Annotated in this window: 35 protein-coding genes and 1 pseudogene; 27 read left to right on the plus strand and 9 right to left on the minus strand. The window is 54.8% G+C overall.

From position 1 onward, the window contains the following. Positions 1-114: 114 nt before the first annotated feature. The 9 genes and pseudogenes from cgtA to atpC form a co-directional block, all read left to right on the plus strand. A pseudogene (cgtA, locus tag KK078_RS26355) lies at positions 115-810 on the plus strand (Obg family GTPase CgtA); the annotation flags it as partial. Between the two features lie 302 nt (positions 811-1,112). Next, positions 1,113-1,697 (plus strand): nucleotide exchange factor GrpE, encoded by a 585-nt coding sequence (locus KK078_RS26360; protein WP_254093334.1) that lies wholly within the window; start codon positions 1,113-1,115, stop codon positions 1,695-1,697. Between the two features lie 15 nt (positions 1,698-1,712). Continuing rightward, positions 1,713-2,828, plus strand: a complete 1,116-nt coding sequence (dnaJ, locus tag KK078_RS26365; RefSeq protein ID WP_254093335.1) for a molecular chaperone DnaJ — start codon at positions 1,713-1,715, stop codon at positions 2,826-2,828. A 130-nt stretch (positions 2,829-2,958) separates the two neighbouring features. After that, on the plus strand, positions 2,959-3,867 hold the full coding sequence (locus KK078_RS26370) for a hypothetical protein (RefSeq protein WP_254093336.1): 909 nt from the start codon (positions 2,959-2,961) through the stop codon (positions 3,865-3,867). 94 nt (positions 3,868-3,961) lie between these two features. Next, positions 3,962-4,876 carry an ABC transporter ATP-binding protein gene (locus tag KK078_RS26375; RefSeq protein WP_254093337.1) on the plus strand — a complete coding sequence of 305 codons (915 nt, stop codon included), beginning with the start codon at positions 3,962-3,964 and terminating at the stop codon, positions 4,874-4,876. Then, on the plus strand, positions 4,869-6,185 hold the full coding sequence (locus KK078_RS26380) for an ABC transporter permease (protein ID WP_254093338.1): 1,317 nt from the start codon (positions 4,869-4,871) through the stop codon (positions 6,183-6,185). The genes KK078_RS26375 and KK078_RS26380 overlap by 8 nt, the downstream gene beginning before the upstream one ends. Position 6,186: 1 nt before the next feature. Further along, positions 6,187-7,443, plus strand: coding sequence for a sensor histidine kinase (locus tag KK078_RS26385; RefSeq protein WP_254093339.1), 1,257 nt, complete (start codon positions 6,187-6,189; stop codon positions 7,441-7,443). A 97-nt stretch (positions 7,444-7,540) separates the two neighbouring features. After that, the gene (atpD, locus tag KK078_RS26390; protein ID WP_254093340.1) at positions 7,541-9,049 is read left to right on the plus strand and encodes a F0F1 ATP synthase subunit beta; all 1,509 of its coding nucleotides are present in this window, start codon (positions 7,541-7,543) and stop codon (positions 9,047-9,049) included. 67 nt (positions 9,050-9,116) lie between these two features. Next, positions 9,117-9,362 (plus strand): ATP synthase F1 subunit epsilon, encoded by a 246-nt coding sequence (gene atpC / locus KK078_RS26395; RefSeq protein ID WP_254093341.1) that lies wholly within the window; start codon positions 9,117-9,119, stop codon positions 9,360-9,362. Between the two features lie 14 nt (positions 9,363-9,376). Here atpC and KK078_RS26400 read toward each other — a convergent pair whose 3' ends face one another. From KK078_RS26400 to KK078_RS26415, 4 genes are read right to left on the minus strand one after another with little or no spacing between them, the layout of a single operon-like run. Next, positions 9,377-9,934: a hypothetical protein gene (locus tag KK078_RS26400; RefSeq protein WP_254093342.1), complete on the minus strand. Its 558-nt coding sequence runs from the start codon at positions 9,932-9,934 to the stop codon at positions 9,377-9,379. A gap of 8 nt (positions 9,935-9,942) precedes the next feature. Continuing rightward, positions 9,943-10,266 (minus strand): DUF6787 family protein, encoded by a 324-nt coding sequence (locus KK078_RS26405; RefSeq protein WP_254093343.1) that lies wholly within the window; start codon positions 10,264-10,266, stop codon positions 9,943-9,945. Positions 10,267-10,277: 11 nt separating this feature from the next. After that, positions 10,278-10,955 carry an RluA family pseudouridine synthase gene (locus tag KK078_RS26410; RefSeq protein ID WP_254093344.1) on the minus strand — a complete coding sequence of 226 codons (678 nt, stop codon included), beginning with the start codon at positions 10,953-10,955 and terminating at the stop codon, positions 10,278-10,280. A 15-nt stretch (positions 10,956-10,970) separates the two neighbouring features. Further along, positions 10,971-12,548 carry a peptide chain release factor 3 gene (locus KK078_RS26415; RefSeq protein WP_254093345.1) on the minus strand — a complete coding sequence of 526 codons (1,578 nt, stop codon included), beginning with the start codon at positions 12,546-12,548 and terminating at the stop codon, positions 10,971-10,973. A gap of 99 nt (positions 12,549-12,647) precedes the next feature. Between KK078_RS26415 and KK078_RS26420 the strand changes: the two genes are divergently transcribed. The 4 genes from KK078_RS26420 (at position 12,648) to KK078_RS26435 (ending at position 18,796) form a co-directional block, all read left to right on the plus strand. Next, a complete protein-coding gene (locus KK078_RS26420; RefSeq protein WP_254093346.1) occupies positions 12,648-13,619 on the plus strand; it encodes an aldo/keto reductase in 972 nt (323 codons plus the stop codon). A gap of 107 nt (positions 13,620-13,726) precedes the next feature. After that, on the plus strand, positions 13,727-15,646 hold the full coding sequence (gene dnaK, locus KK078_RS26425; protein ID WP_254093347.1) for a molecular chaperone DnaK: 1,920 nt from the start codon (positions 13,727-13,729) through the stop codon (positions 15,644-15,646). Positions 15,647-15,838: 192 nt separating this feature from the next. Continuing rightward, positions 15,839-17,161, plus strand: a complete 1,323-nt coding sequence (locus tag KK078_RS26430) for an aspartate kinase (protein WP_254093348.1) — start codon at positions 15,839-15,841, stop codon at positions 17,159-17,161. 330 nt (positions 17,162-17,491) lie between these two features. Then, the gene (locus KK078_RS26435; RefSeq protein WP_254093349.1) at positions 17,492-18,796 is read left to right on the plus strand and encodes a hemolysin family protein; all 1,305 of its coding nucleotides are present in this window, start codon (positions 17,492-17,494) and stop codon (positions 18,794-18,796) included. A 205-nt stretch (positions 18,797-19,001) separates the two neighbouring features. On the opposite strand, the gene KK078_RS26440 is transcribed toward KK078_RS26435, so the two are convergent. Continuing rightward, positions 19,002-20,234, minus strand: a complete 1,233-nt coding sequence (locus KK078_RS26440) for a Glu/Leu/Phe/Val dehydrogenase dimerization domain-containing protein (protein WP_254093350.1) — start codon at positions 20,232-20,234, stop codon at positions 19,002-19,004. A 123-nt stretch (positions 20,235-20,357) separates the two neighbouring features. Beyond that, entirely contained in the window at positions 20,358-21,467 is a 1,110-nt protein-coding gene (locus tag KK078_RS26445) for an anhydro-N-acetylmuramic acid kinase (protein ID WP_254093351.1), read from the minus strand. 54 nt (positions 21,468-21,521) lie between these two features. On the opposite strand from KK078_RS26445, the gene KK078_RS26450 reads away from it, so the two are divergent. The 3 genes from KK078_RS26450 (at position 21,522) to lptC (ending at position 24,069) form a co-directional block, all read left to right on the plus strand. Further along, positions 21,522-22,238 carry a type III pantothenate kinase gene (locus KK078_RS26450; RefSeq protein ID WP_254093352.1) on the plus strand — a complete coding sequence of 239 codons (717 nt, stop codon included), beginning with the start codon at positions 21,522-21,524 and terminating at the stop codon, positions 22,236-22,238. After that, positions 22,225-23,481: an outer membrane protein transport protein gene (locus KK078_RS26455; protein WP_254093353.1), complete on the plus strand. Its 1,257-nt coding sequence runs from the start codon at positions 22,225-22,227 to the stop codon at positions 23,479-23,481. The genes KK078_RS26450 and KK078_RS26455 overlap by 14 nt, the downstream gene beginning before the upstream one ends. Before the next feature lie 63 nt (positions 23,482-23,544). Beyond that, complete coding sequence (gene lptC, locus KK078_RS26460; protein ID WP_254093354.1) at positions 23,545-24,069, plus strand: LPS export ABC transporter periplasmic protein LptC; 525 nt, start codon at positions 23,545-23,547, stop codon at positions 24,067-24,069. Between the two features lie 11 nt (positions 24,070-24,080). Here lptC and KK078_RS26465 read toward each other — a convergent pair whose 3' ends face one another. The 3 genes from KK078_RS26465 to KK078_RS26475 all read right to left on the minus strand — a co-directional run bounded on the left by KK078_RS26465 (position 24,081) and on the right by KK078_RS26475 (position 29,539). After that, a complete protein-coding gene (locus KK078_RS26465; RefSeq protein ID WP_254093355.1) occupies positions 24,081-24,959 on the minus strand; it encodes a YicC/YloC family endoribonuclease in 879 nt (292 codons plus the stop codon). 76 nt (positions 24,960-25,035) lie between these two features. Further along, entirely contained in the window at positions 25,036-28,473 is a 3,438-nt protein-coding gene (locus tag KK078_RS26470) for a translocation protein TolB (RefSeq protein ID WP_254093356.1), read from the minus strand. 16 nt (positions 28,474-28,489) lie between these two features. Then, positions 28,490-29,539 (minus strand): NAD(P)/FAD-dependent oxidoreductase, encoded by a 1,050-nt coding sequence (locus KK078_RS26475; protein WP_254093357.1) that lies wholly within the window; start codon positions 29,537-29,539, stop codon positions 28,490-28,492. A gap of 73 nt (positions 29,540-29,612) precedes the next feature. Between KK078_RS26475 and KK078_RS26480 the strand changes: the two genes are divergently transcribed. The 11 genes from KK078_RS26480 (at position 29,613) to KK078_RS26530 (ending at position 42,734) form a co-directional block, all read left to right on the plus strand. Continuing rightward, positions 29,613-30,269 (plus strand): MBL fold metallo-hydrolase, encoded by a 657-nt coding sequence (locus tag KK078_RS26480; protein ID WP_254093358.1) that lies wholly within the window; start codon positions 29,613-29,615, stop codon positions 30,267-30,269. A gap of 7 nt (positions 30,270-30,276) precedes the next feature. Then, the gene (gene pssA / locus KK078_RS26485) at positions 30,277-30,957 is read left to right on the plus strand and encodes a CDP-diacylglycerol--serine O-phosphatidyltransferase (protein ID WP_254093359.1); all 681 of its coding nucleotides are present in this window, start codon (positions 30,277-30,279) and stop codon (positions 30,955-30,957) included. Positions 30,958-31,006: 49 nt separating this feature from the next. Next, positions 31,007-34,363, plus strand: a complete 3,357-nt coding sequence (gene porU / locus KK078_RS26490; protein ID WP_254093360.1) for a type IX secretion system sortase PorU — start codon at positions 31,007-31,009, stop codon at positions 34,361-34,363. A gap of 29 nt (positions 34,364-34,392) precedes the next feature. Continuing rightward, entirely contained in the window at positions 34,393-35,586 is a 1,194-nt protein-coding gene (gene porV / locus KK078_RS26495) for a type IX secretion system outer membrane channel protein PorV (RefSeq protein ID WP_254093361.1), read from the plus strand. Positions 35,587-35,593: 7 nt separating this feature from the next. Continuing rightward, complete coding sequence (locus KK078_RS26500) at positions 35,594-36,853, plus strand: M16 family metallopeptidase (RefSeq protein WP_254093368.1); 1,260 nt, start codon at positions 35,594-35,596, stop codon at positions 36,851-36,853. Positions 36,854-37,226: 373 nt separating this feature from the next. Further along, positions 37,227-38,387 (plus strand): formimidoylglutamase, encoded by a 1,161-nt coding sequence (locus KK078_RS26505; RefSeq protein WP_254093362.1) that lies wholly within the window; start codon positions 37,227-37,229, stop codon positions 38,385-38,387. Positions 38,388-38,425: 38 nt separating this feature from the next. Beyond that, a complete protein-coding gene (locus KK078_RS26510) occupies positions 38,426-38,584 on the plus strand; it encodes a hypothetical protein (protein WP_254093363.1) in 159 nt (52 codons plus the stop codon). Between the two features lie 4 nt (positions 38,585-38,588). Next, positions 38,589-39,878 carry a hemolysin family protein gene (locus KK078_RS26515; RefSeq protein WP_254093364.1) on the plus strand — a complete coding sequence of 430 codons (1,290 nt, stop codon included), beginning with the start codon at positions 38,589-38,591 and terminating at the stop codon, positions 39,876-39,878. A gap of 118 nt (positions 39,879-39,996) precedes the next feature. Then, entirely contained in the window at positions 39,997-42,105 is a 2,109-nt protein-coding gene (locus KK078_RS26520) for a peptidylprolyl isomerase (protein ID WP_254093365.1), read from the plus strand. A gap of 60 nt (positions 42,106-42,165) precedes the next feature. After that, on the plus strand, positions 42,166-42,429 hold the full coding sequence (locus KK078_RS26525; RefSeq protein ID WP_254093366.1) for a DUF493 domain-containing protein: 264 nt from the start codon (positions 42,166-42,168) through the stop codon (positions 42,427-42,429). Between the two features lie 53 nt (positions 42,430-42,482). Next, a complete protein-coding gene (locus KK078_RS26530; RefSeq protein WP_254093367.1) occupies positions 42,483-42,734 on the plus strand; it encodes a 4a-hydroxytetrahydrobiopterin dehydratase in 252 nt (83 codons plus the stop codon). Positions 42,735-42,781 lie beyond the last annotated feature (47 nt).

The raw sequence follows: 42,781 nt of genomic DNA on the forward strand, positions 1-42,781 counted from the left end.
CAATAAAACTCCCCCCCGCCCGCCCCCGCCAGACACGCTCCGCCGGGCCCCCCGCGCCCGCCCCCCCGCCCCCCGCCCCCCCCCCCCCCCCCCCCCGCCCCCCGCCCCCCCCTCGCCCGCGACGCCGAGACCGGACAGATCCGCTGCGAAATTACCGAAGACGGTCAGGAATTCGTATTGACACCCGGTGGCCGTGGAGGCAAAGGCAATGCCTTTTTTGCAACCTCCACACACCAGGCGCCGCAGCATGCGCAACCGGGCGAGCCGGGCTTAGAAGAGTGGATCATCCTCGAGCTGAAGCTGCTGGCCGATGTCGGCCTGGTAGGCTTCCCCAACGCCGGTAAGTCCACTTTGCTGTCCGTCGTGTCGGCCGCCAAACCGAAGATCGGCGATTATCCCTTCACAACACTTACGCCCAACCTGGGCGTTGTCTCCTACCGCGAGGGTCGTTCGTTCGTCATGGCCGACATACCTGGCATCATCGAAGGCGCCGCCGAGGGGAAAGGTCTGGGCATTCGTTTCCTCCGCCACATCGAACGCAATTCGCTCCTGCTGTTTATGATCCCCGCCGATGCCAGCAACATTCAGACAGAATACGACATCCTGTTAAACGAGCTGCGCAAATACAACCCCGAGCTACTCGACAAAAAGCGCATCCTGGCCGTCTCGAAATCAGACATGCTCGACGAAGAGCTCAAAACCGAAATGAAACGCGAGCTCCCCGCCGACCTGCCCGCCGTATTCATCTCCGCCATCACCAACCAGGGCCTCACCGAGCTCAAAGACCTGATCTGGTCACAATTACATTAAGCCCCACCATAGGCACCTGGCGCGAGTCTCCCGACCGTAGGGAGGGTGTCCCGATAGCCATCGGGATGTGCCCGGCAGTGTTCGTGCACCGATGGAAGGAGTCTCCGACTCCTGGACCTTCACACAAATTATTTTTGCAGCCCCATGCTCACCCGCTTCTCCAACCCCTTTTCCCACGAAAATTCCCCCAATTCCCCTGCCCGCCACAGCTTTTAGTGACCGCGCGGTAGGAATGCCAGTTTGGCATGCGGCAGCTTTGGCAAAATTGTTGACATTTGCCCCTTCATCAATTTGTAGTTACCATGCAGCAAGAAAATAAGGACCAACGCGAAGAACTCAACCAAAATAAGGAGACGATCTCCGACAATACAGTAGAAATGGCAGATGCCGTAAAAGGAGCTGACAATGCGGAGGAGGATCTGAAAGGCGGCGACGAAAACGGCGGCCTTGTAAAACTGCAGGCCGAGCTGGCCGAGCAGAAGGATAAATACATCCGCCTGTATTCCGAATTCGAAAACTTCCGTCGCAGAACCGCCAAAGAAAAGATCGAAATGATCTCGTCCGCCAACGAAACGCTGATCAAATCACTGCTGCCCGTGGCCGACGACTTCGAGCGCGCCGAAAAATCTTTCAAAGATCGCAATGACAAAGAGCTGGAAGGCTTCTTCCTGATCTATAATAAATTCAAGAAAGTGCTCGAGCAGTATGGAGTAAAAGTAATGGAGCTTGGCCCCGGCTCGGAGTTCAATGTCGACGTGCACGAAGCCATTACACAAATTCCCGCCCCCGACGAAAAGCTGAAAGGCAAGATCGTGGATGTTGTCGAGAAAGGATATTTACAAAACGATAAAGTTATCCGGTTTGCCAAAGTGGTGGTCGGGAGCTAATTCATATTTACTTACATGTCTACCAAGAGAGATTTTTACGAAATACTGGGCGTAAGCAAAACCGCTACACCGGAAGAGATCAAGAAGGCATACCGCAAAGTAGCCATTCAATTTCACCCGGATAAGAACCCCGGTAACAAAGAGGCAGAAGAAAAATTTAAAGAAGCCGCCGAGGCCTATGAAGTCCTCAGCGATGCCGATAAACGCGCCCGCTACGATCGCTTCGGCCACGCCGGTGCTAACGGCGGAGGCGGCTATGGCGGCCACAACATGAACATGGAAGATATCTTCAGCCAGTTTGGAGATATTTTCGGCGGTGGCAGCCCCTTTGATAGCTTCTTTGGTGGCGGAGGCGGTGGACGTCGTCAGCGCAAAGGTTCCAACCTGCGCATCAAGCTGAAGCTCTCGCTGGAAGAGATCGCCGCGGGCGTAGAAAAGAAAATAAAAGTGAACCGCCTGGTGCGGGCCGAAGGCGTAACGTTCAAGACGTGCACCACCTGCAACGGCAGTGGCCAGATCAAAAAGGTCGTAAACACCATGCTGGGCCAGATGGTCTCGGCCACGACCTGTTCTACCTGTGACGGCAGCGGCCAGATCATAGACAAACGCCCCGCCGGCGTAGATAGCTCCGGACTCGTGTCGAAGGAAGAGATCCTGTCGGTAAAGATCCCGGCCGGTGTTGGCGAAGGCATGCAGCTGGCCATGTCCGGCAAAGGCAACGAGGCCCCCGGCGGCGTAGCCGGCGACCTGCTCATCCTCATCGAAGAACAGGAAGACAAACAACTGAAACGCGACGGCAATAACCTGATCTACGAATTATACATCAGTGTCGTAGACGCAGCGCTGGGCACCTCGGTAGAAGTTCCGTCTGTCAGCGGCAAGGTGAAGATCAAGATCGATCCCGGCACCCAAAGTGGCAAAATATTGCGGTTACGCGGCAAAGGCCTAAAAGACGTCAATGGCTATGAAACCGGCGACCAGCTGATCTACGTAAACGTGTGGATTCCCAAGAAATTGACGCCCGACGAAAAGGCAAAATTGGAAAGCCTGCGCAGTGCGCCGAATTTTCAACCGCACCCCGATGCCAACGAAAAAGGATTTTTCGAAAGAATGAAGGAATACTTCAGTTAAATTTCGCCATCTCCTTGAAAACCCTCGTTTAATACGCTGAAGACGTACCTGAACGAGGGTTTTTCGTTTTATTTATTGTTTAAACTTACAGCCGTGTAACCTGTGGAGAGCAGGACCGTAATAATTCACCATGCGTAGAAAGATTTGGCTAACATGTTGCGGAGTTGCGCTTGGCGGGATCGTTTTCGGCCAGATTAAGAAACAATTCACGGTCGAAGACACCCAGTCGTGCGAAAGCGTGCGCTTGAGCCTGCAGGCCAACAGCGGCAATTGCTACATCAAACCCAGCCAAAATCCCGAAATCCTCAACGTTTTCAGCAATCAGACCGAAACCGAATACGCACACAACTTCCGGAAAGAGATCAAAGGCAAGACCTGCGAGGTACAGCTCAACCTGGAAGACAGCCAGTCCAGCTCCCTGGGAGAATCGATCTCCACCCATTTTTTTGGCAGTACGGAAGGCGGCGGCGACAAACTGTGGAAAATGTACCTGACAGACATGAAGCCGTACCTGCTGGAACTGAAATACGGCGTGGGCAATGCCAACGTAGACCTCTCCGGTCTGGCCATAAAAAAATTGAAGATAAGCTCGGGCAGTGCCAACGTAAACGTAGGCTACAACTCGTCACTGGAAAACCAGATCGATATGGATACCTTCATCGTGAAGGTAGACCTGGGCTCTGTTAACGTCAAAAACCTGAACCTGTCGCGCACGCACTTTGTACAGGCCGACGTGGGCTTCGGAAATGTAACACTTGATTTCAGCAACAAGCCCCTGGTGCACAATACCGTCAAGGGCAGCGTAGGCGCCGGCAACCTGCTGATCCTGATGCCCACCGATGAAACCCCCGTGTTGGTAAAGATCCACGACTCGTGGCTGTGCAGCGTCAAGATGCCCGGCAGCCTGGTCAAGATCAAAGAAAATACCTTTGCCAACGCCTCGTATAGCAAAGACCCCCAGGGTGGCCTGACCTTCGACCTCGATGTATCCATGGGCAGCATCGTGTTTAAAGAAGCAGAAGTAAAAGATCCCAAGTAGGAGATGTCGCCCGTCAGGGCTTTTATTTTTTTTCCCTCCTGGTAATTTTATCTTGTAGGCCGATACTAATCGACCAACAAACCACCATGAATCATTGGAAGCGCTCATTGCCCACGAGGTAACAAAACGATATTCGCAGCACCTGGCACTGGACCGCGTAAGCCTGGCCATTCCCGCGCAGACCATCTTCGGGTTGTTAGGCCCCAACGGAGCCGGAAAGACCACCCTCATTCGCATCATCAACCAGATCATCCAGGCAGACCAGGGCACCATTACCCTGTTTGGAGAACGGCTGCAGGAAAAACACATCGGCACGATCGGCTACCTGCCCGAAGAGCGGGGCCTGTATAAAAAAATGCGCGTGGGAGAACAACTCATCTACTTTGCGCAGCTCAAAGGCCTCAGCCGCCAGGAGGCCATCGCCCGCAGCAAAGCGTGGATCACAAAATTCGAGATCAAAGACTGGTGGAATAAAAAAGTAGAAGACCTCAGTAAAGGCATGGCGCAAAAGGTGCAATTTATCAGCACCGTCATGCACGAGCCGCGCCTCATCATATTAGACGAGCCCTTTTCAGGCTTCGATCCCATCAATGCACAGCTGATCACCAAAGAGATCCTCGAGCTGAAAGACAAAGGCTGCACGATCATTTTCTCCACACACCGCATGGAAACGGTAGAAGACCTGTGCGACCACATCGTCCTGATCGATCGATCCAAAAAGATCCTGGAGGGATCCAAACGGCAGGTAAAAGAAACTTATCGCACCCATACCTACACCGTTGAGCACCGCGGCCCGTTTGCGCTGGATGCCGCAAAGTACCGGTTGATCCAACAGCGCGTCGTGGAAGATAATTTCTATAAAACAGTGATCGCCGTACATGACGACAGCGGCCCCAACCAGCTGCTCCGCGACCTGATCCAGGTAACAGAAGTGCATAGCTTTATCGAAAAGATACCGACCATGAGCGAGATCTTTATCACGTTGGTGAAAGGAGGAAACCATGAATAAGATTTGGCTCATCATGAAACGCGAGTTTCTCACCCGCGTACAAAAACGCTCGTTCCTGATCGCAACGATCCTCATTCCGCTCATCTTCCCGTTGCTGATGGGGCTTATGATGTACTTTTCCGTGGAGCAAAAACGCCACGCCGAAAAACAGGAGATCCAGTATGTGGATGAAAGCGGTTTGTTTGTGCCCGATACATCGGTGTTTCGCTTCAAACCCTTTCCCGGTACCTTCCAACAGGCCCGTATGTTACTGGATGCCGACTCCAATGTCGTGGGAACACTGCTGCACATCCCGAAGCTGGACGTGATGCGGCCGGCAGGGATCACGTTGTATGGCAAAGTAAACCTCAGCCCCTCGGACATCGCCAGCCTGGAGCAAATGCTCGAGAACCGCATCCGCGATGTAAAGATGGAACAGATGAAGGTCAATCAGAAATTACTGGATGAGCTTAAAACAGACGTGTCGATCGAAGCCATCACGGTAACGGAAGGCGGACATGAAGAGGCTTCCGACTCCAGCATCCTGTTTGGGATGGGCATGGCCTGTGGCATCCTGATGTATATGTTCATCTTTATCTATGGCGCGCAGATCATGCAGGGCGTCATTGAAGAGAAATCCAGCAAGGTGGTCGAGATCATCGTATCGTCGGTCCGGCCTTTCCAGTTGATGATGGGAAAGATCCTCGGCCTGGCATCCGTGGGTTTGCTGCAGTTCCTGATCTGGATCGTCTTGATCACCGTCGTCTCCACCACGTTGCTGACCTACTTTGGAGTATCCATGCCGCAGCAACAAATGATGGAAGAGGTCGGCCGGCAATACCCGGAGAGTGCCGCGGCACAAGACTACGCCGTCGCTTCGTTTATGAAGGTTTGGGACCAGATCCCGCTGACGTATGTCATTTTTAATTTCCTGTTTTACTTCCTCGGAGGCTACCTGCTCTACGGCGCACTCTTTGCCGCCGTGGGAGCCGCCGTCGACAGCCCGGCCGAAGCCCAGCAGTTTATGTTCCCGATCACCATCCCCATGCTGATCGCCTACCTCAGCCTGTTTGCCTTTGTGTTAGAAGACCACGATAGCGCGATCAGTGTGTGGCTGTCGATCATACCCTTTACAGCACCCATCACCATGATCGGCCGGCTCGGCTTCGGCGTGCCGTGGTGGCAGTTGCTATTATCGCAGGGATTGCTGATCATAGGCTTTATATTTACCACCTGGGCCGCGGGCAGGGTCTACCGCATCGGCATTCTCATGCACGGTGCCAAAGTGAACTACCGCGTGCTGATGAAGTGGTTTATGATGCGAAACTAGCATGAGCAAAAAGCCTTCAATACCGGGACTGGCATTTTATCAGAACAACTCCGCTGCCAAGTGGATCGTACTGGGCGTCGCCATCCTGATCAGTGGAGGGTCCATCTATTATACCAAAATACTCGTAGACCAGCTCAAGGAGCGCGAGCGACAGCAGGTACAACTATACGCCAAGGCAATAGAATATACCGCCAACGAAGACGATACCGGCGGCGACGTAAACTTCATCGCGCAGGAGATCCTCTTCCAGAACAACTCGATCCCCATCATCCTGGCCGACGAGAAAGGCAATGTATTGTCATACCGCAACCTCGACCTGGAGGAGCCTTGGTCCTCCGAGCGCAAGGATGCCTTCCTGGCCGACGCCATGGAAACCATGAAGACCACCTACGAGCCCATCACCGTCACGTTGCGCGACTCCCAGACAGGCGAGGTGTTTGGTGTACAATATATTTACTATAAGAATTCATTCCTGCTCATACAGCTCATCGCCTATCCCTATATCCAGTTGTCCGTCATCGCCATCTTTGCCTTCATTTCCTACCTGGCCTTCAGCTACTCCAAAGCCGCCGAGCAAAACCGCGTGTGGGTAGGCCTGGCAAAAGAGACAGCGCACCAGCTGGGCACACCCCTGTCGTCGTTGATGGCCTGGGTAGAGCTCCTGCGCGAAGACCCCGGGGTAAAACAGAAGGGCGTGGTGGAAGAGCTGGAGAAAGATGTATACAAACTGCGGATCGTGACCGAACGGTTTTCCAGCATCGGTTCCGTGCCCACGCTCAAACGCGAGAACATCGTCTCGTTGGTCAACAATGTCGTAAATTACCTCCGCCCACGTGTTTCTGCCAAAGTGCGCATCGAGGTATTCACGTTATCCGATCACATTGACGCCGATGTGCACGTACCGCTTTTCGAATGGGTCATTGAAAACCTCTGTAAAAATGCGGTAGACGCGATGGGCAACTCCGGTACCATTGCCATCAAGATCCTGCGCGGCAACGAAGGCAAAGTCTTTATCGACGTATCTGACACCGGCAAGGGCATCCCCCGGTCTAAGATCAATATGGTGTTCCGGCCTGGATTTACTACTAAAAAACGGGGCTGGGGCCTGGGCCTGACGCTGGCCCGGCGCATTATCGACACCTATCACAACGGCAAGATCTTCGTAAAAAGCTCGGAAGAGAATCAGGGCACTACCTTCCGAATCGTGTTGAATGCCGCCCCCGAGAGCTTTGCGCAACGCCCGCAGCCGGGGGCTTAAAAAGGCGTAATAATTCGACCGGCGCTCTTTGTTCTTCTTGCTCAAACGGCTACTTTTGCGGTCGATTTTCAGACCCTGAATTCGAAAACAACAAACAATGGCAAATATTGGAAAGATCACCCAGGTAATTGGCCCGGTCGTAGACGTCGCCTTTGATGGCGAAGGGGCAAAGTTACCCAACATCCTGGATTCCCTTTTAGTAACAAAAGCTGATGGAACCAAAGTCGTTTTGGAGTGCCAGCAGCACCTGGGCGAAGACCGCGTTCGTACCATCTCCATGGAAGGAACCGAAGGTCTCGTGCGGGGCATGAAAGTAGAGGATACCGGTTCGCCGATCCGCGTACCAGTGGGTGAGGATATTAAAGGCCGTCTTTTTAACGTGATAGGTGATGCCATTGACGGGATCAAGCAACCCAAGGGTGCTCAGTCTCTGCCCATTCACCGGCCGGCTCCCCGTTTTGAGGATCTTTCCACAGCAACCGAAGTACTGTTTACAGGTATCAAAGTGATCGACCTGATCGAGCCCTACGCAAAAGGTGGTAAGATCGGTCTGTTCGGTGGTGCCGGTGTAGGCAAGACCGTATTGATCCAGGAGCTGATCAACAACATTGCAAAAGCATACTCAGGCCTTTCTGTATTTGCCGGTGTGGGTGAAAGAACCCGCGAAGGAAACGACCTGCTGCGCGAGATGATCGAAGCAGGCATCGTAAACTACGGCGAAGAATTTACCAAGTCACTGCATGCCGGTGGTTGGGACCTTTCGAAAGTAGACGAAAAAAGCCTGGCAGACTCGAAGGCAACCTTCGTGTTCGGACAGATGAACGAACCCCCGGGAGCCCGCGCCCGCGTGGCCCTGTCAGGGCTGACCGTAGCAGAGTACTTCCGCGACGGCGATGGCAAAGGAAAAGGCCGCGACATCCTGTTCTTCGTAGACAACATCTTCCGCTTCACACAAGCAGGCTCTGAAGTATCCGCCCTCCTCGGTCGTATGCCTTCCGCCGTAGGATATCAGCCTACCCTGGCAACCGAAATGGGTGCCATGCAGGAACGTATCACGTCGACGAAAAACGGTTCCATCACGTCAGTACAGGCCGTATACGTACCGGCCGACGACTTGACCGACCCCGCGCCGGCCACGACCTTTGCCCACTTGGATGCCACGACCGTATTGAGCCGTAAGATCTCCGAGCTGGGTATCTACCCCGCCGTAGACCCGCTGGACTCAACCTCACGCATTCTCCGTCCGGAGATCGTAGGCGACGAGCACTACAACACCGCCCAACGTGTAAAGAGCATCCTGCAGCGCTATAAGGAACTGCAAGACATCATCGCCATCCTCGGCATGGACGAGCTTAGCGACGAAGACAAGCTGGTCGTGACCCGCGCCCGCCGCGTGCAACGCTTCCTGTCACAGCCCTTCCACGTGGCAGAAGCCTTTACCGGTTTGAAAGGCGTACTCGTAGATATTAAGGATACTATTAAAGGCTTCAATGGCATCATGGACGGTCACTACGACCACCTGCCCGAGATGGCCTTCAACCTGGTAGGCAGCATCGAACAAGCCGTAGAAAAAGGCGAGAAGATGATGGCCGAAGCCAGAGGATAATATTCATTTCAGGTTTCAGGTACGGCTACCAAGCAACGCTGTACCTGTAACCTTTAACCCGATACAGATGCATCTGGAAATATTAACTCCCGAGAAAAAGATATTTGAAGGCGAAGTGAGCATCGCCACCTTTCCTGGTGCCGATGGTTCCTTCCAGGTGATGGATCACCATGCACCCCTCATCAGCTTGCTCAAAGCAGGCACGGTAGAGTATAAAGGTAAAGAAGGTGCGCACCAGATCGCCGTTACCGGCGGAGTGGTAGAAGTGTTGAAGAACAAAGTGATCCTGCTGGCAGACAGCGTCGTGGCATAAGCACACGCATAACGCTACTGCCGCACCAGCCATTTGATCAGGAAGACGACACCGATCACGATCGAGATCACCCCCAGGATCCAGAAAGCCTCGTTCACCCCTCCGAACAACGTAAGGGTCAAACCGACAGCACCAAAGATGATCGCCAGCTTCAGGTCATTGTCCATTACCTGCACGGCCTTTTCCGCAGCACCCTTATCACCGGCTTTTACAGCTTTTACATAAGCCTTCACTTGGCTTTTGATCTCCCGGCGAAACTCCCGTTTCTCGTCCTTCGACATAGCCTTGTATCGTTTGGAAAGGTTGGAAGCGGCCTGCTCGGCCGGCGTGACGGCGGGCGCCTGTGCGGTGGGCTCGGCCAGCACAACAGGCGTGGCCTCGCTGCTGGCAACCAGGGTGCTTTCGTCTAAAGACAAGGGGCTGACCGGTTGCGTTTCGGCGACGATCAGAAGCGGAGCGTGGGCCTTCCGGCCACTGTTATAATCATAATGATCAAAATGATAGACATACCGGGGCGAAGAGCATGCCGCAAAAAGCAGCGCTGCCGCTACCAGGAATAGATAATTTCTCATAAGGCTTCTTACTTTTTTGTTTTCCGGAAGCCGGAAAATATCCTGCCAAGGAACCGCTTCTCGAATTTCCAGAAGAAGTCGAATTGACCGAACAAAAAGCCATACGCCAAAAGCACGACGTTATAGAGCGGAAGGACAAAAATATAGTACAGGATCGCGGCCAGGACAGAGCTTGCCGCCTCCTCGCCAAACAGGAATCGCAGTAAAGGCTTCTTTAAAAATGCGATCGTAAAGCCCGTGCAGGTAAACACCAGTAACACGACCACCACCTGAAAGATACTGCCGAGTTGCCAGCGTTGTCTGAGTTTTTCAATCCACGAACTGTTATTCATAACGGTTAAATTTAGCGGAAATATCTCCACAATTCCATGTCGGGTATCGGCGCCTCACACGATACCGGCTCCTTCTTTACCGGGTGTACAAACGTCAGCTTACGCGCGTGCAGGCAAATGCTGCCGTCGGCATTCGGCTGGCCGGCGCCGTACTTCACATCGCCGGCAATGACACACCCCATACTGGCCAGTTGCACACGTATCTGGTGCGGCCGTCCCGTGATCGGGTGTACCTCCAGCAGCCAGTGTCCCGCCGCGCTTGCCAGTACCTGGTAATGAAGCTCCGAGCGCAGCGCGCCCGGTGTTTCCTTGCGATAAGCCGTGGTTTTATTTTTCTTCTCGTCCTTCTGCAGCCAATGCACCAGCGTTCCCTGCTGCTCCGGCGGCTTCTGGCCCACGATCGCCCAGTATATTTTCTCCGTCTCGCGCATCCGGAACAGCTCGTTCATGCGCTCTAACGACTTGGAAGTACGCGCTAGTACAACGACACCGCTAACAGGCCTGTCCAGCCGGTGGACCACGCCCAGGAATACCGCGCCCGGTTTGTCGTATTTGTCTTTGATATAGGCCTTGCAGAGATCGACCAGCGGCGTGTCGCCCGTCGCGTCGCCTTGCACCAATATGCCCGACCGCTTGTTGACGATCAACAAGTGGTTGTCTTCATAGAGAACGTCGAAGGGCTCTTGCATACCGGCGCAGGGGTACTAGAACTCGGACGTGAAGTGGAACTCGATGTCGGGGAAGTTGTCTTGCACCATCTGCAGCCAGCCACGCGACTCGGCCATAAAGACCAGCTTGTCGTCTTTGTCGCGGGCAATGTGCCGCTGCTTCGACTCGATAAACTCGGCCAGCTTCTGCGGATTCTTGCTGCTGATCCAGCAAGCCTTATAGATATTCTGCGGCACGAATTGTACCGTGGCATTATACTCGTTCTTCAGACGGAACTGAATGACCTCGAACTGCAGCGCGCCCACAACGCCTACCACTTTGCGTTTACCCAGCTCATACGTGAACAGCTGCGCCACACCTTCTTCCATCAACTGCAGCAAACCCTTCTCCAGCTGCTTGGTCTTCATGGCGTCCATGTTTACGACTTCCTTAAAGATCTCCGGAGAGAAGCTCGGGATCCCGGTATACATCAGCTTCTCGCCCTCGGTCAGCGTATCGCCGATCTTGAGGTTGCCCGTATCAAAGATCCCTACGATGTCGCCGGGCCACGCCTCCTCTACTGTCTCACGGTCCTGCGCCATGAATGCCGTGGCGTTCGAAAACCGCAGGCTCTTGTCCTGGCGCACGTGGAAGTAATTGTTACCGCGTTCGAACTTGCCCGAGCAGATGCGCAGGAAGGCGATACGGTTACGGTGCTTGGGATCCATGTTGGCGTGGATCTTGAAAATAAAGCCCGAGAACTTTTTCTCTTCCGGCTCGACGATCCGCACCGATGTTTCGCGGGGTACAGGCTGCGGCGCCAGTCGGATGAATGCATCCAGCAATTCTTTTACACCGAAATTGTTTACGGCGCTGCCAAAAAACACCGGCGCCACCCGGCCGTTCAAATATTCGTTTACATCAAAGTCGGGGTACACGCCTTCGATCAGCTCGATGTCCGCGCGCAGCTGGCGGGCATTGCTTTCACCGACGTAGTCGTCCACCAGCGAGTCCGTAATGTCTTTTACTTCGATGCCCTCTTCCACCGTTGTTTTGCTGGGTGTAAAGAGGTGGAGGCTTTTTTCGTACAGGCTGTACACGCCTTTAAAGGTTTTCCCCATGCTGATGGGCCAGCTGAGCGGGCGCACCTTGATGCTGAGCTTTTCTTCGATCTCGTCCAGCAGCTCGAACGGGTCGCGGCCCTCGCGGTCCAGCTTGTTGATAAAACAGATCACAGGCGTGCTGCGCATGCGGCACACCTCCATCAGCTTCTCCGTCTGAATCTCCACGCCCTTCACACAGTCGATCACCATGATCACACTGTCCACCGCCGTCAGCGTACGGTAGGTGTCCTCGGCAAAGTCCTGGTGACCCGGGGTGTCCAGCAGGTTGATCTTGACATCCTCGTAGTTAAAACCCATCACCGACGTGGCCACCGAGATCCCGCGTTGCTTCTCGATCTCCATCCAGTCCGACCGCGCATGGTCCTTGATCTTGCTCGATTTCACGGCACCGGCCTTTTGAATGGCGCCACCAAAGAGCAGCAGTTTTTCGGTCAACGTGGTTTTGCCGGCATCCGGGTGACTGATAATACCAAAAGTTCGGCGTTTGGCTATTTCCTGTTCTAAGCTCATGCAGTGATAATTCGGGAGGCAAAGGTAGGAGAAAACTGCGTATAAGATACCGCGGGAAAGAAACGTGAAAATGCTATTTTGAAGCAAAATCTTTAACCTATGAAGTATAGAACGTTTGGCCGCACCAACTGGTCGGTAAGTGAGATCGGTTACGGCATGTGGGGCCTCGCAGGCTGGTCCGGCTCTGATATGAAAGAAGTCATGCAGTCGCTCAGCCGGGCCATCGAGTTGGGCTGCAACTTTTTCGACACCGCCTGGGCCTATGGCAACGGCAAAAGCGAGAACATCCTGGCCGATATTTTAAAACAGCATGCGGACAAGCGGCTGTACGTAGCCACCAAGATCCCCGCCAAAAATTTTACCTGGCCCTCCCGCCCGACATTCACCCTGGAAGAGTGTTTTCCGGCCTCGCACATTGTCGAATACACCGAAAAGAGCCTGAAAAATCTCGGCGTCGACAGCATCGACCTTCAGCAATTTCACGTGTGGGAAGACGGTTGGGCCGGCCATGACGACTGGAAGAACGCCGTCGAGAAGCTGAAGCGCGAAGGCAAAGTGAAACACTTTGGTGTGAGCGTAAACCGCTGGGAGCCCGACAACGTATTGAATACACTCCGCACCGGCCTGATCGATTCGGTACAGGTCATTTATAACATTTTCGACCAGGCGCCCGAAGACAACCTCTTCCCGTTGTGCCGCCAGTTGGGCATCGGCGTCATAGCCCGCGTGCCGTTTGACGAAGGCACCCTCACGGGCATGCTCACCAAAGAGACCGTCTTCCCGGCCGACGATTGGCGGTCCACCTACTTTGTGCCCGAAAACCTTAACGCCAGCGTCGACCACGCCGAAGCGTTGCGGCCGCTGATCCCCCCGGGCATGACCATGGCCGAGATGGCATTGCGGTTCATTCTGGGCAACGACGACGTGCACACCATCATCCCCGGAATGCGGAAAATCCGTAACGTAGAGGCCAACATCGGAACAAGCGACGGCCAGGCACTGCCAGAAAAGGTGCGTCAGGCGCTGAAAGGACACCGCTGGGACAGAACGCCCACTTCATGGTCGCAGTAGCAGGAATGGACCTGTCATTGTGTCATTTTTTGCGATGAAAAATGGGTTGGCATAAGCATTGAAGAAGGGGCTTATACAACCTTAAAAACAACAAGAAAGATAATATCATGGGAAAGATTATTGGAATAGACTTAGGAACCACCAACTCGTGCGTAGCTGTCATGGAAGGCAGCGAACCGGTGGTGATCGCCAACAGCGAGGGTAGAAGAACCACACCTTCTATAGTCGCTTTCCTGGATAACGGTAAGGGCGAACGCAAAGTAGGTGATCCTGCTAAACGCCAGGCTATTACCAATCCTCACAATACAGTTTCTTCGATCAAACGCTTCATGGGTAAGAAGTTTGACGAGGTGACAGGCGAAAAGAAAATGGTATCGTACCAGGTAGAAGGTGGCAACAACAACACGGTACGGGTACGTATCGGCGACCGCCTCTACACACCGCAGGAGATCTCGGCGATGATTTTGCAAAAAATGAAGAGCACCGCGGAAGATTACCTGGGCACGTCCGTATCAGAGGCCGTTATCACCGTACCTGCATACTTCAACGACGCCGAGCGTCAGGCTACTAAAGAAGCCGGTCAGATCGCAGGGCTGGATGTAAAACGCATCATCAACGAGCCTACAGCGGCCGCGCTGGCGTACGGTTTGGATAAGAAGAACCACGACATGAAGATCGCCGTCTATGACTTGGGCGGGGGTACATTCGATATCTCCATCCTCGAGCTTGGCGACGGTGTATTTGAAGTAAAATCAACCAACGGTGATGTACACCTCGGCGGTGACGACTTCGATATGCGTGTCATGAACTGGCTGGCCGACGAATTCAAAAACGAAGAGAACGTCGACCTGCGCAAAGACCCGATGGCCCTGCAGCGTTTGAAAGAAGCTGCCGAGAAAGCAAAAATCGAGCTTTCAAGCTCACAAGAGACGGAGATCAACCTGCCCTATATCACATCGGTAGACGGTGTGCCGAAACACCTGGTGAAGAAGCTCAGCCGTGCGAAGTTCGAGCAGCTGGTAGACGACCTGGTGCGCAGAACGCTGGAGCCTTGCCGCCTTGCGGTAAAAGACGCCGGTGTGAATGTATCCGAGATCGACGAAGTCATCCTGGTAGGGGGTTCTACCCGCATTCCCCGCATCGTGGAGGAAGTAGAAAAGTTCTTCGGCAAGAAGCCTTCCAAAGGCGTTAACCCCGACGAAGTAGTAGCCGTAGGCGCGGCGATCCAGGGCGGTGTATTGACCGGTGAAGTAAAAGACGTACTGTTGCTCGACGTAACCCCGCTGTCGCTGGGTATCGAAACTTTGGGTGGTGTGATGACCCGACTGATCGAGTCGAACACGACCATCCCGTCGAAGAAGTCCGAGACATTCTCCACCGCGGCGGACAACCAGCCTTCGGTAGAGATCCACGTACTGCAGGGCGAACGCCCGATGGCGAAAGACAACCGCACCATCGGCCGCTTCCACCTCTCCGATATTCCGCCGGCACCCCGCGGCATCCCGCAGATCGAAGTAACGTTCGACATCGACGCCAACGGTATCCTGCACGTATCGGCAAAAGATAAAGGCACGAACAAAGAGCAGAAGATCCGCATCGAAGCATCTTCCGGCCTGACCGATGCCGAGATCAACAAGATGAAGCAAGAGGCACAAGCCAATGCCGATGCCGATAAGAAGACGAAAGAACGCGCCGAGAAGATCAACCAGGCCGACTCGCTGATATTCCAGACAGAGAACCAACTGAAGGAATACGGAGACAAACTCTCCGACAGCAACAAGGCCGCGATCAACAGCGCGCTCGAGAAGCTGAAAGAAGCACACAAGTCGCAAGACCTCGCAGCGATCGAAAACGGTGTGAACGCACTGAACGCTGCATGGCAAACAGCTTCTACCGAAATGTATCAGCAGTCCAGCGGCGGTCCGAACGCAGGCCCTGGCGCAGGCGCACCGGGCGGCAACGCTTCGAACAACGCAGCCGACAATGTATCGGATGTCGAATACGAAGAAGTGAACGACAAGAAATAATCTTGAGAAGTTAGTTTAACATAGTAAATGGTTTGGAAGGCCTTCCCCGCGGAAGGCCTTCTTTTTTTTGCCCACAAAACCCGGGCTTACGAACGCCCTTTCGCTTGTAACGGGTTGAAAAAGAGCCTGCTGGATGTCGATTGTCGTTTTATCACGTGTTATATTTGCGCGCTTTAACAAAATGCAGTCCTTATGCTTGTAATGAAATTCGGAGGCACCTCAGTAGGGAAGCCTGAACGCATGAAAAAAATTGCGGACCTCGTATTAAGCGTATCCGGTAAGAAGATCGTTGTACTATCGGCTTTATCGGGCACGACAAACTCCCTGGTAGCCATCGGCGACCATCTGTTGTTAGGTCAGAAGGCCAAGGCCGAGGAGGTGATCGTAGGGTTGGAAAATCATTACCAGGCATTCATCAAGGAACTGTACAGCAGCGAAGGCTTCCAGGCCATCGGCCAGGAGATCGTAAGCCGCTTCTTTATCTTCATCCGTCTGCTGGCCGCCGGTCAGTTCGACAACAAGAGCTACCGCGAGCTGCTGGCGCAAGGCGAGCTCATCTCCACCGAGCTGTTCTACCAGCACCTGCAGGAACGCAAGATCAGCGCACGCCTGCTGCCCGCGTTATACTTCATGTCGATAGACGAGAACGAAGAGCCCGAGCTGGAAAAGATCTCCGACCGCCTGAAGCCGCTCGTGAGCTCGCTGACCAACGTCGAGATCATCATTACACAAGGCTATATCTGCCGCAACCACCGCAATGAGATCGACAACCTGAAACGCGGCGGTAGCGACTATACCGCATCGCTGGTAGGAGCCGCCATCCGGGCCGAAGAGATCCAGATCTGGACCGACATAGACGGCATGCACAACAACGACCCCCGCGTCGTGAAGAAGACCGTGCCCATCTCCGAGCTCACCTTCGACGAAGCTTCCGAGCTCGCATACTTCGGCGCAAAGATATTGCATCCGTCTACCATCGTACCCGCACAGAAGTACAACGTACCCGTGCGGTTGAAAAACACCATGGACGAAAAAGCCTTTGGTACCATCATTACCAGCAAAGGCACCGAAGGATCGTTCAAAGCCATTGCCGCGAAAGATGGCATCACCGCCATCAACATCAAGTCGTCGCGCATGCTGATGGCCTATGGCTTCCTGCGTCGTGTGTTTGAAGTGTTTGAAAACCACAAGACATCGATCGATATGATCACCACGGCAGAGGTATCGGTATCACTCACGATCGACAACGATACACACCTGTCGTCCATCGAAGCAGAGCTGAAGAAGTTCGGCACCATCGAAGTAGATAAAGATCAGACGATCATCTGTATCGTGGGCAATAAGATTACCGAGCAGAAAGGAATGCTGAATAAAGTATTCGATGCCCTGGCGGAAATACCGGTGCGCATGGTTTGCTGCGGCGGTAGCCCCAACAACGTAACCGTACTGGTCGACAAGAGCTATAAAGAGAAAGCACTGAACGTGCTGAACGAAGAGCTCTTCGGCCTGAAGTAATTTTCGATAGCATACTATCATCACCGGATGCCGCCCAGACTGGGGTGGGTCCGGTGATTTTTTTGGTGTAACACCGATCTTTTCTTGACCCCTGTAAGAAATACCGGATTCACGTTTATCAATCCTGATTTTTAAGGTAAAACATCGTTTTTAGGACATCGGGGCACCTGCAGCCGGTGTTATTTTTTGCCGATTTTAGCGTCTTAAAATGCCTTATTATCCCGAATAAGGGCTTTTTGCCCGGGTGCCGACACGGTGGCTGGGCGCCAATCACCGGCATGCTCAAAAAAGCGGCACAAAACCGTTAACTTTGAGGTTTTAGCGTTCATTATGACGTTTGATATTCTCTTAACACTTTTCCTGGTGTTTCTGAATGGTTTTTTCGTTGCAGCCGAATTTGCCATCGTTAAAGTCCGTTCTTCCCAAATTGCCATACAAGCCGGCAACGCGCGGAAGGCCGCTGCACAGATCATCATCGACAACCTCGACGGCTTTCTGGCCGCTACGCAATTAGGGATCACACTCGCCAGTCTCGGCCTCGGCTGGGTAGGCGAAGATGTGGTATCACGCATTATCATCAATGTCATGGACGCCTTTGGCCTGCCGCTCGACGCGGCCCTGGCGCATCGCATTTCCGTACCCGTAGCGTTCGCCACGCTCACCGTACTGCATATCGTGTTTGGCGAGCTGGCGCCCAAGTCACTGGCCATTCGCTATCCCACGTCCACAACGCTGGCGGTATCTTTACCGCTGCGCATCTTTTATTTTATTTGTAAGCCCGCCATCGCGTTGCTGAACGGCTTTGCCAACCTGGTGCTGAAGCTCTTTGGTATCAAACCCATACACGAACAAGACGAGATCCACTCCGAAGAAGAATTAAAGCTCATCATCGCCGAAAGCGAAGAGGGCGGAGCGATCGAAAGCAGCGAGCGTGAGCTGATCCAAAACGTATTTGACTTCGACGACCGCATTGTAAAACAGGTCATGGTGCCCCGCATCAAGATCTCGGCCATCAACGTCACCGCTACGCTGGACCAGGCCCTGCAGATCGTGCTGAAGGAAGGCTACTCGCGCTATCCCATCTACGACACCAGCCTGGACGACATCAAAGGCATCGTCACCGGCAAAGACATCGTTCAGCACTACATCAACAAGACCAACAAAACCTTGTTGGAGATCTGCCACCCGCCCTACCTCGTAACGGAAAACAAACCGATCGATCATCTGCTCCGCGAATTCCAGCGCAAGAAAATCCAGATGTCCGTCGTGATCAGCGAATACGGCGGCACCATCGGCATCGTGACCATGGAAGACATCATCGAAGAGCTGGTAGGCGAGATCCAGGACGAGCACGACCACGAAGCACAGATCGTAACGCAAACGGGCAACACCTTCCAGGTCATTGCCACATCACCGATCCACGACATCAACAAAGAGCTGGACGTCCCCTTCGAAGAATCCGAAGACTACGACACCCTGGCCGGCCTGCTCCTCCAGCACAAACCCTTCGACCTCCGCGAAGGCGAAGAGTTCGAGCTCGACGGCTACATGGTCCGCATCATCAAAATGAACAAGACGTTACCCGAGCTCGTAGAGCTCCGCATCCTCGACAGCCCCACCCATAATACAGACTAGCGCGTGAGTGGCAGTCGTTACGGACATCAGTTTCAAACGCAAGGGTGCAGCACGCAAAATAAGTTTGAGGTAGTAGGGGCGAAGCCCCTACACATGTAGCATCTGGCGCGAGTCTGAGCGAAGCGGAGACCCGATAGCTATCGGGTTGTGCCCAGCATTGTGCCGGTCTCCTGACCGGCGTAGAGCATTCGAGTACCAGCGCATATTAAATCGCCACCAACTGCTCCAACGAAAGCTGAAACGAAGCCTGCGCAATCCCCGTCTTCTCCTTGTTCACCGCATACGTCTTCTCCAACGCCCTCCGAATAATAGAAGCAATATCCTCAAAGATCGCCGCATCATCCATCTTCACCTCATTCTCCATAAAGTAAGCAAACACCCGCGCCATACCGCAGTTCGCAATAAAGTCCGGCAGGACAGAGAATTTTTGATCGGCGTATAGCCCGGTAGGGCCAAAGAAAATTTCCGGATCGGCAAACGGCACATTCGCGCCGCAAGAGAAAACTTCCAGGCGCGACGCCATCATGCGGTCTACCTGCTCGCGCGTGATCAAACGCGAAGCCGCCGCCGGTATAAAGATCTCGAAAGCAAGATCCCAGATCTTCGTATTGGCAACATCAAACGGCAACAAATCCGGCGACACCAGCCTGTTACCATTGCGGTTGATCACAAGCTGGCGGATCTCCTCCAGCGTAAAACCATCCTGGTTGATCAGGCCGCCCTCGTGCGTAAGGATCCCTACCACCTTCACACCCATCTGCGCCAGGTAAAAGCCCGCTGCCGCGCCCACGTTACCCCAACCCTGTACCACGGCACGCTTCTCACGCACCTGGCCGCCCCACAGCTCATAATAATGTTTGACCGCCTGCGCCACGCCATAGCCCGTGCACATATCGGCAACAGTATATTTCTTTTTTAACGAAGGCGTGAACCGTTCGTCTTCGATAACTTTTACCACGCCCTGGCGCAACTGCCCGATGCGGTTCACCTTTTGCGCTTCAGAGGGTTTATAGTGTCCCGTAAATACACCCTCCTGCGGATGCCAGATGCCCACATCTTCTGTGATCGGAATGACCTCGTGGATCTCGTCCACGTTCAGATCGCCTCCCGTGCCGTAATAATATTTCAACAGCGGCATCACCGAAGCATACCACCGTTGCAGCACGCCTGCCTTGCGCGGATCGTTGGGATCGAAATTGATCCCCGACTTCGCACCGCCGATGGGCGGGCCCGACACCGTAAACTTTACCTCCATGGTTTTGGCCAGCGACTCTACCTCGCGTTTGTCAAGGCCTTTGCGCATGCGTGTACCGCCGCCGGCGGCGCCACCGCGCAGCGAGTTGATCACTACCCAACCTTCTGCTTCGGTCTCACTGTCTTTCCATTCAAAGACAATCTCGGGGCGCTTATTCTCAAATTTCTGTAAGAGTTCTTTCATGGGAAAAGGGCTTCAGTTTAGGAGCTGCGAGTTTACGCGTTTGACACCGAGCTTCAAAATAAAGCACGCACGGAATGTGCATCTTGAAACACCCATAGATATAGTATATAATCGCCGCCGCGCCTATACCGCGCCGACGATCAGTCCCGAGGAGCTATCGCGCGATGCCAGCGTAACCGACTTCAGACAGTTGACTTCGTTGCGGCTGCGCAGCACCCCCAGGAAAGCAAAGACCAGTGCTTCTTTAAACTTGACCACCGTTTCATCCGGAATGATCAACGACGCGCGATCGCCGCAATGATCCAGCAGGCAGCTCATAAAGAAGTGATTGAAAGCACCGCCCCCCGTGCAGAGCACCGAGGGAACGCGGTTGCCCACACTGCTCAGAATGGCATCACCCACTTCGCGCGCGGCCGCAACCGTAAAAGTATGCAGGCGGTCGTGTAGGGGGATCGTGTCTTTGTCGAGCAGCGGCTGGAATTTTTTCTCAAAGATCTCACGGCCGAGCGAAGGTTTTTTCGCCCGCAGCGGCGCATACGCTTTTGATAAAGACTTTAAAAGGCCTGCATGCAGCTCGCCCTGTGCCGCCAGGGCACCACCCGCATCATAAGCCTTCCCGGCTTTGCCCGCCAGGTAATTCAGGCCCATGTTTACAAACGCGGCATCCCACGCCAGGCGCTTGCCCTTTACATCCAGCGATAAATTGGCAATGCCGCCCAGGTTGAGGCATACATCGTATTCATGAAAAAGATGCTTATCTCCTACGGGCACGAGCGGTGCACCCTGCCCACCGTACAGCACGTCCAGGCTGCGGAAGTCGTAGATCACAGGTTTCTCCGCGGCGGCATACAGGGCCTGTCCGCTGCCGAGCTGGAACGTAAAGCCCTTGCCGGGTTGGCCGGGCTGGTGAAACACCGTGTGGCCATGCGATGCAATAAAATCTACGTTGAGCTTATGCTTGCCGAGGAACGTGCGGCAAGCCTGCCCCAGGAAATGACCGTAGGCAACATCGAGGGCCACGAGGTCTTCGCCCAGGCATGCGTGGGCCGTGGCCAGCGTCTTTTGCCAGGCCGGCGTGTATTTCAGCGTCTCCGCCTGCAAAATGGAAAAGGTCCAGCCGGCGGCGGTTCGTTTAAACGTACAGCAGGCCAGGTCCAGACCGTCGAGGGATGTGCCCGACATCAGGCCGAGGACTTTATACACATCTTTTGTAGAGTTGTTCTTTGAATCCATACTTTTGAAGTGGTCAGACGGCATCGCGGCCAAAACTGTAAATTTTCAAACGGCATGAATATAGTGGTTGATTACGGGAACTCATCAGCCAAGGTGGGGATATTTGAAGGGACGGTCCTGAAAGAGAAACGCATATTTCGCGAAGAAGAAGCCTTGCAACAGTTTCTACAAAACTTTCCGGCGGTTCACTTCATCATAAGCTCGGTAAATGCCGATGCCGCCCGCGTGGCGGGCTGGACAACAGCCCAACAGAAATTTGTGCTGCACCATTCGTTGCCCTTGCCCATCCGCAACCTGTATGCCACACCGCATACGCTCGGGGTGGACCGGCTGGCAGGTGTTTGCGGTGCGCAGCAGATGTTTCCAGACGCCCCGTGCCTGGTGATTGACGCCGGCACGTGCATCACGTACGATTTTCTGGACCGTACCGGGGCGTATCACGGCGGCGGAATTTCGCCCGGCCTGAACATGCGGTTCGAAGCCATGCATACGTTTACCGCCCGTTTGCCGTTAGTGCAGGCAACGGGCTCGGTCGAGTTGATCGGCAACAGCACCGAAACCTGCATGCAAAGCGGCGTGATTTATGGCCTTCTGGAAGAAGTTGACGGCATAATTCGTCGCTACCAGGAGAAATTTCAGGGTTTGCAGGTGATTTTGTGCGGGGGCGACGCCCTATTTTTTGAAAACAAACTTAAAGCGTCCATATTTGCGAGCCCTGAACTGGTTCTCAGCGGATTAAACAGCATTTTGATCTATAATGTCAGTCATTAGAAAGATTCTTTTTCTGGGTATTGTTGTCGTCGCGTCCGCAGATGTTTGGGGTCAGGCAGCAAGCTCACCCTTCACCAACTTTGGCATTGGAGATACCTATGGCAGTTCGCTCATCCACAATCAGGGAGCGGGCACCGGCGTAGCCCAACCGCAATTCTGGTACATCAACAACCAAAACCCCGCCCTGCTGGTGTTCAACAGCCTCACCTCGTTCGAGGCGGGGATGGTCTACGAGCAACGCAAGATCCGCAACAATGAGTTGAGCGAAAAGACCACCGGCGGCAACATGAGCTACCTGGTGACCGCCTTTCCCATCAAGACAAACAAATGGACAACCTCCATCGGGCTGATGCCCTATACCAACGTCGACTACTCCTTTGGATACGACACGACATTCACACACGACAATGACCGCAAAGCGCGGATCACCGAGTCGGCAAACGGCGGGCTTACCCAGCTCTACTGGTCCAACGGCGTGCGCATCAACAAAGAAATGAGTGTGGGCCTGCGGGCGTCTTACATTTTCGGGCCGATCGAAAACCTCACCACCGATGTGTTGGAAGGCACCTCTACCGTGGTGACGCACGAACAAAAGACAACCGTCTCGGACTTTAATTTCGGCGTGGGCTATTCGTTCAGCCGCGACTCCCTCTGGGGCAAAAACTACCGGTTCAGCGCCGGCGTGGTCTATAACCTGGCCACCTCGCTGGGCGGCAAAATGAGAGAGCGCTTTTATGGCGTGTCACTTGCCGGCGATACGTCCGATATTTATCCGCTGTCAAGCGTTCGTGGCAGCATCAAGATCCCCTCCTCGCTTACGGTAGGCGTGGCATTGAGCCGCGGACTGAAGTGGAGCCTCGCGACCGAGTTTACATACCAGGACTGGTCGGATTTCGAGAGCGTTAACGCAGACGATGAAGGCCTCGGCAAGTCGTGGCGTGCAGCATTGGGCGGCGAGATCACCCCCGATCCCGTGGCGCTGGGCAGCTACCTGAAGCGCATCACCTACCGCGGTGGGGTCAGCCTGGAACAATATCCCTTCCTGCCCGGTGGCAACGCCTTAAAAGACTACGGCGTCAGCGTGGGCATGTCGTTGCCGGCCGGCCGGTCAAACCTCAACCTGGCGTGCAAAGTGGGCCGCCGTGGCGATCGTGCAAAAAATGACCTGGAAGAAAACTACGTCAAGATCTACTTTGGCATAACTTTTAATGATACCTGGTTTATCAAGCGTAAGTTTGACTAAGCGCCTTTTTCGATAGAACGATAACACGAAAGGCCGTAGCGTTATGGCCTTTTGATTTTATAGATGATGCGATACCTGTCCATAGTGTTTATAGCAACGTTACTCATCGCCTGCGACCAGCCGGAGGCGAAAGAGCCTGTGGAATACAAAGGCCCGTTGCGCGAAGTAGAGAACATGGAAATGTTCTACACCGAAAATGACCGCATCAAAGTAAAAATGCAGGCAGCCGTAGTGTACGAGTTTTTGAACGGCGACCGCGAATTCCCGAAAGGCATCTACCTGGAGTTTTATACCGAAGAAGGCACGCTGGAGTCTACCCTAAAGGCGAACAATGCCTACTTCTTCAAAGAACAGAATCAATGGCGCGGACGCGGCAAGGTAGAAGTTAAGAACATCGCCAAGAACGAGCAGCTCAACACCGAAGAGCTATTCTGGAAACCGGCCGACCAGAAGATCTTTACCGAACAGTTCGTCACCATCAAGCAGCAGGAAGACGTGATCTACGGCACAGGGCTCGACGCCAAACAAGATCTTTCAGACTATGTCATCACCAAGCCCTACGGCGAAGTAGGGTTCCAGGAAAACTGATACCCTCCCTGTCAGAGCACGTTATTTAATTGTTCCTTGATCTTCTCCAGCTCCTCCTTCATCACCACCACGTGCTTTTGAATGTCGGCATCGTTGGCTTTCGAGCCGATGGTATTGATCTCGCGGCCGATCTCCTGCGAGATAAAGCCCAGCTTCTTACCGTTGGACTGAGCCTCCTGTAGGATTTGTATAAAATAGTTCAGGTGAGAACGGAGGCGGACTTTCTCTTCGTTGATGTCCAGCTTCTCGACGTAAAAGATGATCTCCTGCTCCAGCCGGTTGGTGTCATATCCTTCTTCGCCAAAAAAAGCGTCGACATTTCCCTTCAGCTTCTCACGGATGCGCTGCACGCGCTTGGGGTCGAGCGCCTCCACTTTCTTCAGCTCTTCGCCGATCGTGGTGCAACACTCTTTTAACATCTTGCCCAGCACATCGCCCTCGGCCTTGCGAAATTGATCGCACTTCTGCATGGCATCGTTCAGGAGTGTGCGAATGGTATTCCACTCTTCGTCGTTGCCCTCTTCTTTTAAAGAGCTTTGAATAACATCGGGCGAGGAGAGGGCCAGTTGAAACAGGTTGTCGTACGGCGCCACCACACGGTCGGCCAGCTTCTTGAGCTCGCCGTAGTACGCGGCAAACAGCGCTTCGTTATAGGTCTGCTTTAGGGTGGTATCGCCATAGCGTTGATACTCCACGGTAATAGAGACCTTGCCCCGCTCGAGCTTTTCGCTCACCAGGTTCCTGAGCTCGATCTCCTTTTCGGAGAACAGCTTGGGCAGCCGCAGGTTCAGGTCCAGGAACTTGGAGTTGAGGCTTTTTATTTCCACGTTGATCTGCCGTTGGCCGTCATCGAATGCCGACTGGCCAAAGCCTGTCATGGATTTTATCATAGGGGTCAAAAATTAAAAAGGGCGGCATGATGAGTCATGCCGCACCCAAATCTTGTGCAAGATAGAGAAATGTCTGTCAGAAGTCGAACCCGAGCGTTACGTAAAATTGCGGGTCGCGTACCTTGTAATTTTCGACTGGCCAGGCCAGGTCGCACTTCACATAATACCCCAGGAACATGGTGCGCAGCCCCGTGCCGTAGCTATACAGCCACGGGTTCAGGTAATTCTTGATTTCGGCTTCAAAGGGGCCGCCCTGTACAACAGTATAGCTTACGCTGTTGTTGGACGAGAAGGGCGGCTTGCCCGACCAACTCGTACCCATGTCGTAAAACGCCGTCAGCTGCATGTGACGCAGGAAGTTCGACGAGATCGGCCCGTTCACCAGCGCCCGGATCAGGGGCACACGCAGCTCGGCATTGAACAACAGCACACTGTTGCCAAAGAGTGTACCGTAATCAAAACCCCGCAGGCTGGTAGCATACTCGAGGAAGAGCAGATCCGGGTTCGGGTCTGCAACACCGTCGCGGTTCAGGTCGACCGACGAGAGCGGGTTGGGCTGGCCTTTGCTGGTGCGGCCGGTATAACGGGAGTCGTTAAAGAGCCAGTTATCCATACCGCCGAGCATGTACAGCTTCGGCGATTTGCCAAAGAACGAGCCGCCAAAAGCGCGCAGCGCCAGCACGATTTCCTTGTAGATAGGCTGGTAGTGACGCAGGTCGACCGACACCTGGCTAAAGCTCAGGGCTTTGTTGCTGAGGCCCTGGTAGTGCTGGAAGCTGACCTTGCCGCGCGAACCCTCGATGAGGTTGAGGCCCGTAGAGACAGAGTTGTCGTACACGAGCTCTGACCGCACACCACCATAGTAGTTATTGATCGGCTCGGTGACGGGCTCGGCCGAAGGATAGTCGGCAAGGCCAAGGTCGGCGGTACGCGTTACCGCGCCGAACGGTTTTACCGTTACCCGCAGGCGGTCCGTGATCGGCAGCGATGCGCCGATCTCCAGGCGGTGCATGGTATATTTATAGTCCGTGCTGTTGTTGATGTCGTCGTTCGTGACCGTTTCCCAGCGAATAGCCTTTCTGTCAAAGCGGGCGCTGAAGTCGATCTTCGCCGGCAGGTATTGAAACTCGGCATATACATCGCCGCCGCGCAGGTCGATCGGTGCCAGGATGCCGCCATAGAACCGGTAGTTCTCCAGCATGTCGTTCATCTGCGTTTCGAGCAGCAGGCCCACACCCCGTAGCTGGTCCACCACCAGCGACGTCACCACGTTGTCTGCGCTGAACTTCGACTCGTACGGGAACGGACCCGTAACGCGTCGCCGGTCGCGCGCTTTCATGTAGCGGTTCATGAACGACTCCGCCGGCTGCGTTTGTTTGACCGCCTCGTCTTCAAATACATAGTTGTCGGTGTTGACAACCTCGGGTTTCTTCTCCGGGGCCGGTGCCGGCGTTTCTACCGTGTTGTTGATCGGCTGGCCGTCGAACGTATAATCATCTGTATTGACCTCGCCCGGTTTCAGCTCGGGCGCCGGGCGCTTGACCGTGTCGGCCGGCACCTTTACCGTATCGGCAGGCGCGGGCACCTTCACCGTGTCGGCAGGCGGTACCGTCACCGTGTCCGTCGCCACGCTATCTTTCTCCTTGTTGGCTTCCTTCAGGCGCGCATTGAGCAGGTCTTTGATGCTCATGTTCTTGTTGCTCTCCTGTTTGCGCTTCTCGCGGATCACGCGCGCTTGCTGAAGCTCCTTGCGGCGAGTGGCCGGCGTAAATACCTGGCGGTTTACATCGAAGCTCCGGTCTACAAAAATGTGCTGCCGTTGTTTCTCCGTCATGGCCACCATCGCCATCGTGCCCGTGCTGAGGTTCAGGTCGTAGTCTTTGATGCTGGTGTCGAAGTTGGTCACCTGCGAGTAAATGCCCGTCGCCTGGTTGTATTTAAACAGGTTGACGATGCCGCGCTGGTCGCTGAGGTAGTATACATTGCTCTGGTCGGCCGCCAGCGGCAGGATGTCCTTGCTCAACGTATTCGTTACACGCTTCAATGTAGCCGACGTGCTGTCCAGATCGTAGATAAAAAGATTGTAGTTATTGTTGAGCTTCTCGAATTCCGGCTTGGCATTGGCCCGCAGCGAGTCGGTCGTACGGTTGGAAGAGAAAATGATCCGGTTCGTGCCCGGAATAAAGCTCGGGTCGAGATCGTCGAAGAGGTCGTTGGTCAGACGGCGTACACGCTCGCGGCGCGTGCTCAGCAGGAACAGGTCGCTCTTGCCTTCAAAGTCGGCGCTGAGAATGATCAGGCGGCCGTTGTCCGAAAAGTGCAGGCTGCGGATGTTGCTGAACTTCTCCAGCGCGCGGGGCTGCTTGGTTTTTGTGCTCAGGTCGTAGAGCCAGAATACATACTCGCCGCGCTTCACACCGATCACCCCCAGCGTGGAGGCATCCGACCAGGCGATGATCGGCTGGCGGTAGTCCACACGTTGGTTGATCACCTTGCTGCCGCCGGAAATGATCGTCTTTTCTTTGCCGCTCGCCAGCGACTGTACTTTTACAATGTACCGGCCCCGGTCGTTCTCCGCATACGCAATGTAGCGGCCGTCGGGGCTGAGCTTCACCGTGGTGAACTCGGTCGTGCGGTTGTGACGGCGACTGAACTGCAGCGAGTCGGCGGGCGCGACATACACCTTGGCCGTGGCCGTCTCCATGTCGGTATAATACCGCTGCCACTCCGTCAGCATCTGCCGGAAGCTGATCCCCAGCGTGATCATGATACTCTTCTCCTCGTTGCGCGTCACACGCGTATAGTTGAGGATGTTGGCCATGCTGCTCTTGCCGTACTTCTCCGTAATGAAATTCCAGATCGACTGCCCCACCAGCGCGCCCTCCTTGCCGCCGAGCTTCGTGGCGCGCTTCGCCTTGCGCGTGCGCACCAGCGTGCGGATATAGTCGTCCATCTCGGCCGTCCAGCCCTTGGCGACGTACAGCGAGGCTCCGTTCGTAAACCAGTCGGGCAGGTTCATGAGAATGGAACTTTGGAAAATGTCTTTGAGGTTGCCGCCGAACATCATCTCGTTCACCATCAGGTCCGAGATGCGGAACAACAGCTCTTCCTTAAACTCCTGGGCCGTGCCGAGGTGTGCTACTTCGATATAGGGTTTGATGAATTCGGTTTCGCCGCCAACCTTGTACACGTTCCGGTTCAGGCCCATGTTGCTTTGCCGCAGGTCGGCCAGCGAATTGTAGACAAATACTTTTGTTTTGAAGTATGGCGGGTAGTCGATCATGTCGGTAATGCGATCGAACTCGCCTTCGAGGTATTCCAGCGCTTGCTGGGCAACGCCCTTGCGGGCATCGTAATAGTAAATATCAAAGTTCTCGCCGCTCAGATATTGCCAGTCGAACTGGCGGTATTGAATGCGGTTCTTGCCAAAGACCTCTCTAGCCTGCTGGGCAGACCCGGTAACGGAGATCAACACAATCAAGAAAACAGCTAGTAAACCTCTGCGCAGCATCATAGTCATTTAGGGGAACTCAATATAATGATTTATAACGTTCAATATCTATCTCTTTGTTTAAGGGAGTGTGATTTTCCAGCCGGCGGATCAAAACCTCCGAAAAATACGGCGACAGGCTTACACCCTTCGTGCCCAGCCCGGTAAAAACAGCCATGGACGGCAGTTCCGGGTGGATGCCCACCAGGGGGCGCCGGTCGGGCACCGTGGGTCGGAAGCCCCAGTCCTGGCCGGTAATGTCGTAGGGAAAAACCACGAGTTCCTTCAGTTTCTGATCGAGCGTTTCCCGGGCCGCGGGGGTGGTGGTAGGGGTGCTGTCGTGGAAATCGTAGGTAGCCCCCACACGCCGCTCGCCGGGTCCCGCGCCGGGCACCAGGTAAACGCCCCGGTTGATGATCGCATTGTGCTGGAAGCCCGTTTTGATGCGGATCGTCTCGCCCTTCAGCGGCTTGACCGGCAGCCATTCAAAACCCCTGGCCGCTGCCACACCCTGACAAAAGATGATCCCCAGGGCCGTGTAAGCACCGTATTGCACACCCGCCGGCGACACCTGCAGACGCGTAGGGTCAAACGTCTCCTCCAGCAATGTGCCCGCCTCCGTGATCCAGCCGCGCACCGCCTCGATATAGGCGGTCGTGTCGAGGTAGCCGCACTGACGCAGCATCAACCCGCCCCACGGATCGTGAATACCCGGTATGGCCGGACGCTGGTGAATGGTATCGATGTAGGGGCCGTATCCCGGCTCGGCGCTCCGGGCCATCCATTCGTTCTGTTCCTCGATGGAGAGGAACGGGCGATACAGCGGCATGGGGAAAAAGAACTTCCGCGCCGTGCGCGCTTCTACCGCCGGGTAATATTCGTGGAGGTACGGAAAGAGCGCGTCGGCAAGCCACGTTTTTGTCATCTTCTTGCCGGTAATGGGGTTGAACAACCCCGCGGCAATGCGCGACGAGCTGTTGCCGGCGGGCTGGTCGATTACGACGATGCGTTTTTTACGCTGCAGCAGCTGTACTGCCACGGCCGAGCCGGCCAATCCCTGGCCCACGACGATATAATCCACTGCCTGCACGGAACAAAAATCGAGTGCTAAAATTGGAAATAATTTCTCTGGCCTTCTGAGAAATTCCCGGTTATTTTTGCCCATGCTTCAGATCCATTCTTTTGTTTTTAACCCGCTTCAGGAAAACACCTACGTGCTCGCCGATGAAACAAAAGAATGCGTCATCATCGACCCCGGCTGCTACGACGCAGAAGAGCGCTACGAGCTGGCGGATCTTATTGAGACGAACGGGCTGACGGTAAAAATGCTGCTCAATACGCATTGCCACGTAGACCACGTGTTGGGCAATGCCTTTGTGAAAGAGACCTACAGAACAAAGCTGTACATACACCCCACCGAAACCGCCGTGCTGCAGTCCGTCAAGGTCTACGCACCCCACTACGGCATCTTCCAATACGCCGAAGCGGAGCCCGACGCCTTTTTCCAGGAGGGGGAAAACCTTGTATTTGGCAACCAGCAGCTGCAAGTGCTTTTTGTACCCGGCCACTCGCCCGGGCATGTCGCATTTTATCACGCCGCCCAAAAAGTGTTGATCGGAGGCGACGTGCTGTTCCGCAACAGCATCGGCCGCACCGACCTGCCGGGGGGAAATTTCGACACGTTGATCCACAGCATCCACGAAAAACTTTTTACCTTGGCTGACGATGTAACCGTCTATCCGGGGCATGGTCCTGAAACAACCATTGGGTATGAAAAACGCACGAACCCGTTTGTAGGCGTGTCATCCCCGCGACCTTAATTTTTTTATGATCCGACACCTGCCGAATTTTCTCACCTGCTGTAATCTTATTTCAGGTTGCCTGGGGATTGTTTTCCTGCTGGAAGGCCGACCCGTGCCCGCCGCCTATTTTGTGTGGGCCTCCTGCGTCTTCGACTTCTTCGACGGTTTCGCGGCGCGATGGCTGAACGTCTCCTCGCCCATAGGCCGTGAGCTCGACTCGCTGGCAGACGTCGTAAGCTTTGGCGTGTTACCGGCCATGGTCATGTACAAGCTCATCGGTGCACACACCGCCAGCGAAGCCCTGCCGTATATCGGCTTTACCATCGCCGCTTTTTCAGCCATGCGCCTGGCGATCTTTAACATCGACACGACCCAGACCGATTCGTTCAAAGGACTCAACACGCCCGCCAATACCATCTTTATCACCTCGCTGCCGTTGTTGCCCCCGTCGGTAGGCGAGTGGCTCTACCAGCCCTGGCTGCTGGTGACCATCACGCTGGTTTTTTCGCTGCTGCTGGTCTCGCGCATCGAGATCTTTGCGCTGAAATTCAAAAACTTCTCCTGGCACGATAAAACCAATAAGCTGCGGTTTACTTTCCTGTTGCTCACGGGATTACTCCTGATACTTTTTCAGGTATCGGCATTGCCCCTGGTTATACTTTTATACATCGCCATGTCGTTAGGGGCTAAAGTATTGTTCAACTAGTTCACGATCCTATAGCACAGCCTTGCGCGCAAACGTTTCTATAAGGTATTTGCTGGCGGGCCTTCTGGCCCTCGGACCCTTATTGCTGACGGCACAATCGTCTGTGTTGCAATCCGGCAGCTGGTATAAAATGGCCGTCCCCGCACGGGGTGTTTACCGCATTTCGTATGACCAGTTCCGGAAAATGGGCTTTGCCGGGTCGACTGATCCGCGCAACATTCGCATCCACGGTAACCCCGGCGGTATGTTGCCGCAACCCAATGCCGCCGACCGGCCCCATGACCTGGTGGAGAGCGCCATCTTTATACAGGGCGAAGCAGACGGCGTATTTAATTCCGGTGATTACATCCTTTTTTATGCCGAGGGCCCGGCACTGGAACGCGCCGACGCGTCGCGGCGGTTCACGCGCTATGAGAGCAACCTGTACAGCGAGCGCAATTATTATTTCATCACCGTCGGCGATACCCCCGGCAAACGCCTGGCCGAGGCGGAGAACCTGAACGGTAGCTACCCGGTTGTAAACCGGTTTGACGACTATGCCTACCACGAGGTGGACCAGCACAACGAGCTGTCGTCGGGGCGCGAATGGTTCGGCGAGTCGTTTTATACCGCCGGCGAGCAAACCATTACCGTAGACATGCCCGGCATCATCGAGAGCGCACCCATACGGCTGGTGTCGGACGTGATGTCGCGGTCTACCAGCCAAACTTCTTTTAAAGTATACCTGAACAACACACTGCTGGGAGAGCAAACCATCGCAGGCCTGCCCGACTCGCAGTATGCCCTCAAGGGTATACATCGCCGGGATACCCTGCAGGCATCGCTGGGCAGCGTGTCCGTGAGCGGCCGCGCCACACACGAAGTGAAATTTCAATATGTCAAGACAGGCACGGGCACCGGGTATATCGATTTCTTTTTGTTGCAGGTAGAACGTGCCCTGGCCCTGTACAAAGACCAGGTGGTTTTTCGCTCGTACGCAAGTGTAGGACAAACAGCCTCGACGTTTACGATCGACGGCGCCGGAACCCAAACGACCGTCTGGGATATTACCGATCCCAACACACCGGCATGGCAAACAACGGCCGGATCCTTTTCCACCTCCACCACCACGCTAAAAGAATTTATTGTTTTCCGGTCCACCGCGCCGGCACCGGAATTTATAGGTAGCGTAAGCAATCAAAACCTGCGCGGCATGCCTGCGCCCAACCTGATCATCGTAGCGCACCCTGATTTTTTAGGTGCCGCACAACGGCTCGCGGCACACCGCGAATCACACAGCCACTGGACGGTTCAAATCGTCACGCCACAGGAAATTTATAATGAATTCTCTTCCGGCCGCCAGGATGTGACGGCAATCCGGGATTTTGTAAAGTATATTTATGACAAAAGTCCCGGAACCCTGCGTGCGCTTTTACTTTTTGGTAAAGGGTCGTACGACTATAAAGACCGCATCGTGAGCAACACGAACTTTGTGCCTACCTATGAATCGCGTAATTCGCTCGAGCCGCTGGCGACCTATTCGTCAGACGACTACTACGGTTTTTTAGAGCCCGACGAAGGGCAGTGGAGCGAGCAGATCGTACAGGTACACACGCTGGACATCGGCGTCGGGCGCCTGCCGGTAAAATCGGTAGCAGAGGCGAACGTCGCGGTCGATAAGATCATCTACTACGACACCAACCGAAAGTCCTATAACCGCTGGCGCAAGCAGATCATGTTCGTGGCCGACGATGGCAACACCGTAGACGATTTTACAACCGATCACCAGTTCCAGGCCAACAACATGGCCGCCTCGATTGAAAGTCTGCAACCCGAGTTCGATACACGCAAGATCTTTATGGGAGTGTATCACAAAACCGTTCGGCCCAATGGCGAAGTGGTTCCCGAAATGACGGAAGACATCGTTCGCACGTTCGACAAGGGCGCGTTGGTGATCAATTATACTGGCCACGGCTCCGAGCAGGTATGGGCAGACGAGCGCGTCTTTACCGAGACCGAAGTCAAAGCGCTCGAGAATAAACTATATCCATTTGTGGTGACCGCCACCTGCGAGTTTGGACGCAATGACGACCCCGTCGTGGTATCGAGCGCGGAACAGATCCTGTTGCGTCCCGAAGGCGGAGCCATCGGCCTGGTGACCACCGCCCGCCCGGTGTACTCGCTGACGAACTTCGATCTGAACCGGGCGTTCTACAAGGCGTTGTTTCAAAAGCAGGACAACTATTATCAGCCCCTCGGAGAGGTGTACCGCCTCACGAAGAACAATACCGTCGCTGCGGTCGGCAATCGTAACTTCTCGTTGCTGGCCGATCCGTCCATGACGCTGGCGATGCCCTATCAATATGTAGCCGTTACCGCGATCCAGACCGCCACCGGCTCCGATACGCTCAAAGCCTTGTCGACTGTAGAAGTGACCGGTGAGGTGCGCGACGCCGGCGGCAACCGGCTCGACAACTTCAATGGCACACTGGAAGCAACGCTTTTTGATAAACCGACACCCTACATCACCGTAGGAAAAAACGATCCGCCTTTTTCATTTTCACAGTGGGACAATGCATTGTTCCGCGGCAAGGCAAAAGTAGAGCACGGCACCTTTACCTTCACGTTCATAGTGCCCAAGAACCTGGTGTACGAAATAGGCCCGGGTAAACTGAGCCTCTATGCTTCCGATCCGCAGCACCTGCGCGACGCCTCGGGCGCAACCTCGGCGTTCCGGGTGGGAGGCAGCGAGCCGAATGTTCCGCCCGACAATACACCGCCGCAGATCGCACTCTATATGGGCGATACCACCTTTGTCTCCGGTGGCATCGTCAATCCGTCCACCACGCTGGTGGCGCGGCTGCACGACGCCAGCGGCATAAACATTTCCAACTACGGCATCGGCAACGCGCTGGTCGCCGTGCTGGACGATGGTACGATATACAAAGTCAGCGACTACTATGAAGCCGATGTCAACGATTTTACGCGCGGCTGGGTGAACTTCCCGCTGCACAACCTGACCCCCGGCCGTCACACCCTCACGCTGAAGGCCTGGGATACGTATAACAACCCCGCACAGGCGCAGATTAATTTTGTGGTAACAGACGGTGAAGCGTTGGTTATCGAAACGTTTAGCAATTACCCCAATCCGTTCCGGGATGGAACGACACTTTTCTTTACACACAACCGCGTGGGCGACGACCTGGAAGGCGAGCTGGTGGTGTATGACGTCACGGGGCTGGAACTGAAACGCGCCAGCTTTACCGTTTCGGAGAGTTCGTACCGGGTAGAATTGCCGCGCCTGACCGTCGCCGCCGACCTGGACAAAAATGTTTCGGGGGGATTATACCTGGCGCGTGTTGCGGTTCGTTCATTAACCAATGGTTCTAAAAATGAGCGTGTTACAAAGCTTATTACCGTTAAATAATTATCTTTATACCCTTGAAACCAACTCGGATGAAGCTTAGAGTACTTTTCGCCGTGGTGCTGTCGACCACGTTTGCCAGTCAAATTTTCGCCCAAGGCTCTGTGTCTAGCCCAGATGAACTGATCGGTCAGAACAATGCCATTACCACGGCAGTTCCGTTTTTGGCCATCTCCCCCGATGCCCGGCATGCGGCGTTGGGCGATGCAGGGGTGGCAACATCACCCGATGCAAACGCAGCCTACTGGAACGCGGCCAAGCTCGCTTTTATCGATAAACAATACGGAGGCACCTTGTCGTATACGCCCTGGCTGGGCAAAATCGTAAACGACATGAAGATCGCCTACCTGTCGGCCTTCTACAAACTGAACCGCGAGCAAGCCGTGGCATTCTCGATGAAATATTTCGATCTGGGCGACATCACGTTCACTACCGGCCCAGCGCCGACCGATGTGATCGGTGTCTACAACCCGCGCGAGTTCACGCTCGATGCAACCTACTCGCGCATGCTGTCCGAGAACTTTAGCATCGGCGGTTCCGCACGCTACATCCACTCCAACATTACGGGCGCCTTCTCCGGCAACGATGCCCAGCCCGGCAAGAGCGCCGCGGTAGACTTCGGCGTGTATTATGTAAAGCCGATGACGGGTGTAAAGAACTCAACCTGGTCCTTAGGCGCCACCGTCACCAACATCGGCGGTAAGATCTCGTATACCGGTGGAGACAACAAAGACTTCCTGCCCACCAACCTGCGCGTGGGCACAGCCTACAAAATGGAGCTCGATCCCTACAATACCATTACCTTCATCCTGGACTTCAACAAACTGCTGGTGCCGACACCGCCCGTGTACGATTCGGTCGGTAACATCTATGCCGGTAAAGATCCCAACCGTTCACTGCTGAGCGGTATGTTCGGTTCGTTCTCCGATGCCCCCGACGGCTTCAATGAAGAGCTCAAAGAGGTCATGACCTCGGTCGGCATCGAGTACTGGTATAACGACCTGTTCGCCGCACGCGTAGGGTATTTCAACGAGGCAAAGACCAAAGGCAATCGCAAATACATGACGCTGGGGGCAGGCTTCCGCAAAGACCGCTTTGGCTTTGACATGGCATACCTGGTGCCTACCAACAAGCGCGAGCACCCCCTGGCCGAGACGTTGCGCTTTACGCTGCACTTCACGGTAGCACCTACCCAGGTAGAAAAAGAAGAATCGGTTACTGACTAATCGTTTGATGCTGAATCGTAGTATAGCGCCTCCGTTCACCCGGAGCATTGATTTTGAATTGATCCGACCCCGCACAGAGGTATTGGCCAACGGCCTTCCGATGTTTATCGTCTCGGGCGGTTCGCAGGAAGTGGTGCGCGTGGAATTCCTCATGCGGGCCGGCCGCTGGTTCGAGACGACCTGGGGCGCCGCGTATTTTGCCGCCAACCTGCTGTCGAAAGGCACGTCAACCAAAAGCAGCTACGAAATAGCCCAGTACTTTGACCAATACGGCGCACACTTCGAAGTAAGCGCCGGCCTGGATGTAGTATCACTGTCGCTCTACACGCTCACCAAAAACCTGGCGCCCACGCTGGCGCTGGTACGCGAGCTGCTGGAAGACTCGACCTTCCCCGAAAAAGAGTTGACCCAGCTCAAGTCCATCTATATTCAGAACCTGCGGGTGAACCAGGAGAAGACCAGCTTCCAGGCAGGCAAGCTGATCCGCCGCAGCCTCTTTGGCGAGGCGCACCCCTACGGCAAAGAGCTGGAAGAAAAAGAAGTGGAAGCGCTCACGCGCGAGCAGCTGGTGCAGCACCTGCAGGCCTATGGCAAAGATCTGGTGGTATTCGCATCCGGCCGCGTGAACGACGCTACCGCGCAGATCCTCCGCGAAACGCTGTCGACGCTCACCGTGTTGCCCGGCGCGCCGAAGACGATCGAGCCCATGTATGCGCTTCCGTCACATCAATACCAGAAGAAGGAGGGCAGCATGCAGTCGTCCATTCGCATGGGCCGCAAAAGCATCGGCCGGGCGCATCCCGACTATGCGTCGGTATTATTGATCAACCACATCCTCGGCGGATACTTCGGCTCGCGCCTCATGAAGAACATACGCGAAGACAAGGGCCTGTCCTACGGCATATATTCCTCGTTGCAGACCCTGCAGCACGAAAATTACCTGGTGATCGGCGCCGACGTAAACAACGAAAACCTGGAAATGACCTTCGCCGAGATCCGCAAGGAACTGGGCAGACTCTATACCGAGCCCGTGGGTGCAGAAGAGCTCGAAATGGCCCGCAATCACTTCATCGGCAGCCTGCAGTCCGAGATCACCACCCCCTTCGCACACGCCGAAAAGATCAAAAACATATTCCTCTACGGCCTCCCCGCCGACTACTACCAAAAGCTCATCCACACGCTCGACAGCCTCACCGCCGCGCAGCTCATGCAAACCGCCCGCAATTACTTTGAGGAGGACAGCTTCTTCGAAGTAGCCGTAGGCTAGGAATCAGCGTGACCCGATAGCCATCGGGTGTGAAGAGTGAGAGCGTAAAAAGCCCTGAAGGGCCGTAACACGGCCCTGGCGCAAGTCTGAGCGAAGCGGTGACTTGTGCCGCGACGGTAGGCAGTTTGCAACTGCCGTCGAGCCCCGGCCCGCGGCAATGCCTGACGCCAGGTGCAAACTGGCATCCGGTATAGGCACAAGTCACCGCTTCGCTCAGACTTGCGCCAGCAACCAGGGAACCCCCTCACCCTCAATCAAATACACAAAATTTACCCGGATCATACCATTCCTCCCCCGAAAATCAGAGATTTGAGCCCGTACGGTCGCACGACACGGCGTATAATCTTTATCTTCACGGGACTTATAGCATCCTATGGATCTAACCATTTTCTTTTCTCCCCTCGACGAGTCCCTGTATGCGGACATCACGGCACACTCCAGCTTCTTTAAAAACATAGCGACCTTCAGTGACAAGATGCCGGACTACAAGGGAGCGCACATCGCCATCTTCGGCGTCGGCGAAGCCCGCGGCGCGGCGCGCAACGCCGGCACGACCGAAGCACCCGACGAGATCCGCCGGAAATTATACCGGTTGAAGAAAGGCACCGGCGCCTATCGCATCGTCGACCTGGGCAACCTGCGGTTGGGCCACGACCTGGAAGAGACCTATGTGCGCGTGAGCGAAGTATGCCGCATGCTGCTGGAGGATAACGTGCTGCCCCTGATCCTGGGCGGTTCGCAAGACCTGGACTACGGCCAGTATGGAGCCTATGAAACGATGGACAAGCTGGTCAGCCTGCTCAACGTCGATGCCTTTTTAGACCTCGACGACAAGAGCGAGTCGGGTGCGAGCAATCATCATATCCATCGCATCCTGCTGCACGAGCCGAACTACCTGTTCAGCTACACGCACCTGGCGTATCAAACGTATCTCATCGACCCGATGTCGGTGGCCGTGCTGGAGAAGCTCTATTTCGAAGCCTTCCGCGTGGGACAGATGCGCACCAACATGCAGGAGATGGAGCCGGCCATTCGCAATGCCGACATGCTGTCGTTCGATGTTACGGCCATCCGCTCGGCCGATGCGCCGGGCAACGGCAATGCGCAGCCATTCGGGCTTACGGGCGAAGAGGCCTGCCAGGTATGCTGGTATGCGGGCATGAACGAAAAGCTCAGCTCCGCGGGCTTCTATGAGTATAATCCGGCGTTCGACGACGTTCATAAAAAAACGGCGTCGGTGGTGGCCACCATGGTGTGGTATTTTATCGAAGGCTTTTACCATCGCAAGCACGAGCAGAACTTCAAGAGCAACGATTTCATGAAATACTCGGTGTCCATGCCGGTAGAGCCCGAAGTGATCACCTTCTACAAAAGCAAGTTCAGCGAGAAGTGGTGGATGGAAGTGCCCTACCCCAACGGACGGCAGAAGTACGCGCGCAACAGCATCGTGCCCTGCAGCTACAACGACTACCAGGGGGCGCTCAAGGGCGACGTGCCCGAACGGTATATCAGCATGCTGGCGAAGTTGATCTGATCGGCAATTGCCGGGAATAATATTACTTTTGGCTTTCCATGAAACTATCAGATATCATTATCCTTTCTCTTGCGGTAGCTTTTCTGATCATCGGCATTCATCAAACGATGACACTCGGCTTCGGTCAGGCATACTGGGCGCTCATGCTCACCATGGTATTGTTTTTTGTGATCGTACTGCGAAAGAAGAAGCGGTAACCCTATGGACCTAGCGCAGTTGCTTTGCATCGTGCTCACCATTCTTTTCGGTTCTTTCTTTGCAGGCACAGAGCGTGCCTTCCTGTCGGCCAATACCCTGGAGGTTGAGCTCGAAGGCCGGCTGGGCTCCCCGTCCGCCCGCATCATGACATTCTTTCTGCGCCACCCGTTGTGGCTGCTGGCCACCACGCGGCTGGGCTATATTTTGTCCGTGCTCACGTTCGGGGTGCTGATGGGCCGGTTCCTGCTGCCCATCCCGGAAACCTTCGAGCCCACATTTTATCCCGTCGCCATGGCCGTGGCGGCCATCGTCATCACGGCGTTGCTCGTCATGCTGGCGTGGGAAACGCTGCCCGTCATCCTGTCGTCGGTCAGTCCCAACCGGTTGCTGCTGATAGTCGCGATGCCGTTTGTGCTGGCCTTTGTGGCGTTGCTGCCCATCGTGAGCGTGGCCATCGCGCTGTCGCGGCTGTGGGTGGTGCACGTACAGAAAACCGAGTTCCCCGGCGACGGCCGCCTGTTCGGCTCCTACGACGTGAGCCGGTACCTCAAGGCCCTGGCCGCCGGCCGGCGCGACGCCGAGTCGAACAGCCAGACACGCGTTTTGCAGGATGCGATGACATTCCGGCATTTGAAGGTGCGCGATTGCATGATCCCCCGCACGGAGATCATCGCCATGGAGATCAACAGCCCCGTGGCCGAGCTGCAGCAGGCCTTTGTGGAGAGCGGTCACTCGCGCGTGATCATTTACCGCGGCACCATCGACGACGTGGTGGGTTATTGCCCTTCCAATAAATTGTTCACACACGTAGAGCACATCCGGGACATCGTGCTGCCGGTGCTGACCGTGCCCGAGACGACCCTGGCCAACGACCTGATGATCCGGTTTGTACGCGAGCACAAAAGCCTGGCCTGCGTGATCGATGAATTTGGCGGTACGTCCGGCATTGTCAGCATGGAAGACATCATGGACGAGGTGTTTGGCGGGCGGGAAGAAGGCCACCCGGCCGACGACGAGCAGCGTGTGGACGACCACACTTTTTTGTTCAACGGCCGGCTGGAGATCCGCTACCTGAACGAAACATACAAATTGCAGTTTCCCACCGGCAATTACGACACGCTGGGCGGGCTGATCCTGGCCCATGCCGCCGAATTTCCGCGCCCGGGCGACGTTATTACGGCCGGGGAATTCACCTTTACGGTCCAATCCGTGCGCGAGAACCGCGTGGGCATGGTCAAAGTAGTGAAAGCGATTGCGGGCACCGCACCCGAGAGTTCCGGCAAGGCCGTTTAGTCGCTATCTTTTTTAGGCGTAAAATTCTGCGTTTCAGAGCAGTTAGGCGTTAAATTTTAAGGCGAAATTTTTCTAATACAGAGAACGGATTAAATTTGCGGCTCTTTAAAAAATACTTATGGCATTTATTGGAACATTGCGCAGCAAAATGGGCACCTGGGTGGTGATCTTCGTGTTTGTTGCGATTGCGGCGTTTATCCTTGGAGACATCTTTAGCGGCAAATCGAACATCATGAACTGGGGCCGCAACAACGTTGGGGAGATTGCCGGTACGGAGATTTCGTACGAGACTTACCAAAACGTAGTGCGCGAACGCGAGGCCAACTGGTACCTCAACACCGGCCGTGAGCCCGGCGAGCGCGACATGCCCGGCATCCGCCAGCAAGCGTGGGACCTGCTCATCGCCCGCAATGCCATCGAGCCGCAATATGCCAAAGTAGGGATTGAGGTGACCGAAGACGAAGAGTGGGACATGCTGCAAGGCAAGAACGTAGACCCGGGCATCCGCCAGGCGTTCACCGACCCGCAAACCGGCCAGTTCAATGCCAACAAAGTGGTGGAATACATGCAGCAGATCAAAACGATGGCGCCTACCTCGGAACCCCGCATCCGCTGGGAGATCTTCCAGCGCGACCTGCGCCCGGGCCGTCAGCGGATCAAGTATGAGAACCTGCTCATCAAGAGTGCCTATATCACCAAAGCCGAAGCCGAGCGCGAATACCACCTGCAAACCGACGTGGCCGAAGTGAAATATGTATACGTGCCCTTCTACGCCGTAAGCGACTCGGCTGTAAAAGTGACCGACTCCGACCTGGAAGCATACTACAACAAGAACAAAGAGAAATATAAGACCGAAGAAGTACGCAGCATGAAATATGTGAGCGTAGAGGTGATCCCTTCCGCGGCCGACTCCGCCGCCGTGACGGAAGACCTGGCCCGTGCCGTAGAAGAGTTCAAAAATGCCGAGACCGACTCGATCTACGCTTCGAACAACACCGAAGGCACCACCCCGTACTCGAAATACAACCTGGGTTCGCTGCCGACGTTCATCCAGAAAGACCAACTGCAACAAGGCAATGTGATCGGTCCCTTCCTGGACAACCAGACCTACAAAGTGATCAAAGTATCGCGCATCTTTAAAGACACTGTTTACAGCGCGCGTGCACGGCACATCCTCATCAAGTGGGACGACACCAGCGACGCTGCCAAAGCCGCTGCGAAAGAGAAAGCCCGCAACATCCTGAAAGACATCAAAGGCGGCGCGGACTTCGGTCAGAAAGCGCGCGAGTTTGGTACCGATGGTACCGCGCAACGGGGCGGTGACCTGGGCTGGTTCAGCACCGGTCAAATGGTGAAGCCTTTCCAGGATGCCGTATTTGCCGCAACGAAACCTGGCGTACTGAACGACGTCGTGGAAACCGACTTCGGTTACCACATCATCGACGTGACCAACCCCAAGACCAACGACGCCTATGTACTGGCGACCGTAGAGCGCGAGATCGTGCCGAGCGACGCCACCATGAACGAAGCCTTCCGCAAGGCAGAGTCCTTTGCATCGGAAGTGAACGGCTTGGACGACTTCGACAAGAAAGCGCAAGCCGCCGGCCTGACCGTGCTGGAAGCAAAGAACATTACAGCCGGCGAGCGCCGCGTCAGCACACTGGGTGAAGCCCGCCAGATCGTACAGTGGTTGTTCCGCGACGCCTCTGTGGGTACCGTATCACAGGTATTTGAAGTAGAAGATCAAAACGTCGTGGCGATCATGACCAGCGAGACCAGCAAAGGCTACCGCCCGCTGTCTGTCGTGAAAGAAGAAATTCGCCCGGCCGTAACGAACGAAGTAAAAGGCCGTACCATCATCGAGAAGCTGAACGCGCAGAAAGGCACACTGGAAGAAGTGGCCGCGGCGTTTGGCAACGACGCCGGTGTGTACAGCAGCAGCGACCTGAAGCTGAGCAGCAACTCCATGCCGACCGTGGGCTTTGACCCGGTAGCCGTAGGCACCGCGTTTTCGCTGGAGCCGGGCAAGCGTTCGAAGCCGATCGCCGGCGAGAACGGCGTCGTGGTGATCGAGCTGCAAAACAAGACCGTGGCACCGGCCGCCGGTGACTATGCCGTCTACAAGACGCAGCTGGAGCAAGGCAGCCAGAACCGCGCGGGCTATAGCATCGCGGAAGCGATCAAAGAGAAGTCTGATATTACAGACAAACGCTATAAGTTCTTTTAGTTGAATCAATAACATTATGGCGGCGCCCTGGCATCCCTGCCGGGGCGCTGTTTTTTACTCATGGATGAACAGTGGATCAATGGCTTCCGGGAAAAACTTGACCAGCATTATACCTGGCCATCGCTGTATATTTTTAAATTCATAGTGCCCAAAGGTAAGGAAGGAGACCTGAAGCAGCTCTTTCCGTTGCATACGCCCACCGAGAAGGCCTCTAAGCAAGGGAATTATACCAGCATCACCATGCAGATGATGATGCCCTCCAGCGATGCGGTGATCGAGGTGTATGTCAAAGCTTCTCAGGTAGAAGGCATCGTGGCGTTATAGGCACGGTCTTTTTACCGGCGGTATCTCAAATCGTAAGCGTAAATCCTGATCGTATGGAATGGAAAAACGAAAAGAACCGGCTTAAGAAGACATTTACCTTCAAAGACTTTGGCGAAGCATTCGGGTTTATGACGCGGGTGGCGCTGCTGGCAGAAAAAATGAATCACCACCCCACGTGGACGAACTCCTGGAACACTGTAAGCTTTGAGCTGTCGACGCACGACGCCGGCGACGTGGTGACCGAAAAAGACAGGATGCTGGCCGAAGCGATCGACCGGCTCGCCGCCCCCCTGGCAACGAACTAACCATGCAGCCCGAAGCCCCTAACCCCACCGTACTATACCTTGTACCC

This window comes from Dawidia soli, from assembly GCF_018598185.1.
Classification (GTDB): domain Bacteria; phylum Bacteroidota; class Bacteroidia; order Cytophagales; family Cyclobacteriaceae; genus Ohtaekwangia; species Ohtaekwangia soli.

Coding starts and splice junctions, on each gene's coding strand:
- KK078_RS26360 (WP_254093334.1), top strand. CDS start 1,113: ATGCAGCAAGAAAATAAGGACCAACGCGAAGAACTCAACCAAAATAAG.
- dnaJ (WP_254093335.1), top strand. CDS start 1,713: ATGTCTACCAAGAGAGATTTTTACGAAATACTGGGCGTAAGCAAAACC.
- KK078_RS26370 (WP_254093336.1), top strand. CDS start 2,959: ATGCGTAGAAAGATTTGGCTAACATGTTGCGGAGTTGCGCTTGGCGGG.
- KK078_RS26380 (WP_254093338.1), top strand. CDS start 4,869: ATGAATAAGATTTGGCTCATCATGAAACGCGAGTTTCTCACCCGCGTA.
- KK078_RS26385 (WP_254093339.1), top strand. CDS start 6,187: ATGAGCAAAAAGCCTTCAATACCGGGACTGGCATTTTATCAGAACAAC.
- atpD (WP_254093340.1), top strand. CDS start 7,541: ATGGCAAATATTGGAAAGATCACCCAGGTAATTGGCCCGGTCGTAGAC.
- atpC (WP_254093341.1), top strand. CDS start 9,117: ATGCATCTGGAAATATTAACTCCCGAGAAAAAGATATTTGAAGGCGAA.
- KK078_RS26400 (WP_254093342.1), bottom strand. CDS start 9,934: ATGAGAAATTATCTATTCCTGGTAGCGGCAGCGCTGCTTTTTGCGGCA.
- KK078_RS26405 (WP_254093343.1), bottom strand. CDS start 10,266: ATGAATAACAGTTCGTGGATTGAAAAACTCAGACAACGCTGGCAACTC.
- KK078_RS26410 (WP_254093344.1), bottom strand. CDS start 10,955: ATGCAAGAGCCCTTCGACGTTCTCTATGAAGACAACCACTTGTTGATC.
- KK078_RS26415 (WP_254093345.1), bottom strand. CDS start 12,548: ATGAGCTTAGAACAGGAAATAGCCAAACGCCGAACTTTTGGTATTATC.
- KK078_RS26420 (WP_254093346.1), top strand. CDS start 12,648: ATGAAGTATAGAACGTTTGGCCGCACCAACTGGTCGGTAAGTGAGATC.
- dnaK (WP_254093347.1), top strand. CDS start 13,727: ATGGGAAAGATTATTGGAATAGACTTAGGAACCACCAACTCGTGCGTA.
- KK078_RS26430 (WP_254093348.1), top strand. CDS start 15,839: ATGCTTGTAATGAAATTCGGAGGCACCTCAGTAGGGAAGCCTGAACGC.
- KK078_RS26435 (WP_254093349.1), top strand. CDS start 17,492: ATGACGTTTGATATTCTCTTAACACTTTTCCTGGTGTTTCTGAATGGT.
- KK078_RS26440 (WP_254093350.1), bottom strand. CDS start 20,234: ATGAAAGAACTCTTACAGAAATTTGAGAATAAGCGCCCCGAGATTGTC.
- KK078_RS26445 (WP_254093351.1), bottom strand. CDS start 21,467: ATGGATTCAAAGAACAACTCTACAAAAGATGTGTATAAAGTCCTCGGC.
- KK078_RS26450 (WP_254093352.1), top strand. CDS start 21,522: ATGAATATAGTGGTTGATTACGGGAACTCATCAGCCAAGGTGGGGATA.
- KK078_RS26455 (WP_254093353.1), top strand. CDS start 22,225: ATGTCAGTCATTAGAAAGATTCTTTTTCTGGGTATTGTTGTCGTCGCG.
- lptC (WP_254093354.1), top strand. CDS start 23,545: ATGATGCGATACCTGTCCATAGTGTTTATAGCAACGTTACTCATCGCC.
- KK078_RS26465 (WP_254093355.1), bottom strand. CDS start 24,959: ATGATAAAATCCATGACAGGCTTTGGCCAGTCGGCATTCGATGACGGC.
- KK078_RS26470 (WP_254093356.1), bottom strand. CDS start 28,473: ATGATGCTGCGCAGAGGTTTACTAGCTGTTTTCTTGATTGTGTTGATC.
- KK078_RS26480 (WP_254093358.1), top strand. CDS start 29,613: ATGCTTCAGATCCATTCTTTTGTTTTTAACCCGCTTCAGGAAAACACC.
- pssA (WP_254093359.1), top strand. CDS start 30,277: ATGATCCGACACCTGCCGAATTTTCTCACCTGCTGTAATCTTATTTCA.
- porV (WP_254093361.1), top strand. CDS start 34,393: ATGAAGCTTAGAGTACTTTTCGCCGTGGTGCTGTCGACCACGTTTGCC.
- KK078_RS26500 (WP_254093368.1), top strand. CDS start 35,594: ATGCTGAATCGTAGTATAGCGCCTCCGTTCACCCGGAGCATTGATTTT.
- KK078_RS26505 (WP_254093362.1), top strand. CDS start 37,227: ATGGATCTAACCATTTTCTTTTCTCCCCTCGACGAGTCCCTGTATGCG.
- KK078_RS26510 (WP_254093363.1), top strand. CDS start 38,426: ATGAAACTATCAGATATCATTATCCTTTCTCTTGCGGTAGCTTTTCTG.
- KK078_RS26515 (WP_254093364.1), top strand. CDS start 38,589: ATGGACCTAGCGCAGTTGCTTTGCATCGTGCTCACCATTCTTTTCGGT.
- KK078_RS26520 (WP_254093365.1), top strand. CDS start 39,997: ATGGCATTTATTGGAACATTGCGCAGCAAAATGGGCACCTGGGTGGTG.
- KK078_RS26525 (WP_254093366.1), top strand. CDS start 42,166: ATGGATGAACAGTGGATCAATGGCTTCCGGGAAAAACTTGACCAGCAT.
- KK078_RS26530 (WP_254093367.1), top strand. CDS start 42,483: ATGGAATGGAAAAACGAAAAGAACCGGCTTAAGAAGACATTTACCTTC.